Origin of the sequence: Fictibacillus sp. Mic-4 (assembly GCF_049843615.1) — a bacterium.
Classification (GTDB): domain Bacteria; phylum Bacillota; class Bacilli; order Bacillales; family Fictibacillaceae; genus Fictibacillus_A; species Fictibacillus_A gelatini.
Map to the genome: position 1 here is coordinate 1 of NZ_JBBHZM010000016.1, position 57671 is coordinate 57671.

Annotated in this window: 53 protein-coding genes; 17 read left to right on the forward strand and 36 right to left on the reverse strand. The window is 42.4% G+C overall.

Annotated features, from left to right (window positions below):
• Positions 1–40 precede the first annotated feature (40 nt).
• The gene (locus WD019_RS11730; RefSeq protein WP_051291222.1) at positions 41–1012 is read right to left on the reverse strand and encodes a S8 family peptidase; all 972 of its coding nucleotides are present in this window, start codon (positions 1010–1012) and stop codon (positions 41–43) included.
• Positions 1013–1440: 428 nt separating this feature from the next.
• Between WD019_RS11730 and WD019_RS11735 the strand changes: the two genes are divergently transcribed.
• The gene (locus tag WD019_RS11735) at positions 1441–2724 is read left to right on the forward strand and encodes a DHH family phosphoesterase (protein WP_425711609.1); all 1284 of its coding nucleotides are present in this window, start codon (positions 1441–1443) and stop codon (positions 2722–2724) included.
• Between the two features lie 174 nt (positions 2725–2898).
• Here the strand turns inward: WD019_RS11735 and WD019_RS11740 are convergent, their stop codons facing one another.
• From WD019_RS11740 to WD019_RS11800, 13 genes are all read right to left on the reverse strand, one after another.
• Entirely contained in the window at positions 2899–3390 is a 492-nt protein-coding gene (locus tag WD019_RS11740) for a hypothetical protein (RefSeq protein ID WP_425711610.1), read from the reverse strand.
• Between the two features lie 7 nt (positions 3391–3397).
• Positions 3398–4030 carry a PsbP-related protein gene (locus WD019_RS11745; protein WP_425711611.1) on the reverse strand — a complete coding sequence of 211 codons (633 nt, stop codon included), beginning with the start codon at positions 4028–4030 and terminating at the stop codon, positions 3398–3400.
• Between the two features lie 425 nt (positions 4031–4455).
• Positions 4456–4827 (reverse strand): iron chaperone, encoded by a 372-nt coding sequence (locus WD019_RS11750; protein WP_425711612.1) that lies wholly within the window; start codon positions 4825–4827, stop codon positions 4456–4458.
• Between the two features lie 86 nt (positions 4828–4913).
• Positions 4914–6719, reverse strand: a complete 1806-nt coding sequence (locus tag WD019_RS11755) for a DUF2357 domain-containing protein (protein ID WP_425711613.1) — start codon at positions 6717–6719, stop codon at positions 4914–4916.
• The gene (locus tag WD019_RS11760) at positions 6703–8661 is read right to left on the reverse strand and encodes an McrB family protein (protein WP_425711614.1); all 1959 of its coding nucleotides are present in this window, start codon (positions 8659–8661) and stop codon (positions 6703–6705) included. Before WD019_RS11760 ends, WD019_RS11755 begins: the two co-directional genes overlap by 17 nt.
• On the reverse strand, positions 8658–9731 hold the full coding sequence (locus WD019_RS11765) for a hypothetical protein (RefSeq protein ID WP_425711615.1): 1074 nt from the start codon (positions 9729–9731) through the stop codon (positions 8658–8660). The genes WD019_RS11760 and WD019_RS11765 overlap by 4 nt, the downstream gene beginning before the upstream one ends.
• A gap of 201 nt (positions 9732–9932) precedes the next feature.
• Positions 9933–10706: a class I SAM-dependent methyltransferase gene (locus tag WD019_RS11770; RefSeq protein ID WP_425711616.1), complete on the reverse strand. Its 774-nt coding sequence runs from the start codon at positions 10704–10706 to the stop codon at positions 9933–9935.
• A 166-nt stretch (positions 10707–10872) separates the two neighbouring features.
• The gene (locus tag WD019_RS11775) at positions 10873–11298 is read right to left on the reverse strand and encodes a VOC family protein (RefSeq protein ID WP_026676303.1); all 426 of its coding nucleotides are present in this window, start codon (positions 11296–11298) and stop codon (positions 10873–10875) included.
• A 210-nt stretch (positions 11299–11508) separates the two neighbouring features.
• Entirely contained in the window at positions 11509–11823 is a 315-nt protein-coding gene (locus WD019_RS11780; RefSeq protein WP_425711617.1) for a YciI family protein, read from the reverse strand.
• 109 nt (positions 11824–11932) lie between these two features.
• On the reverse strand, positions 11933–12544 hold the full coding sequence (locus WD019_RS11785; protein WP_425711618.1) for a DedA family protein: 612 nt from the start codon (positions 12542–12544) through the stop codon (positions 11933–11935).
• A 622-nt stretch (positions 12545–13166) separates the two neighbouring features.
• Entirely contained in the window at positions 13167–13907 is a 741-nt protein-coding gene (locus WD019_RS11790) for an exonuclease domain-containing protein (protein WP_425711619.1), read from the reverse strand.
• Positions 13904–14971, reverse strand: a complete 1068-nt coding sequence (locus WD019_RS11795) for a DUF294 nucleotidyltransferase-like domain-containing protein (RefSeq protein ID WP_425711620.1) — start codon at positions 14969–14971, stop codon at positions 13904–13906. Before WD019_RS11795 ends, WD019_RS11790 begins: the two co-directional genes overlap by 4 nt.
• Before the next feature lie 18 nt (positions 14972–14989).
• Positions 14990–16288 (reverse strand): ammonium transporter, encoded by a 1299-nt coding sequence (locus tag WD019_RS11800; protein WP_425711621.1) that lies wholly within the window; start codon positions 16286–16288, stop codon positions 14990–14992.
• 196 nt (positions 16289–16484) lie between these two features.
• Between WD019_RS11800 and WD019_RS11805 the strand changes: the two genes are divergently transcribed.
• A complete protein-coding gene (locus WD019_RS11805) occupies positions 16485–16739 on the forward strand; it encodes an atypical membrane-integrating protein (Mistic protein) (protein ID WP_245595180.1) in 255 nt (84 codons plus the stop codon).
• Between the two features lie 97 nt (positions 16740–16836).
• Positions 16837–17757, forward strand: coding sequence for a cysteine synthase A (cysK, locus tag WD019_RS11810; protein WP_425711622.1), 921 nt, complete (start codon positions 16837–16839; stop codon positions 17755–17757).
• Between the two features lie 88 nt (positions 17758–17845).
• Here cysK and WD019_RS11815 read toward each other — a convergent pair whose 3' ends face one another.
• From WD019_RS11815 to WD019_RS11825, 3 genes are all read right to left on the reverse strand, one after another.
• Positions 17846–18751 carry a DMT family transporter gene (locus tag WD019_RS11815; RefSeq protein WP_425711623.1) on the reverse strand — a complete coding sequence of 302 codons (906 nt, stop codon included), beginning with the start codon at positions 18749–18751 and terminating at the stop codon, positions 17846–17848.
• Positions 18752–18918: 167 nt separating this feature from the next.
• A complete protein-coding gene (locus WD019_RS11820; protein WP_425711624.1) occupies positions 18919–20301 on the reverse strand; it encodes an MFS transporter in 1383 nt (460 codons plus the stop codon).
• 46 nt (positions 20302–20347) lie between these two features.
• Positions 20348–21574 carry a CaiB/BaiF CoA transferase family protein gene (locus WD019_RS11825; protein WP_425711625.1) on the reverse strand — a complete coding sequence of 409 codons (1227 nt, stop codon included), beginning with the start codon at positions 21572–21574 and terminating at the stop codon, positions 20348–20350.
• A 139-nt stretch (positions 21575–21713) separates the two neighbouring features.
• Between WD019_RS11825 and WD019_RS11830 the strand changes: the two genes are divergently transcribed.
• Positions 21714–22595: a LysR family transcriptional regulator gene (locus WD019_RS11830; RefSeq protein WP_026676314.1), complete on the forward strand. Its 882-nt coding sequence runs from the start codon at positions 21714–21716 to the stop codon at positions 22593–22595.
• Positions 22596–23036: 441 nt separating this feature from the next.
• On the opposite strand, the gene WD019_RS11835 is transcribed toward WD019_RS11830, so the two are convergent.
• The 5 genes from WD019_RS11835 to sipW form a co-directional block, all read right to left on the reverse strand.
• On the reverse strand, positions 23037–25238 hold the full coding sequence (locus tag WD019_RS11835; RefSeq protein WP_425711626.1) for a glycerophosphodiester phosphodiesterase family protein: 2202 nt from the start codon (positions 25236–25238) through the stop codon (positions 23037–23039).
• A 218-nt stretch (positions 25239–25456) separates the two neighbouring features.
• Positions 25457–26014 (reverse strand): hypothetical protein, encoded by a 558-nt coding sequence (locus WD019_RS11840; protein ID WP_425711627.1) that lies wholly within the window; start codon positions 26012–26014, stop codon positions 25457–25459.
• Positions 26015–26172: 158 nt separating this feature from the next.
• Positions 26173–27807: a M4 family metallopeptidase gene (locus tag WD019_RS11845; protein WP_425711628.1), complete on the reverse strand. Its 1635-nt coding sequence runs from the start codon at positions 27805–27807 to the stop codon at positions 26173–26175.
• A gap of 72 nt (positions 27808–27879) precedes the next feature.
• The gene (locus tag WD019_RS11850; RefSeq protein ID WP_026676319.1) at positions 27880–28473 is read right to left on the reverse strand and encodes a CalY family protein; all 594 of its coding nucleotides are present in this window, start codon (positions 28471–28473) and stop codon (positions 27880–27882) included.
• A 73-nt stretch (positions 28474–28546) separates the two neighbouring features.
• Positions 28547–29122, reverse strand: coding sequence for a signal peptidase I SipW (gene sipW / locus WD019_RS11855; RefSeq protein ID WP_425711629.1), 576 nt, complete (start codon positions 29120–29122; stop codon positions 28547–28549).
• A gap of 449 nt (positions 29123–29571) precedes the next feature.
• Between sipW and WD019_RS11860 the strand changes: the two genes are divergently transcribed.
• On the forward strand, positions 29572–30795 hold the full coding sequence (locus WD019_RS11860) for a helix-turn-helix domain-containing protein (RefSeq protein WP_425711630.1): 1224 nt from the start codon (positions 29572–29574) through the stop codon (positions 30793–30795).
• Positions 30796–30811: 16 nt separating this feature from the next.
• Here the strand turns inward: WD019_RS11860 and WD019_RS11865 are convergent, their stop codons facing one another.
• Complete coding sequence (locus tag WD019_RS11865) at positions 30812–31075, reverse strand: hypothetical protein (RefSeq protein WP_425711631.1); 264 nt, start codon at positions 31073–31075, stop codon at positions 30812–30814.
• A gap of 203 nt (positions 31076–31278) precedes the next feature.
• Between WD019_RS11865 and WD019_RS11870 the strand changes: the two genes are divergently transcribed.
• Positions 31279–31797 carry a CBS domain-containing protein gene (locus WD019_RS11870; protein ID WP_425711632.1) on the forward strand — a complete coding sequence of 173 codons (519 nt, stop codon included), beginning with the start codon at positions 31279–31281 and terminating at the stop codon, positions 31795–31797.
• A 74-nt stretch (positions 31798–31871) separates the two neighbouring features.
• A complete protein-coding gene (locus tag WD019_RS11875; protein ID WP_051291471.1) occupies positions 31872–32318 on the forward strand; it encodes a MerR family transcriptional regulator in 447 nt (148 codons plus the stop codon).
• 117 nt (positions 32319–32435) lie between these two features.
• Here WD019_RS11875 and glaH read toward each other — a convergent pair whose 3' ends face one another.
• The 3 genes from glaH to pfkA form a co-directional block, all read right to left on the reverse strand.
• The gene (glaH, locus tag WD019_RS11880; protein ID WP_425711633.1) at positions 32436–33371 is read right to left on the reverse strand and encodes a glutarate dioxygenase GlaH; all 936 of its coding nucleotides are present in this window, start codon (positions 33369–33371) and stop codon (positions 32436–32438) included.
• A gap of 298 nt (positions 33372–33669) precedes the next feature.
• A complete protein-coding gene (locus tag WD019_RS11885) occupies positions 33670–34527 on the reverse strand; it encodes a class II fructose-bisphosphate aldolase (protein WP_026677948.1) in 858 nt (285 codons plus the stop codon).
• A gap of 171 nt (positions 34528–34698) precedes the next feature.
• Positions 34699–35658 carry a 6-phosphofructokinase gene (gene pfkA / locus WD019_RS11890; protein WP_026677947.1) on the reverse strand — a complete coding sequence of 320 codons (960 nt, stop codon included), beginning with the start codon at positions 35656–35658 and terminating at the stop codon, positions 34699–34701.
• Between the two features lie 196 nt (positions 35659–35854).
• On the opposite strand from pfkA, the gene WD019_RS11895 reads away from it, so the two are divergent.
• Positions 35855–35980, forward strand: coding sequence for a hypothetical protein (locus tag WD019_RS11895; protein WP_281172190.1), 126 nt, complete (start codon positions 35855–35857; stop codon positions 35978–35980).
• Between the two features lie 51 nt (positions 35981–36031).
• Here WD019_RS11895 and WD019_RS11900 read toward each other — a convergent pair whose 3' ends face one another.
• The gene (locus WD019_RS11900) at positions 36032–37501 is read right to left on the reverse strand and encodes a flavin monoamine oxidase family protein (protein WP_026677946.1); all 1470 of its coding nucleotides are present in this window, start codon (positions 37499–37501) and stop codon (positions 36032–36034) included.
• 170 nt (positions 37502–37671) lie between these two features.
• The gene (gene trxA / locus WD019_RS11905; protein WP_026677945.1) at positions 37672–37995 is read right to left on the reverse strand and encodes a thioredoxin; all 324 of its coding nucleotides are present in this window, start codon (positions 37993–37995) and stop codon (positions 37672–37674) included.
• Between the two features lie 114 nt (positions 37996–38109).
• On the opposite strand from trxA, the gene WD019_RS11910 reads away from it, so the two are divergent.
• Positions 38110–39030 (forward strand): LysR family transcriptional regulator, encoded by a 921-nt coding sequence (locus tag WD019_RS11910; RefSeq protein WP_051291470.1) that lies wholly within the window; start codon positions 38110–38112, stop codon positions 39028–39030.
• 8 nt (positions 39031–39038) lie between these two features.
• On the opposite strand, the gene WD019_RS11915 is transcribed toward WD019_RS11910, so the two are convergent.
• Together WD019_RS11915 and WD019_RS11920 are read right to left on the reverse strand one after the other, a co-directional pair.
• Entirely contained in the window at positions 39039–39722 is a 684-nt protein-coding gene (locus WD019_RS11915) for a serine/threonine protein kinase (protein ID WP_154657975.1), read from the reverse strand.
• A 189-nt stretch (positions 39723–39911) separates the two neighbouring features.
• The gene (locus WD019_RS11920; protein WP_051291469.1) at positions 39912–40211 is read right to left on the reverse strand and encodes a hypothetical protein; all 300 of its coding nucleotides are present in this window, start codon (positions 40209–40211) and stop codon (positions 39912–39914) included.
• A gap of 235 nt (positions 40212–40446) precedes the next feature.
• Here WD019_RS11920 and WD019_RS11925 point away from each other — a divergent pair, with 235 nt between their 5' ends.
• From WD019_RS11925 to WD019_RS11935, 3 genes are all read left to right on the forward strand, one after another.
• Positions 40447–40950, forward strand: a complete 504-nt coding sequence (locus tag WD019_RS11925) for a DinB family protein (protein ID WP_026677943.1) — start codon at positions 40447–40449, stop codon at positions 40948–40950.
• 286 nt (positions 40951–41236) lie between these two features.
• Positions 41237–42694 (forward strand): CoA-acylating methylmalonate-semialdehyde dehydrogenase, encoded by a 1458-nt coding sequence (locus tag WD019_RS11930; protein WP_425711634.1) that lies wholly within the window; start codon positions 41237–41239, stop codon positions 42692–42694.
• A gap of 91 nt (positions 42695–42785) precedes the next feature.
• On the forward strand, positions 42786–44126 hold the full coding sequence (locus WD019_RS11935; protein WP_026677941.1) for an aspartate aminotransferase family protein: 1341 nt from the start codon (positions 42786–42788) through the stop codon (positions 44124–44126).
• A gap of 347 nt (positions 44127–44473) precedes the next feature.
• Here WD019_RS11935 and WD019_RS11940 read toward each other — a convergent pair whose 3' ends face one another.
• Entirely contained in the window at positions 44474–44860 is a 387-nt protein-coding gene (locus WD019_RS11940; RefSeq protein ID WP_026677940.1) for a hypothetical protein, read from the reverse strand.
• A gap of 271 nt (positions 44861–45131) precedes the next feature.
• Between WD019_RS11940 and gabP the strand changes: the two genes are divergently transcribed.
• Positions 45132–46535, forward strand: coding sequence for a GABA permease (gabP, locus tag WD019_RS11945; protein WP_425711635.1), 1404 nt, complete (start codon positions 45132–45134; stop codon positions 46533–46535).
• Positions 46536–46565: 30 nt separating this feature from the next.
• Here gabP and WD019_RS11950 read toward each other — a convergent pair whose 3' ends face one another.
• The gene (locus WD019_RS11950) at positions 46566–46835 is read right to left on the reverse strand and encodes an IclR family transcriptional regulator domain-containing protein (RefSeq protein ID WP_425711636.1); all 270 of its coding nucleotides are present in this window, start codon (positions 46833–46835) and stop codon (positions 46566–46568) included.
• A 153-nt stretch (positions 46836–46988) separates the two neighbouring features.
• Here WD019_RS11950 and WD019_RS11955 point away from each other — a divergent pair, with 153 nt between their 5' ends.
• From WD019_RS11955 to WD019_RS11965, 3 genes are read left to right on the forward strand one after another with little or no spacing between them, the layout of a single operon-like run.
• Positions 46989–47882: a PEP/pyruvate-binding domain-containing protein gene (locus tag WD019_RS11955; RefSeq protein ID WP_425711637.1), complete on the forward strand. Its 894-nt coding sequence runs from the start codon at positions 46989–46991 to the stop codon at positions 47880–47882.
• 6 nt (positions 47883–47888) lie between these two features.
• Positions 47889–49532 carry a PEP-utilizing enzyme gene (locus tag WD019_RS11960; protein WP_425711638.1) on the forward strand — a complete coding sequence of 548 codons (1644 nt, stop codon included), beginning with the start codon at positions 47889–47891 and terminating at the stop codon, positions 49530–49532.
• On the forward strand, positions 49516–50862 hold the full coding sequence (locus WD019_RS11965) for an MFS transporter (RefSeq protein ID WP_425711639.1): 1347 nt from the start codon (positions 49516–49518) through the stop codon (positions 50860–50862). Before WD019_RS11960 ends, WD019_RS11965 begins: the two co-directional genes overlap by 17 nt.
• 120 nt (positions 50863–50982) lie before the next feature.
• On the opposite strand, the gene WD019_RS11970 is transcribed toward WD019_RS11965, so the two are convergent.
• From WD019_RS11970 to WD019_RS11980, 3 genes are all read right to left on the reverse strand, one after another.
• Positions 50983–52125 (reverse strand): mannitol-1-phosphate 5-dehydrogenase, encoded by a 1143-nt coding sequence (locus tag WD019_RS11970; RefSeq protein WP_425711640.1) that lies wholly within the window; start codon positions 52123–52125, stop codon positions 50983–50985.
• Between the two features lie 5 nt (positions 52126–52130).
• A complete protein-coding gene (locus WD019_RS11975) occupies positions 52131–54227 on the reverse strand; it encodes a BglG family transcription antiterminator (RefSeq protein ID WP_425711641.1) in 2097 nt (698 codons plus the stop codon).
• 63 nt (positions 54228–54290) lie between these two features.
• On the reverse strand, positions 54291–56198 hold the full coding sequence (locus tag WD019_RS11980) for a PTS mannitol transporter subunit IICBA (protein ID WP_425711642.1): 1908 nt from the start codon (positions 56196–56198) through the stop codon (positions 54291–54293).
• Positions 56199–56452: 254 nt separating this feature from the next.
• Between WD019_RS11980 and rraA the strand changes: the two genes are divergently transcribed.
• Positions 56453–56929, forward strand: a complete 477-nt coding sequence (gene rraA, locus WD019_RS11985; RefSeq protein WP_425711643.1) for a ribonuclease E activity regulator RraA — start codon at positions 56453–56455, stop codon at positions 56927–56929.
• Positions 56930–56978: 49 nt separating this feature from the next.
• Here rraA and WD019_RS11990 read toward each other — a convergent pair whose 3' ends face one another.
• Positions 56979–57455 carry an N-acetyltransferase gene (locus tag WD019_RS11990; protein ID WP_425711644.1) on the reverse strand — a complete coding sequence of 159 codons (477 nt, stop codon included), beginning with the start codon at positions 57453–57455 and terminating at the stop codon, positions 56979–56981.
• Positions 57456–57671: the final 216 nt, after the last annotated feature.

Consider the following 57671-nt stretch of genomic DNA (forward strand, 5'->3'; position numbering starts at 1 on the left):
TAAATAACCCTTGTCCGTCAATCGGACAAGGGTTTTGCCTCTATTTTTTAATAAAAACTTTCTCTTCTTTCGGCACTTTGCTTCCATCTTGATTCGAGCTTTGCAAATACAATAAACCATTTCCTGCAGCACGTTTCGAAGCATCGATCGGCTGTGTATTTTTACATAATTGGGCGTACACTTCGGCTTCCGTCAATTCACGGCCAAACTCTTTTTCTTCTTTCGTAATAAGGACGGCCGCCGCGCCGCTGACATGCGGAGTGGCCATTGAAGTGCCGGAAAGCTTAGCGTATTTTCCGCCAGGGTAACACGAAATGACGTTCACGCCTGGTGCGACGAGATCAATTTCGTCATTCGTATTCGAGAATTCGGCCAGCTTCTTCTTCTCATCGACCGCACCGACTTCGACGACTTCTTTATAGTAGCCCGGATAAGATTTTTCATCCGTTCGGTCGTCATTGTCGCCTTCATTGCCGGCTGCGCAAACGACGAGAATTTCGTTTTGTACGGCTTCCTGGATTGCCTTATGCAACTCAGGTACATCATCAGGACCGCCAAGCGACATCGAAATGATCCGCACCCTTTCTCCATTCGGCCCTTTCCATTTCGTTGCATATTGAATCGCTTCTGTAATGCCCTCATAACTGCCGCTTCCATTTTTGTCAAGGACGCGTAAGATTAACAGCTTGACTTCTGGAGCGACGCCTACAACCCCCTGTTTGTCCAATGTTGCAGCAATCGTTCCGCAAACATGCGTGCCGTGGAAATGTCCGTCCGCGAAATCATCCGGATCATCTCCAACAAAGCTTCTACCGCCAATAATGCGGTCTTTTAAGTCAGGATGCTCCAGATCACACCCCGTATCCAATACTGCGATAACAACACCGGTCCCTTTCTCCCCGTTTTTCCACATTTCGGGAGCATTAATCATTTGGACACCATAAGGAATTTCCTGTTCCGGATTTTGCAACACTTCTTCCAACACAAAAGGAATTAATCGAACTCCACTCATCGTTCATCCTCCTTTTCGTTTTAGAAACGTTCATGCATAGGCGAGGTGCTTTGCTTCATCATTTTTTTAAATGGACTAGCTTTAAAATAATTTCACTTAGTGTACCATCATATGTTCGAATATTCAATAAATATAGAGAAAAATGAGCCATAACTACTAGAAAATATCCTTTATTTCTTATTTGTTGTGTCAATATGCCCGGATTGTTAGAGCTGGTACTTTCTGAACATACTATAAAACGTGAAAAAACAAGAGGCTGTTCAAAAAGTCCGGGAAACATTGCCAGCGAATTTCTACGTCAGCTTGCTCCTGCGTTCCTCACGTATTAATTGCATACGTTCTGGTACTCGGAGGCTACGCTTTCTTGAACTTCTTGGCCCTGTTTGTCCCCCTTTTTGAACATATACAAAAGAGAAAGGCGTAAAACTATGATTAAATTATTTTCTCACAATGATTTAGATGGTAAATCGTGCGGCTTAATTGCAAAAATTGCTTTTGGCGATGACAACGTTGACGCAAGCTACTGTTCGCACGACACGATCAACAGAAGGGTTCGGGAATTTCTTGATAACCCGGAGTATAACGGGCTGCCCATTTACATCACCGACATCGCGGTCAATGAAGAGCTTGCCGCCCGCCTTGATGAACGGTATAAAAACGGAGGAGAAGTTTATCTATTTGATCACCATGTGACGGCACTTCAATTTAATGAATATGACTGGGGACATGTCAAAGAAGTTTATGAGGATGGACGAAAGACCGCCGCCACTTCCCTTTTATACGATTACTTTATTCAAAATGGCCGAATAGAAGAAAAAGAACCACTCCGCGAGTATGTTGAATTAGTCCGCCTTTACGACACGTGGGAATGGAGTGAGACAAACAACCTGAAAGCGAAGCATCTCAATGAGCTATTTTTCATGTTTAGTTCAGAACACTTTGAACAGACGATGATGGAACGGATTCGAACGGAAGAAACGTTCGAGCTCACTGATTTGGAACAAACCTTGTTACATTTAGAAGAAGAGAAAATCGAACGCTACATTATCTCAAAGGAAAGACAAATGGTCGAAACATGGGAAGCGTATGTGAATGATGATAACGAAGGCCAATACCGAATCGGAATTGTTCATGCAGAACGGTATCATTCTGAACTGGGCAATGTGCTGAACACCGAAAATCCGCATCTTGATTTAATTGTCATATTGAACATCGGCAGAAAACAAGTCGGTTTTCGGACGATTCATGATCATGTCGATGTTTCGGCTTTTGCAGGCCAATTTGGTGGCGGCGGGCACCCGAAAGCTTCAGGCTGCCCCCTAACGGAAAAAACGTTTGAACGCTTTGTCGTTCCTGCCTTTCAGCTTATGCCAAGAAAAAGAGACCCGCGCGATAATCAATATAACGTGAAAGAAAATCGTTTCGGAACACTTTTTATGAACCATCAAAAAGAAATGTCAAATATTAGGCCGCTCGAAAACGGAACGTGGGAACTGATTCATAACAGCATTCCGATCGGCTCGTTCCCAACCTTTGCTGAAGCGGAGCACTATGCTAAACGCCATTTCAGTGTAACTTTACTGTATGATGATAAATACCTTCAGTTCCTATCGGCTACTTATAAAGTAGCAGAAGAAGAATTGCGAGAGAACTATGCGAAGGTTATGGAGAGAGTGGCTCATGAAGAAAAGGCATCATTCCATCACGAATGATGCCTTCCTTTCTTTACGTAGCCGTAATCTGTTTGGCGAACAATGTATTCGCTGTTGAATTCCTTTGTCTTTGTCGTATGATCCTCATAAAAAAGAAACAATGTATTGTTCATTGCCGATATAATCCAATCGAAAAGCAGTACAGTGTCCACGGACACCGTGCTGCTTTTTGCATTATTTTACTTTAAACGTTTTCGTGTATTTTTTAAACAGTTCTCGTTTACTGTCCATTCGCTGCTGAAGCGTCCAGAAAATCACCTGGTGGAAATCCTTTGACGATTCAACTAACGTCATTAAATACGTAATTTTCACATTGTCTACTTCTCCCGACAACTCAAATTGGATCGCTTTTTTGTTATTGATTTTTAAGTTTACTGGTTTCGTTGTTTTTGCATTTTTCACGGTGTTTTTCTCCATGTTGTCTTTAATCGCTTTATAATAATCGGTAAGCGTAGCACCACCGAGTGAGCTCTTTGGCTCGCTAATAACGCCCATATATTCCTCTTTTCCAATATTCGTTGCTTGAATTGAAGCATCCGGAATAAGGCCGGTTTCCTTTTTCCAATCCCCGTCTACCGCAATACTGGACTTTCCGTTATCACTTTTTAAAACGAGCGGTACGCTTGTAAAAGGCTTATCCGAATGGTTTGACTTCGTATGCATCATTGGAACATCATCCCTTCAACACACGGAATGATTCGGAAACTTGCTTAAACTCATCTTTGTATTGATCGAATTTGCTTTCGGTTGTCCATGCTGCAATTTGATAGAAGTGATCTCCTTTTTCTAAATACGTCATTAAATACTTTGCTTTTACTCCATTTACTTCCCCGCTTATATCAACCTGTTTCGCAGGGAGGTCGCCAACCTTCGTATCACTCGCAGTTCCAACAACTAAATTTTTTGCTGTAGCTCCTATGTTCTGCTTGATCGTATTAGCAAAGTCATCTAATTTTGAATTTTCACTGAAATCCTTTTTATTATACGGAATAACCATAATGTATTTTTCATCTGAACGTTTGGACGCGCTAAGAACAGCTAATGGATTTAGCTCTTTATCCTGTACCCAGCCATCAGGGATTGTTAACTGTAAGCTTTCATTATCGTTTTTTAAAGCAGTACCTTTAATTTCCGTCTCTTTTGTTTCTTTTGAAGTATCATCTTTTTTCGATAGCTCTTCTTTTTTTGGTGATGCATCCTTTCCAGCGGACTCTTTGTCGGAGCTGCACCCGCTCAAAATCGCCCCTGTTAGCATACAAGCGGCAAGTAACATGGAAATCTTTTTGTAGTTTACTAAATTCCCCATTCTTTCTCCCCATTTCTTTAAATTTCATTTTTTGAAAAAATATTTCATTTTCTATTTCCCAATTATACTTAAAGATTAACCATTCTGTTTCAATTTTTATAAAAATCATACTTTATGCCTGGTTTCATTTATTTTTATGGGTCGTAAGCACTAAAAAGAAGGTTGCGATCTGAGGAATAACGACAAATTAATAAAGTGGGATATTTTAAATTTTCACTATAAAATTAAATTTTTGTAAGTATGGAAAATCAAAGAATTGTTGGAATAGGGTATAGCGATTGATCTTTTGGATAGTATAAAGTGACCCTTGCGATTGAACCGGCTCTGAATAAATAGGGGGAACGGGTGCACTGCCCATCCAAAAGTGCAATAACTTTTCCATTTAAAAACGCATGACATTTTTTCGTGTCATGCGTTTTTATGTGTCATTTCCGCCAAAATTTCGTATATTCCGCTTTATCCTTTATATTGAATTCAATGATTTTCTCAAGCAATCCGTAATTTACCGGCTCATTCCATGGAATTCGAAACAAGCCTTTAGTAGCGCTGTAGCCGGCCTGTGCAATGTCATCTGCAAATTGCGCAATGCCTGCTTCTTCGGGCGAAACGCTCAAATGATGTCTCGCCGTGGAAAAGCCGATGATAAATGTCCCGTGATCGGAAAACATTGGCGTATTCCACTTCATTTGCGGTTCCAAATTTGGGTAATTATCTGCTACCCACGCCAAAATTTCCTCTGTTCGACTTCTATGGTCGGGATTATCGATGCCAGCTAAATAGTTCGCAAAAACTTCCATGTCTTCCTCCTTCGATAGAGTGCTATTTCCGCTAAAAATTCGCATTCTAAAGGCTTATCCCCTATATCCTTAAGCCATTCGCAATTTTATTCCATTAATTGGCCCGATGATGGAACGTTAAAGAGATGAAATTGATTTTTCCGTATCAACATCCCGCGAATAACGCTCCGTAAATCATCAATTGCACGCTTTTTAGACTTACCAGGGGTCAGGGGAACAAGCCGAATGTCAAAGTCATCGCTTTTAATTGAAGCTTGATCCTCTCCATATTGATCGGGATAGGCCGCCCATACTTCATAAACAGGATTAATAGATGTAGCGATTGAACCGGCTCCGAATAAATAGAGCGAGCGGCATGCACTGCTATAATTCAACAACTGTTCCATTGACGTCAGCTTGGTTCTTGTCTTCAATAGAGAGTGATCCCAAATGTATTTCAATGGACGATATTTAAAATCAATCATAAGACTTCCGATAAATAGACGATCTTGAAAAAGATCCAGCCTCGCATCCGGCCGATTGTTTCTCGAACTCGTGTAGATTGGATGGCTATTGCGATCCGTTTCCCTGCCCACAAGCGGAATTTCAGTATCATAGACAAGGTTGACCCGAATTGTTTCCTTTTTAAACGAAATGATTGTACCCGGCTCTAATGTCGGAATCTGTTTCATAGCATTTGAAAAGACCCATCCATCATACGGAGTAAAATCAAGTTCCTTCAACATTTCGATCAATTGAAGGATTCCCCACAATTCGTATAGCTTTTCAGATCGTTTCCATTGCAGGCGATACGTTTTGGCCAGTGGTTCTAAACGCTCCTTTTTTAAATCACGGTATACTCTATAAATCGCCCGATACCTTGAGTCGAGAAACATGACTTGATTAGGGGGCTCAAGCCTTGGCTCCTTCACTTCTTTATACCAGCCCGCCCTCGTCATGAATAGCAGTGAGCTGTACATTTTTTTCGTTTCTCTATAAAAACAGCTAAATTCTTCGAGTGTTCTTACTTTATCGTTCATTTCTAGACGCGTGTTTTCTTGATAAGATGAAAAACGTTCCAGCTCCCGTCTGTCCATTTGTAGCTGGTCAAGATACTGGCCCGCTATCTCATTCCATTCTTTTAACACATTTAAAAGAAAACCAATAATTTTTTTCACCCATCTATTTTCAGGAAGATCATAATCAAACGTTGGTGAAGGTGCCAGCAGCTTTTGATCTGATTCAAGGCGCCTCATCCGGTGCCCGATCGTACGTTCATCGAGTTTTTTTGCCCGTTCGGCCGCCATCATTTTATACTCTTTTTTTACTCGATAGTTGGCTTTTGAATAAAGGTCATTCATGGCAGCCATAAGAGAATGGTAATGTTTTTCGATGATTTGAATCTGGCTTAAACGGTTAGGCGAGAATAGATCATTATGATCATCCGGGAAAAAAGAGTGGCTTTTTACAAGCTCCCTGCCTAAACCTTGTACATACCCTTCAATTTCTCGCTTCATCATTTCCCATTGGTCTTCCGTTATTTGTTTCGGGCTGACTTTCACGATGGAATAGTAGGAAATGCCGGCTTGCACCACTTTCAACAAATACTTCCCCGGGATTAACGGAAAATAATCGTTTTTAAAAAGGACAAGCGGCTCGGGTGAGGGCGTAATAAACCGTTCGTCATCTCCTTCGCCATCATCCTGCAGTTCGATGGATTCTAGCCCTTCAAAATAAAACTTTGCCTGATCATCATTGCTGTTGAACGTCACCTTTAATTCTACATTTTCAATTATTTCAACGGGAACGAATGTATCGGGAAAATGGGCGTCCGTACAAAAATTGGTCACTTCTTGTCTTTTATACCCTTGTTCAAATATTAATGAAAATGGCACATTAGAATGTAAACCCATTCATTTTCAACTCTTTCGCTTTTTGGCGTAACACCTTCTTCGTCTCAGTAAAATCGGAAATATCTTCAAACCGCTTTAGAACGGATAAAAAGGAACCGCCGACGACTTCATTTGACTCAGGGTGAAGCGATCCGATTACAGGGTGAAGCAATTCTTCGCTACCTCTTATCTTTGTCAAAACGCGCTGGACCATTTGCAAATCAAAGGCTTCCCGCCTTGAAAGATAAGGACTTGGAACTAGATTTTGCAAATAACGGTCAATTTGCCGGACAACGCGCGGACCGATGCCTAAATATCTCCCTGCTTCCTGCATTTGCAGATGCAGCTCCCATAAACATTCAGCTTCCCGTTCACTTAGCTGCAGCGTTTCTTCCTGCTTTTTAAAGGAATGAAATAGCGGATACGACATTTTACTAGTTAACGTACGAACATTCGTCCGTTCCCGTAATCGGGTGAAAGGAAGGACATGCAAGTTAATGACATTCGCCCGGTCAAGTACTTTATCGGAAAAATGATACGTTGATTCATCCATATTTACGGTCCCGACAAACATCATATTGCTGCCGATTGGAATTTTCGCTGGATACTGATTGGCATTTTTCAGCCCGCTTTCCAGATGGTCATTGTACAGCCCGATAATCCGCCTGTCCGCATCCAGCTCTAAAACAGATAAAAATTGAGAAAAATAATGCTCTACCCGAGCCAGGTTCATTTCCTCAAAGACAACCATAAATAAATGATCCGGTTCTTTCGCCGCTCGAATGATTGCATCTACAAGCCCTGAATCGCCCGGGCGAAACAGATGATTCATAGCATCCACATACCCGATTAAGTCGGCATCATCGCCCCACGCCGGCCGCACCGGAATAATCGTAAATTGCCTTTCATTATGAATATTTAACGCCCTTGCATAGCTTGAAACGAGCCTCGTTTTTCCAATCCCGCTCATTCCTTGCAAAATGACAAGATTGGATGTTTTCATCGCCGTATGAAAATTGACGAGGTCTTTCGCCTCATAATACAATCCATTTTCTTTCGTTAATTGAATAAAATGATCCAAAAATTTCAGTTCTTCTTGCTCGTAATCGATCGGAGACTTTCCGTCTTCCGCGATTTCGTTTGGCCGAACAACTTCCATGATGGCTGCAGCCACTTCACCTGCACTTTCAGATTGATTTCCGGATGTATGCATTGAGGCTCCTTCCCCTTTAAGCAATAAAAGAAGATCTTCATACCGGCCATCAGGTATAAACAAAATGGATTCATCGACTTCATATACATCATCCATCCAGTTATCCGGAAATGGTTTTACATAAAGGGAATCATCTGCCATAAAGCAAAATCCGCCGTAGGCATATGAATGGCTATGGAACGTGCCAAACACCGTCAGGCTTCCGTCGTCGTCTTTCCATAAAATAATATCCGGCGTATCATTCGGCTCTGTTGAAACAAACGGGACTTTTCCGACATGCCGCTGGTTTAAAAGGCGTGTTGTAAACTCTTCAAAGGAAAGCCCATTTTTCTTCTTGCTAAAAATCGGAATCGGCATAAACCAGTCATCCTCTTTATAACGATCTGATTTTCGGATGAGCTGGATATCCCTGGCTTGATAGACTTCGTTACGTGATGCTGTAATCTTTCTTGACGGATTAAAGACAACAAGATAATCGTTTAAAAACTGAATCAATCGTTCTTCTCTCACCGCATCCGCTTCCATACTGTTATCAACAAAGCCAAATGGCTCCAGGTCGTGGGAGAAGCAAGTAAATAACCGCTCTTTCGGCAAGTGGTCCGGTTCTTTCGAGACGACCTTCAACACCGACTGAATTACATTTTGGCTATTAATAAAAATTCCTTTGTCTCTTCCTATTTTTTGTTGCACATATTCGTTACTCGGAAGCGTTCCTATTAAATATACATCCCATGTTCTGAGGCTCGTCATCTACTCGCCTCCAATTGATCTACATATTTTGCCAGTGCATTCATCGTTTGAAACTCCTTTAAGTGCCCCTTTTCGATTTGATTTTTAAGTTTCCGAAATCTTCCCGGGGTTATATCATATTTTAACAGCCATACCTCGTCGTATTCATCCCAACTCTCTTCAGACTCAAGCCACTCATCTAATTGCTCGCTTCCAATCAACGTCAATTGGTGATTGGGATGCATGCTCCAATTTTTCGCATTTCCAATCAGTGCAATATGTTTGCTCGCTACTTGTCCATTCGCTGTCCCTGCAGCCGCTTCCTCTGTTGCCATTTTCAATGCTTTATACTGCTCTTTTATATGATCCATTTCCAGTTTATACCCTTCAATTTGATTTTTCGCATTGGCTAGTTTTTCCTTATAACTTTTTTCGAGATGAGCAAGTTTATCAGCATATGACTCTCCTAGCTTTTTGAATTCTTCACTCTTACTCTGGACCATTTTTTGCAGTTCTTTCCGTTCTTTCTCCCATTTCGCTTTCTCCTTTTTCCATTCATTTTCTTTTTTACTTAATTGCTGCTGAAGTTCCGCTATTTTTTTCTCTTTCTTATTTAGTTTTACTTCTTGATCTTTTATCGTCTTTTTTAATGCATGAACTTCTTCATCAGCAACCTCTTCTGGCTCATCTACTTTGATGCCATGTTCCTGTTCATTAGCTATACATTCGTAAAATAATTTCTTACCGGCTTTTTGTTTCTTCTCATCTTCTGAAGCTAATAAAACTTTTAAAAGGTCGATTCTCTTTTCTTCAGATTCCATGAGTTTAGCCAGTTCTTCTTCTTTCATTTGCAAGTAAGCTGAACATTCTTTACACTCCTTAACATGATCTCTAATGCTTTTCTTTACTTTTTGTAGCCCCTTCGATTCTAAAAAACCTTTAATGATTTGCGGTTTCATAAACACAACATTTTTCTGTAGCGTCTTTTTCCTGAAACCCTTTAATTGAAGGTTTGTATCTTCTGCAAGATAGGCTAAGTCATTGGCATCCATATGTGTAAAAATCCATTTCCATACGGCTTTCTCATTCAACGGTCGTCTCTCTCCTTTCTCTGAAACTCTTAATTAAAACTATAACACTGCCTATTTATTATTTCGTTAACTGTAAGGAAAAATCCCCCTGTTTTTATGAAAAATGCGAACCTCTTTTATCGGCATAAAAAAACAGCCCCTCAACGAGAGGCGGTTCACAGTCTGCTTTAAAATGGAACTCCCTTCCACGTTACCATTCTATTATTTTTTTGTCTTTATTAAAATGGCCTCCCCTTGAAAGCTGACAATATTGTCGTTTTGCTGAATTATATTCAACCAGCGTTTAACCGATTCTGTTGATTGAATCAGGTCATTTCGCAATTGTTCTTTTTCGGCATTTGGAAGCTTCATTCGTTCACACCAGCTGTCGAATGGGAACGTTTTTTTAAACGTAAACAATGACTCGGTATGAAATCCAGCCGTTTCCAGAAATTGAATCCACTCTGATTTTTTCCATGCCCGAAAATGGCTTCGGTCGCGCTTCTTCTCGACATCGTTATAAAAGCGGTCAAAACTTTCTTTTTCGGGTGCGACGTTATCAATGAGAAGGAAAATTCCGTTTGGTTTCAACACACGATGCGCTTCTTTTATAAAAGATTGCACATTTGGGAAATGGTGGGCAGCGATCCTGCATGTTACGACATGAAACGACTCATCTGGAAATGGCAAGGATTCGGCATCTCCTTCGATAAACGTTACATTTGTATGGCCATTTGAGCGAATAAACCGTTCAGCCGCCGCCAAAATTTCAGGCGTCAGGTCTAAAGCAACTACTTCTTTCACATATGGGGCAAATGCGTTGGCGACATGCCCACCGCCTGTCGCGATATCTAATAACGACATGTTTTTTTCAACTTCAGCAATTTCCACCATTTTCAGAAGATCGGCTCCTTTTGCATGGCCTCTACTAGTGACGTATTTTTCAGCATTGTCCCCGAATTGTTGTTGAACACTTTTCTTAATGTCCATTTCCATCACCTTCCTTTTCCTTTATCCTATTCTTAAAGTTATGATAAGAAAATTAGAACTTTATTATATAGAGTGATAAGGAATTTGAATCATATAAACACTTAACGCAATTCCAGAGCTATACAAAAAAGCGCCATTTTTCGAAAATGGCGCTTTTTCAACAAATGATCAGCTATTTTTCTCCACGGGTCGTCACTTGCCATGTAATCCCGAACTTATCGGTTACTTGTCCATAAGACGGGCTCCAGAACGTTTCCTGAAGCGGCATAATGACCTTGCCCCCATCTTGCAATTTATCGAATACTTCTTTTGATTTTTCCACATCATCAACCGTCAGGGCAACCGTGACTTGATCTCCAAGTTGATAAGAATGGCCAGGGAATGTATCAGAAATCATCAGATCTGAATCCCCGACTTTTAAATGCGCATGCATGACGCGGCCTTTTGCTTCTTCTGGAATCGGGAATTTAGGATTTTCCGGCATTTCTCCGAATGTTTGGACAGCAACCACTTTTGCCTCAATCGCATCTTCGTAAAATTTCACCGCTTCTTGCCCATTTCCATTCAAAACTAAATAAGGATTAATACCTACGACCATGAACAACACCTCTTTTTAATAGTTGGCTTGCCATTTCTTCCTCATTTTAGCATGCAATCATTGTAGAAATTTCTTATTGATTGCTAGTATTCTCCAATTAGGAAGCAAACCGCATAGATTATATTCACCATTTTCATCTTTTTTCCTTCTCTTATTACAATTCTTTTACTTTTTACGTTGTGCTTTCTATGTATCAAAAGCCTTTGAATCTTAAGTTTTTTGAGTTTGCGGTATGTCAAGGAGCCAATTGTTTTCGTCATTTGCTTCGATAAACTCCGTAACCTCATATGTTCCATAATATTTTTCTTTAATAAAGGGATCATTCGCGAGGAAATGTTGGACGTCTTCGTTTGTATGGCAGTTAAAAATCATTAAAGCCCCATCGTTATCGGTAAAAGGCCCGCATAATTTCAATACCCCTTCCTTATAAAGTTGTTTTACATACTTTACATGCATATTCAGTAAATCGTCAGTCAGCGCTTCCTTCCTCTTGTTTTTAAGAATGACTACAAAACTTTTTATCAAATCCTCCTTCAACAAGAATGTATGTTCCCTTCATTTAGGATATAACTAACAGAATTTTATGTCAATTGTATTACTGTCCTTTTAAAAAAATAGGAGAGCCGACTTTTGGTTATCCCGGCTCTCCCGTCACTTTCGCTTTCCTAAGATAAAGATACGCAAAAACGAAAAACGCAGCAATAAGGCAAATGAGCAAAACGAAAAATCCGTATTTGTGAACATACTTTCCGACAATATACCATTTCTCTCCTAATTTATATCCTAGCGAAATGAAGGTAATACTCCAGATCAATGCGCCGGAGTAGGCATAAAGCATAAATCGCCGCCATCCGATGTTTGCTATGCCCGTAATGTAGGCCGTCAAATGCCTTACCCCCGGAATGAAAAAACCGAGGATGAGCAAGAAATTCCCGTATTTTTTAAAAAGCCTCCGGGTCCGCGCAATTCGCTTCTCCGTTATATGAAGTTTCGGGCCGTATTTTTTCAAAAAAGGCAACCCTAATTTGTAACCGATCAAATAGCTGATTGATATCCCTGAGGCCGCTCCTATAAATGCAATGAGCAATGTGATCGAAAAATGAAGCTTCCCTAAAAAAGCATTATATCCAGCAAATGTCAACAGCGTTTCATCGGGTACCGGGAGCCCAATAATGCCAAGCGCAAGTGCGGCAAAAAGTCCGATATAACCGAAGCGGACAATAAGTTCTCCCAAAAAATGTTCCATGTTCATCCCTCAATTCCATAAGTAGGGTATTCACTATTATAAACAGGAATGGGGACAAACATGTCTGGACGAATAAATAGTTGCAGTTAGACGAATAAGTGCCTCGGTTAGACGAATAAATGCTTTTGCTAGAAGAAAAAACACGTGAAATAACAAATAGAAGGGCTCTAAAGGACATATTTCAAGCTGCAAGGGCCAAAAATGTCCAATAGAAGGGCTCTAAAGGACATATTTCAAGCTGCAAGGGCCAAAAATGTCCAATAGACGAGCTCTCATGGACATATTTCATGGCGCAAGAGCCAAAAATGTCCAATAGACGAGCTCTCATGGACATATTTCAAGGCGCTGGCCCTAAAAATGTCCAATAGAGGGGCTCTCATGGACATATTTCAAGGCGCAAGGGCCAAAAATGTCCAATAGACGAGCTCTCATAGACAAAATTCAAGCTGCAAGGGCCAAAATGTCCAATAGAAGGGCTCTCATAGACATATTTCAAGGCGCAAGAGCCAAAAATGTCCAATAGACGAGCTCTCAAAGACAAAATTCAAGCTGCAAGGGCTAACAATTTCCAATAGGGGGCGAAAAGGACAAAAAACCGAAAAAACAGGCTGCACCAGACCTATTATCGAATGTACCCGTAAAAATCGTAAAGTGTTTGGATATTTTTCTTGCGAATGATTGCAAAAATCTTTTGCCAGAGCTCGCACATCGCAAAAACATCCGACTCTGCTTGATGCCGGTTCGTGCATTCAATCGAAAAATAGCGAAGTGCGTCATCAAGTAAAGGAAAGGACATGCCAGGAAGAAACGATTCCAGCACTTTCCGCATTTCAAGCGAGCTTTGCGGCAGCTTCGTTTTATACGTTTTCCAAAGAAAATGGTTTAAAAAAGCGAGGTCATGCCCGATGTGGTAACCGACTATAATATGATGATGAATAAAGTCTAAGAGTGACTGAATTTCATCTTTTAAAAAAGGCGCATGACTAACGTCTTCATCTTGTATACCTGTCAATTGCTGCACACTTTCCGGTATTGTTTTTCCGGGATTGATGAAGGTTGAATAACGATTCGTAATTTCTCCGTTTTTTATGCGGGCTGCAGCAATCGAAAAGATTTCATCGCCGAGGTCGGGGCGAAAACCGGTCGTTTCCGTATCCAGGATAATAAAAGTCACTTCTTCGATTGGCGTATTTAGACCCATCTGTTTTTTACTCATCGCTTTCAATTGTTTTCGGATCCACGCTTCATGCTGGAAATCGCCTTGCGATACATGGCCACCTATCAGCTGTTCCCTTTTCAATCCGAGTGAAATCAGCCGGTTAATCATATGTTTAAAGTTGCCATCAAAGCGAGGAGGGTTCAATCACCATCTCCCCTTTTATAAATGCCGCTTTGAAGCCGCTTCGTTATTTTCATCGCCTGCTTTAGCCGCTTTAAGCTATCGGCTGACAACCGGTTTAAAAAAATATGCTGGTCAAGGGAGTGGCTGTCGCCTTTTTCCGCAAGAGAATTCTTTACTCGCAAAAACAATAAAAAGGTAAATGCGTCCTTCAATGCTTCATACATTGGCGTGGTTAACTTTCCATCTTTAAAAAGCCGTTCCATTCGGGATAACGTGGATGTCTCTTGATAGCCAGAGCTAGCAGCTAAAAACTTGATCGCATTGACAAACTGGGAAAACACTCCTGTTTTAATGTCAAATTGCCCCGAATATTCCCCCCATCTTTCTGTAAACACTTTTCCAAATAGATTGATAGGAACCTCATGTGAGAGAATCGCATCTTTTAATTGAAAAAGAATTGACTTTCTTGTTTTAACATTTAAAATTAGCCATTCTCGCAAATGATGGACCAGTTCTACATTCCCGTAAATCGGGGCCATGTCGATGGCGATGAAAAGGAATTTCATGCTGTTGAACGTTGTTCCGCTTGAATACTCTAAGAGCGTTATTTTCCACTCTTCTATTGACTGCCGCCATCTCGGATTCGTTGCCATGACATTCCCCGGGCAAAGCGGATAACCAATCTTCCTAAAATATTCTACCCCTATTTCGGAAAACCGCTCCACAAATCGTTCGCAATCATCCCGCTCATGATTCTCGCACGAATAAACGATTCCGTTATCCTGGTCAGTCCAGACGGTTTGCTCACAACGTGCCCCGCTCCCCATTATCATCCAGCTGATTTTATCCGGCCTTTTGCCGGCATTCTCCTGGAGAACTCGATTCTCAGCCAACTCGAGCGCTTTTTTCATCATTCCCCTATGTGCTCTGTTAAGAAAGGAATAAATACGTTCGGTTTCCTCCACCGAAATCGTCTGTTGTTTTAAAAAAGGAATGAGTGTTTCGTGAATTCTTTTCAGTTCATCAAGGCTTTGAGCATGATCGATCATGTGAAAAACTTGCTCCCAATTTTCAGGGACATTCATAACGATTCACCTGTACTTTCAAAATGAGTCCGCTTTTTTCGTTAAGGATGGATCGAGATGTTCCGGATATCCGTATGAGCCGTGTTCACTAATATCGAGGCCGGAGATTTCTTGTTCTGCGGTCACACGCAGGCCAATCGTTTTCTTTAATAGGAATAATATGATGAACGAAATGGCGGCAACATAAATGGCAGCTCCAAGCACTCCGATCGTTTGGACATAAAGTTGATGGAATCCGCCGCCATAGAACAGCCCTGCTTTGCCGACACCTGCTTTCTCAACTAAACGAGGTGACGCGAACAAACCGGTCGAGATGGTTCCGATCATTCCTGCAATGCCATGAACGGAAAAAGCAAAAATCGGATCATCCATTCCTTTTTTCTCAAAAAAGACCGAAGTCCAGAACGTAAAGGCGCCCGCTACCGCCCCAATGACAACGGCAGCCCACGGTTCAACAAAGGCACAGGCCGCTGTTATGGCAACAAGAGCGGCAAGCACCCCGTTAACCATCGCCGGAATGTCCGCTTTTCCCGTTAATAGTTTGGCTGTTAAAATTGCCGCAATCGCCCCTGATGCCGCCGCTAAATTTGTCGTTAACGCAATATAACCGAAGAAGCCATCACCGACACTCATTGTGCTTCCCGCATTAAATCCGAACCAGCCGACCCAGAGCAGCAAGCCGCCAAGCACTGTATACACTTGATTATGGCCTGGAATAAGATTTGGCGTTCGGTCTTTGTTGAATTTTCCAATGCGCGGACCAAGCAAAACCGTCGCAACAAGCGCGGCAATCGCGCCTTGTAAATGAACAACCGTGGAGCCTGCAAAATCCTGCATTCCCATCGAACCGAGCCAACCGCCGCCCCATACCCAGTGGCCAATTACAGGATAGATGATAACCGTAAACAACGTGCCGAAGATAAAGTAAACGGAAAGTTTTGCCCGTTCCGCGAACCCTCCCCAGGCGATCGCTAAAGAAACGCCTGCAAACGCCATTTGAAATAAAAATTTTAACGAAAGCGGCACATTGGCCCAATCAAGTGAAGCAAATGTTTTTTTGCTGCTCTCTGTCAAAAACCATCCGGATGTACCGAAAAAGCGATTTCCATCCCCAAACGTCAGCCCAAAGCCAAACGCCCAAAAGGCAATCGATACAATTGCAAAGCTTACTATTTGCTTCCCGGCAACATGACCGGAGTTTTTCATCCGGGTTGAGCCAGCTTCAAGCAGTGCAAAGCCCGCTTGCATACCGATCACTAAAACTGCGGCAACCACCACCCAGAGAGAATCCATCATAAATGTCCATTTTTCGCTCATTTTTTATCCCCTTTCATTCGTGTTATGTTTTCTAACATTTTATAGATATACTATATGACATAACAAACAGAATTGTCAAACTATTGTTTCTAAGATGTAATAACTTCTGACATCAAAAGAACATACGATCCCTGATCGCAGAAAGTTAGCTTTTGTTGTTTCTTCTTTTTAGTAAACGGAAATAATGGTAAGGGTGATGAATGTGCGGCTAAATAAAGAAACGAGACAACGATACAGTGATGCGATTGACCGAATGCAAGAAGGACTTGATGCCATGATTGATCTTTACAATGAGGCTGCCGATGATGTTCCGTTGATCGCATTTGAAGAGCGCGTCGTTGAAGACATTGAAAAAGCGAAGAAAAAATACGGAGAAGCGTTCATTAATCATAAAATCAACACCATCGTGAAAGAAGTTTTATCATTTATGGATTTGGAAGATGAAAAATAACGATGGTTTGTCATTTTCATCTGTTTTATTGTGTTGCCTTCATAGAAACGTTACACTTTAATGGAGAGGAATTTATCGTTCAGGAGTGATCATATCCATGAAGGTTGCAAATACAATAACGGATTTAATCGGGAATACACCTATCGTTCGGTTGAATCGAGTCGTAGCTCCAAAAGGCGGATCCGTCTATATGAAGCTGGAATCGTTCAATCCGGGAAAAAGCGTCAAAGACCGGGCGGCTTTCAATATGATTCGGACGGCAGAAGAAGCGGGCCTGATTTCTCCGGGGAAGTCAACGATTATTGAGCCGACTTCTGGCAATACAGGGATTGGGCTGGCGATGGTCAGTGCGGCAAGAGGGTACCGCTGCATTTTAACAATGCCGGACAATGCGACAAAAGAGCGAATTAGCGTGATGAGAGCCTATGGCGCGGAAGTTTATCTTACACCGGCTTCCGAACGTATGACAGGTTCTATTAACCTCGCGAAAAAACTTGCCCGCGACATCCCGGACAGCTTCATTCCGATGCAATTCGAAAATCGCGCAAACGCCGATGCCCACAGGACAACGACGGCCATTGAAATTTATGAAGCATTTGGAGAAAAACTGGATGCCCTTGTTCTAACGGCTGGAACTGGCGGAACGATCACCGGGACGGGAGAAGAATTGAAAAAGAAGCTGCCGGACTTGAAAATTTACGTCGTAGAACCGGCCGGATCACCAGTGCTAGCCGGAGGAGAACCAGGGCCTCATAAAATACCGGGGACGGGACCGGGATTCATTCCGAGCATCCTGAATCGGGACATATACGACGAAATTTTGCATATTGAAGATCATGATGCAAAAGAAATGGCGCAAAAACTCGCCGCAAAGGAAGGAATTCTCGTCGGCCCGTCCGCCGCCGCTTCCGCCTACTTCGCCGTAAAAATCGCAAGCAGGCTACCTTCCGATTCCAGAGTGCTCTCACTCGCCCCGGACAGCGGAGAGCGTTACTTATCCATGGATTTGTTCGAATAAAAAAAGCTGAGGCGTCGCTCGATTAAGTGAAAATTTGTGAATCGTTGATTCCATACAGAAAAGCTGGCAAAAATGTTCGCCAGCTTTTCTAACTTATGTTTTGCATATTGACAGCAGGCTTTAGCGGCATCTTAAATCGGGCAAATAAATAACAGCCGAGAATGACGATGACGCTGCCGGCAAATTGAATCCATGTCATTTTTTCACCGAGCAAGAAAAAAGCGAGTATCGCTGTAAAAACAGGGTTGAAATTTAAAAACATTCCTGCCGCCGTCCCGCCGAGCTTTTGAACGCCGATATTCCAAAAGACCATCGACACAACGGTTGACAAAATGCCAATATAAAGCAAAGACACGACAAACGAAGCATTCACATTCGTAATCGTAAATGAAGAAAGGTTAAATGGCAGGAGCGTCAGAACGCCGAAGATGCCCGAATAAAGCGTTGACATCATTGGCGAAGTATCTTTCATCGCCCATTTTCCGAACACGGAATACAATCCCCATGAACTAACGGCCGCGAGCATCCATAAATCACCCGAATTAAACCGGAGAGAAAGTAAACGATCGACTTCCCCTCTGCATAAAACAATGACGACACCGAGGAATGAAATAACCATTGCCACAATTTGCAGCGGACGCAGTTTTTCTTTAACGAGGACCAGTGAAAAAAGCGCAATCGACACCGGGTTTAATGTAGATAGAAGCCCGACATTCATCGCCGTCGTTCGCTCCAAAGCAAAAAACATAAAGACATTAAAAAGAACGACCCCTGTTACGCCCATTAAAAACAACGGAAGGATCGAACGTTTTGGCGGCAAAATCTTTTTTTCCTGAATCCAGACAACTGGAAATAAGCAGATGACCGCGATGATCCAGCGCAAATCGGTCAGCGTAATCGACGATGCATGGCCGACGAGAAATTTGCCAACGACAAAATTCCCACCCCATAAAAAACTCGTGATGAGCAAAAGGACTGTGAAGATATATTGCATGAAGCATTACCCCTTTAATGATAGAAAGCATATTTCATTCTATCCTATCATAGCAGAAAGCTAAATGTCTTCGGGATGAACTCAATTCCATAAAATGCTGTATGCTTTCCTATCAAAATGTATAGACTGATCACCACGCCCAGCCTATTTTTCTACGATTTTTTCTTCTATATTTGGGATATGTCCGAACTTTTTGGAATCGGCAGCTGATCGGGACGGTCTAAACGATCCAGCGATTGCCCTGTCGTCCGAGGTGCAAGGATCGCCACATCCAATATGACAATGATCATCGCCGCGGCTACAATCGTAAACATGACCGTTGCCCCGGAGCGCTCCAAAACAGGCAGCAAAACAAATGGCATTAATCCGCTCATTAAACGGCTGATGCTGTAAGCGCCTCCAGAAGCCGTTGCGCGAACCGCTGTCGGGAAAATCTCCGCCTGTAATGTATGATAAGCATTTGAAAAGATGTTGCTTACGATCGTGTAAATAAATCCTGCGATGACGATCAAGGAAGACGAATCTGCCACGCCGAACATAAGGCCAAATACGCCCATGAAAAACGCCGAAAGAACGACAAGCCATTTCCGGTCAATCCGGTCGATTAGCGGAACGGAAAGCAAAGACCCTAACGGATATCCGATGAATGATAACGCAACATACTCAAGGGAGTGTGTAATTGTATAACCCTTTGAGGCAAGGACGATCGGTGCAAGCGTACCAAATCCGTAATAGCCGATCGTTTGGAAAATCTGAAAAATATAGAGCATCACTGTACTGGTCAAAAAAGGCTTTTTAAAAAGCGCGGAAAATGGCAGCTTTTCATAAGATTCTTGTTGATGGATGATCATGCCCGGAACATGGCCAACCTTTCGTTTTTCACCAAGCTGCTGGATGATTTCCTCCGCTTCATGGAGCCTACCTTTCGATGCTAACCATAATGGGGATTCGGGCAAATGGCGGGCTCCGGCAAATACAACGATTGATCCGATTGCGCCAATCACAAACATCCATCTCCATCCATCGATCCCTAAAGGAGCTAACGGAACGAGAGTACGGGCCAAAAATCCCTCAATAGGAATGGCGAGAAACGAGAGTGTATACGCCCAGGCAATGAATTTCCCCCGTTTTCCGGCTGGTATAAGTTCACTCAAATAAGTGTCGCATAAAGCGGGCTGCGCCCCGAGTCCAAATCCCGCAATAAATCGAAAAAGAATGACGAAGCTTACGTTTGGACTTATCGCAATTAATAATGATGAGAGCGAATAAATCGTTAAGTTCACAATAAACACTATTTTACGTCCGTAACGGTCAGCAGCCCGACTTAGAAACAGCGCCCCGAAAAACATCCCTAAAAAACTGGAGCCAAGCAGAAGCGGCATAATGCTTGAATGAATATGGAACTTTTCTTCTAATACGGAAGCTAGCACACCCGCTAAAAACACCTCAAAGAATTCAAAAAACAATCCGACTCCAATTAGCGCCGTCGCCCTTTTATGGGTTTTGCCAATTGGAAGCTGATTTAAACGTTCCCCAATTGCTGTTCCCACAACGTTCCCCTCCCATTTCAAGTTTTCCTCCAATGATGAATGTTTCCTATATAACCCCTGAATCTTTTAGTTCTTTATATTTTTGCTCCGTTATTCCTAACGTTTCTTTAAGCACCTCTTCGGTATGCTCTCCCAATTTCGGTCCGGCCCACTTAATGCTGCCGGGAGTTTCGCTGAGCTTTGGAACAATTCCCGGCACTTTCAGTTTCCCTAATTGGCCTGCCTCGACTTCGCAAATCATGTCTCTCGCCAGAAAATGCGGATCTTTAAACATATCCTCAACACTATAAATGGATCCCGCCGGAATATCGTATTGATCTAGAATACGCAATGCTTCTTTCAACTCTCTTTTGATTGTCCAGTCTTCTATGATGCGGTCAAGAAAGTCGGCAAATTTCGCCCTTCCGTCATTCGTGGCAAATCGTTCATCATCCCGCAAATCAGGTCTATCTAATGCCTCCATCAGCCGCTTAAATATGCCATCACCGTTTGCCCCGATGACAATGTATTTCCCGTCCTTGCACTGATACGTATTCGATGGCGCGATTCCAGGCAATGAGCTGCCCGTCCGCTCACGAACAACGCCAAATTTATCGTATTCAGGAATAGAGCTTTCCAATAAACTAAAAACCGACTCATAGAGTGCGACATCGATGTATTGCCCTTCTCCTCCCTTACAATCTCTGTAATATAGGGCCATTAGCCCGCCCATAACTGCATACAGGGCTGACACGGAATCGCCGAGGCTTACCCCGACCCTCGTTGGCGGACGATCAGGGAACCCTGTTAAATGGCGCAATCCGCCCATTGCCTCGCCAATGCTCCCAAACCCCGGCTTATTCCGATAAGGTCCGTCCTGGCCGTAGCCGGAGACACGCACCATGATGATTTTCGGATTGACCTTTTTTAGATCCTCATAGCCAATTCCCCATTTTTCTAAGGTTCCTGGTTTGAAATTTTCGATGACTATGTCAACCTCTTTAGCAAGTTCACGGATCATTTCCTGCGCTTCACGTTTCGATAAATCCATTGAAATGCTTTTCTTGTTTCTCGATTGGACGTACCACCAGAGGGAAGTCCCTTCATGTAAATACCTCCATTTGCGAATCGGATCACCCTTTTTAGGAGGTTCGACTTTCAAAACTTCTGCGCCAAAATCAGCCATCAGGCGGCCGGCAAAAGGACCGGCGATTAAACTCCCTAATTCTAATACCTTCACTCCATTAAGCGGTCCGCCCTTAAGGCTCGTTTTTTCCGTCTCCTTATCTGGCATTTTCCCACCTCTCCCCCATTACCTGAATTCACGAAATTTTCTTTACAATTTGTACATCCATTATACATAATAGATGTATTGAAAATCATTGAATATTTATAATGCTTGTATTGAAAAATTTTAATAAGTGGGGAGCATCATGGAACTTAAATGGATAAAAACGTTTATTGCCGCTGCAAAAACAGAAAATTTTCGAAAGGCATCAGAAGAACTGTACATTTCTCAATCATCTGTAACGATCCATATTCAATTGCTGGAAAAGTATTTGAATTGCTCGCTTTTTCAGCGAGAAGGAAAAAAAGTAAAGTTAACGGATGAGGGGAAATTCTTTTTGCCTTACGCGCAAAAATTAATCCACATATCGCAAGAAGGGATTCGAAATTTAAATCGTTTTAAACAGGGTTTTTCAAGAAAATTGACATTGGGCATCTCCCCGTTCATTGCGGAATTGTCCATTCCATCCATATTGAATCAATATGTGCAGGAGCATCCTGAGGTGGAAATAGAAGTTCAGCTCTTAAAATCAAAAGATATCATCCCTGCTATTATGGAAGAGAAGGTGGACCTTGGCCTTTCAAGGCTGCATGTCCATTCAAGCGAGTTAAGCTGCAAAGTATTAGCCGAGGACCGGCTCGTGCTCGTTGTGCCGCCCGCTAAAAGCGCTGAAGAAAAAGAAGCGGTGAGGAATCCTGGCAAGCTTTTCGAAAATAAGCTTCTCTTAACGCATAATCATCCCGAATATTGGGATCGTTTGCTTTCCCAAATCCATAGCCGGTATCGAAACGTGCGGACAATGGTCGTATCACAAGTGGGTGTCACCAAACGGTTTATCGAAGAAGGTTTGGGCATCTCCTTTCTTCCGGAAATCGCAGTCAGAAAAGAAGTTCAGGAAGGGCGGCTTCTTTCCATAGAATGCCCCGAATTTGAACTGCCGACAATGAAAACATACGTCATTATGAAACACGGAAACTCACAGGGGGAGCATTTTCTCAAATTCCTGTCGCAGTTTTCGATTTCTTAAGACTGGCCAAATGAAAAAACTAGTGCCCCTTTTAGAAAAATAGTTTTCAGTATTTTTAACAACACCTCGTTAGATCTGTGAAATGAGGAAAAACGATCACGAATCGTTACATCATTTAAAATGAGTTCGTTCTCGGACAACAAATGCTCTTATTTGGACAATAAGTCATCCGGTTTAGACAATAACATCTTACTTTTGGAAAATAAGTGAAAAAACTACTCATTTTATTGTCCGACACAGACCATTGATTGTCCGATAGAATCGATTTATTGTCGGAAATCCACTGTTTATTGTCCAAATGCCATGAAAATAGCACCACACTAGAGAAGTTTGCTTCTATTTTTTTATTTTTTTACAGACGAAAATGGATTCTTGAAAATAAGAGCTTTCTTAGCTGAAAGGGCATTAGCCTACTTTCATTCAAAGTAGGCTAGTCTCCCTTTAGCTAATAGAGAATTTCCCTTCATAATGGATCTTCCCGTTTTCATCGCGAATTTGGACGGTCATTTGCCCATTTTTAGGATCTGCCTTGAGTACGCCAAAGTTGAAGAATCCTCCTTCTGCGTAAAGCCGTTTTGGCCCGAATGTCGAATCCAGTTTAGGAGGCTGAATCGTTACCGCTCCGATTGGCCCACTGACCAATTCCCGGTAATCGACTGTACCGTTATGATCCGGATCATACTCGATCATATCCGCAAAATGAACATCGGTAGTGACAAAGTTCACATTTTTAATTTTGTTTTTCAAAATAAAATCGGAGATCTCTTTGAACTCATGCTCGTAGCCTGTTTTATCGTTCGGATCAATATGATCGCCGTTGGCCCACCCGTCTCGCGCGTTTGGTTTGCCCGTCGGAGTCGAAATGGGCACAGAGGAAGCGACGAGCTTAATTTTTGCGTCCGAATGGAGCAATTCTTTTTTCAGCCATTGCAATTGCTCTTTTCCTAACATCGTTTTGTCTGGACCGTCCTGTTTCGTATTCGGATCGCGGTACCCCCGGTTATTTAAGATGATCAAATCGAGGGTGTTCCCCCATGAATATTTGTAGTAAAGCTTTTCCGAATCACTCCGCTCTTTTTGGATCGGCCAGTAGTCTTTAAATGCCTTATAGCCGGTTGAAGTGAGCGGGTTAGACGGCCCGGAGAAATCGTTTGACACTTCATGGTCATCCCAAATGGCGTATGTGCTCGTCGATTGAAGCAATTTTCTCAAATTTGGATCCGTCCGATTCTCTTTATACTTCGCCCAGAAGTCTTCCATTGTTTTCGATGGAGCGTTTGGCACGGCAGGCGTCGGATTGTCGGCATAGATCGTATCGCCGCTGAACAGGAAAAAGTCAGGATGCAAATCCGCCATCGCCGAGAAGGACTTAAATGGGGGGATGTTTCCCTGGCCTCCCGTATCTCCACCCCAGACAATGGTTAAAGGTTTTTCCGTATTTTCAGCAGGAGCCGTTTTAAAGCTGCCCGTCGCGGAAAAAGAACCTGGAAGTGCCGCCGCCCTGTAATAATACGTCGTGTCCGGATGTAAACGATCCACTTTAACCTGTGCTGTAAAATCATGTTGCCTGCTTGCCCCTGCGATTTTCTTTATTGATTTCTTAAAAGAAGGATCCTCCGCCACTTCAAAAAGTATCGCGGACGGCTTGTTTGCTCTTGTCCAGAGCACAGCGGATGTTGAAGTGATTTCACCGCTTGCGACACCGTGCGAAATGTACGGTTTTTTCTTTAGTGAGAGAAGCTCATCCGGAAAATTGGTGAACATGCCATCTACGCCTAAAGACAGCTCTTCTGCCATCTCTTCTTTCGTATTGACGGTGTATGGATGAACGAGCAAGTGGCTTCTATGTGCTTCCTGCATAAAAGTTGGTGTGACAAGCGCTTTATCAGGACCGACACCTTCTGCGTATTCAGCCGCTTTATTCAATTCATTTTTAAGGTTTTTCCCTTTTAACATGCCAGGCGAATAAAGCTGAATGAGCGGAATATCCTTTGGTGCGATTTTTTGCAGTATTTTCAAACTGTCTTCACTAAATGACTGAAGCATCACTTTGTCTTTTTTCAAATAACCCGTCTTTTTTAAAATTTGGACGAGTTTCTCTTCCATTCCCGGGTACACGTCAGGCGCTTTCGTTTCAATGTACAATTTCGCATGTTTGTTTTTCTTTCCGATGAAGTGGATCGCTTCTTCAAGTGTCAATATTTTTTGTCCTTCATATTGCTTTTTGGCATGCTCCGGGTAGGCCTTTTTAAACCAGGAGCCGGCATCAAGCCGCTTAATTTCCGCAAGAGTAAAATCTTTCACAAGCCACGGAGAACGGTTAGGGAATACTTCTTCAGCGTTCGTTGTGCGCGCAAGGGAAGAATCATGGATGGCGACAAGATGGCCGTCTTTTGTCATATGTAAGTCAAGTTCCACAAAATCAGCTTTCATTTGAAGAGCCATTTCATAGGCGGCTTTCGTATGCTCCGGGGCATATCCGGAAGCGCCGCGATGGGCGATGGTCACGACGGAACTTGCAATCGGCTGAAGCGCAGATTGCGGATCGGCCTCTTTAGCTGCTACCCGCTTATCTGATGTGACTCCAGTAGCCAGACTAACCGAAAGAGCCAGCGATAACGGAAGGAACGCTCTCTTTTTCACGATTTCTCCACTCTCCTAAATATGTAATGTAATCAACCATCTTCAGTATAGAGAAGTGATATAAACTGATAGTAAAAGAGAATTGGAGGTTTTGTTAAAAAAAATAGGAGAAAAGGATGATTGAAGGCGGGGTAAACAAGGAAAAATGATCACGCCACCTCATTATTCTTTAAAAAAACTCGGTTCTCTCTTCTTGAACTGAGCTTTTTTGTAAAAATTCATTGGAGGCTTTTTGCTAATTTAACTACTTCATCTTTGGAAGTACTGTGGTTTTCATTTAAATCTACTAGTTGTAAAGCATAATATAAATCATCTTTTTTCCATGTCAGCACTTTAAATTTTGGCGTTTCATCATACTTGCCCTTAATGTTTTTTTCTATCTCAATGTATTTTCTCGACTTTACCATGTCATCAAACATAGGGAAATTAGCGATTTCAAATGTCACCCCATCATTTTCCTTTTGATCCGAATATTCGGTTGTTACTAATAATGCCGTTTGACCTTTTGGCTTACCTTTCATGTTTTTAAAATCTTTTACGAAAACAGTTGGATTTAGTTTAAACCTGGACTTTGATGAAAGTGTTTTTATTTCAAATGGGACGGCATTTCTAACATCTTTTAAACTTCCTTTATAATATGTTACAGTTTCTCGGTTTTCTTTTACCATCTTTTTATTCTCAAGAGTCAATTTATCTGGTTTAAACTCTTGATTCATATATCCGAACAATATTCCCAAAACACCTAAAATCAGCAAACCCCTTAAAAAGTAGTTCAAAGTCTCCCCTCCTGTTGTTTTTTAAGAATAAAGTGACTTTTTTCTGTGCCTAAAAAAGGCGAAAATTGCTATGGCCCGCTATCTCAATCCTTCATTAGCGAAAGAATACCTTGAATAGGGAAAACCTTCCTGTACTTTAGGAAGGTTTTCCACTCTCACTATTTTACGCCTACAGCGTCATATGCTTTTGTCACAGCTTGAACGGCTGCCGAATTTGGTCCATATAAGTCGGTCGCTGCTTGAATGGCAGCCTGGCGCATCATTTTGAAGTTAGAGGTGGACGTTAAATATTTGGAAACCGCGCGATAATAGATTTGTTCGGTCGCTTCTCGCCCAACCCCTTTAACGGTCACTCCGTAGTGCGTGCCGCCTTCAGAAATCAGGTAAGCCGCTTTATTATTGATACTACTATTAATATGGACGCCGCCATTGTCCTGCGTTCCTTTATAAAGCTTGCTGTAATGATCCGGGTATCCTTCTGTAGGCTTCAATGGATTTTTAATCGAAGCCGGGTCACTCATTGAACGAAGCGGCTTTCCAGAAACGGAAACCTCTTCCCCAACGTCCCAGTTTTTCCGTTCGACCATTGCGCCCATTATATCGGATAACGACTCATTAAGCGCTCCTGATTCGCCCTGGTATTCCAAATTCGCCGTGTATTCTGTTACCGCATGTGTAAGTTCATGTCCAATAACGTCAATGCCTGATGAAAAATTGGAATAATTAATTCCGTCACCATCGCCATACATCATCAACTTGCCATTCCATGCTGCATTGTTCCATTTGTTTCCTACATGAATGGCCGAGATCATTTTTGCGCCTTTATTGTCAAAAGAGTTGCGATCAAATGTCTTTTTATAATAATCGTATACTTTTTCAGCATTCACATGGGCATCAACCGCTGCAGAATCTTTAAACATTTTGCTTTGACTTGTGATTTCCTGTCCAGTATAGCCTAAAAGCTGCGACAAAATATTAAACCAGAATTCATCAAAATTTTCCGCATCATACGTGTTAATTCCATTTCCGCGCGTTTGGTCAGCCAACAAATATTTTCCATCTGCTTTTTGCGAGATTTCAAAGACTTCTTTATTTCCTTTTGCGCCGTAGCCATATCCAGTCATCTCGTCAATGGCATTATATTTATTAATAATCTCTCCATTCGTCGCGTCGACGAAGTAATGCCAATATCCCGGTTTTGGATCAGACAAAGAAACTTTCACGAGATAGGCAAGATGGTCTTTTCCATCATGTTGATAAATATATAATTTTTTGCTAACACCATCAAAGTGATCCACTTCCCCCACTTGCTTCTCAATGTCTATTGTGGCGACTTTTTCAGCATCTTTTTCTGAGATTGAAGCTGTCGTAGAGACATCCTTATCTTCTAAATCCGGCACAACTTGTCCAAAGAAAGATGTTACTTGATTATTTTTATCCAGAGAAATCGTTTGATCCGAACCATAAATCGGTACACCATTCAATTGTTCGACAAGGCGGAAGTGATGGGTGCCTGTTTTCTTATCTGCAACTTCTTTCACCACTTTAAAATTTTTCTTCATATCTCCGTTTAATTTCAATTGCTTGCTTTTGTGCTTAAGGCAGGCATACGCCACTTCTTTTTTTGTTAGCCCTTTTGGTGCCTTCCAGTTTTCGATCATGATAGAAGGAGTGGCATATTTTTTGTTGTACTCCATTTTGCTTTCTTTTGCAAAGGACATTGTTCCTCCTGTGGCAAATGCCCCCAGCGCAATGGATAGAGCAAATGTCGAAGAAGCCAATTTCTTTCTCAAATGAACTCACTCTCCTATAGAAATTTTTTAGACTAACCACTTTTCGAATTTCTTTTGAAGGCTATCAACCTATTATTTTTCTTCGCCTTCGGTTTGCGTCGCATTAAATGTCCACTTTAATTTCAAATCATCGCCCTGAAACACGTTTTGATCTTTCCCGTTATCGACGAATTCAAATTGAACCCATAAGTCATTGGATGCCCCGGGAGCAAGACCGCCCTTTTGTTTCCATAACGGGTCAATAATATCCCTCTGCACAACATCAGGTTTCATGTTTTTCAGATTATAGAGCGTCGTTTCATAAATCGGTTCAGTTTCTTTATCCCAGTTCCACAAAAATTTCACTTTAATATGCTTGCCGAGATCTTCAGAACCGTTGTTCCCTTTCACATCTCCTACTGAATATTCGGTTTTCAAATCGACGGTTTTAATTTTTAAGGTGCCGCCATTTGTCAACTTAAAGTCACGCTTCATCGTATCCCCTGGCTTAAGGTTACTTACATCGATAATCGTTGATGGATCAAGCGACAAATCCAGCGTACCAGCAGCAAAGGTGTTGTTCGTCACTTCTGTGTCGTTAAAATAGGCATACGTCCCTCCCCCAATCAAAGACAGTCCGAGTGATGCTGTGATCACGCTTAGGCCCAGCTTTTTTTTCAAGTTCATCCTAACTTCCTCCCCATTCATTGTTTTTATGGAACTCTTATGTATTAACTAAAAATGCATAAGAGATAATCCCTTAAATGGACTGGCTCGTTTCTCTTGCAAGTTTTTTCTTGTTCTCATCGATTTCTCTGATCGCGCTGTACATCGAAACAACTGAATAGATAACAAGAAAAATTCCCGGGACGATCATTAAAAGGGCTGAACCCGTTTTCGTATTCGCATAGTTTAATAGATAACCAATGTAAGGTATGGTGAAGTTTACATATTTACCAACGGTGTTTTGTGAAAGAACGAGTTCCCTATCCGCCGCATTGTTGTTGTCCCCTTTTGTTTTGTACATTACTTGCCCGTTTACTTTTTGAACGTCAATAATCCGGTGTGTAATCAATTTATTGTTCTTTTCACGAAATGTAATGATATCGCCTTTTTTATAGTTTTCACCATCGGTTTTAGGCTGTATGGCAATAATCGAGCCTGTCATAAACGTCGGCTCCATCGATCCTGAAAGTACGGTCTTAACTTGATAGCCCATGATCGTCGGCTCTCCGCCGCTTGCTTTCGCCGAAATGACCACAACCGAAAGACAAATGAAAACGACAATCATGATAATAGAGACGAAACCGCTTGTAAGCTTCAACACTTTCTTCATTTTTAATCCCCACCCAACTTTTTATAGAACAAATTCGTTCTTTCAAAAGAACTTATATATGCTATAGTAAACTTCTATTCCCAAAATTGTAAATTGGGGTTATTTGTTGCTAAGTTTAAATTGTTATCCATAACGGGGCTTAGATAAAACTATTAAAAGTACATTCTATTGACATAGCGCCCTACTTTAATCGCTTCTAAAAGCATTTAAAAATCCCCCATTTTTACGGAGAATCGACTTTTTTCGCAAAGTTGCAATAAAACGTGTCGAAAAAATTTCGGTAAAATAAAAAAAGCTTCGTTTTACCATCCTTCTAAACGAATAGGTCTTTTGAACCTGTCTCCAAAGATTTCCACAATGTATAATGAAAGAATAAAAAATAAAGGAAATAATAACAGTATTTTCAATCTCTAAGATAAAAACAGGTCTTTTTCAAGGGGGGATTTCTTTTGCATGATGGGAGAATCATTAAATTTTATCGGGAGAAGGCTAAATTAACTCAGGAACAACTCGGAAGAGGCATTTGTTCTGCTACACACATTAGCAAAATTGAACGAGGATTGACGGAATTTTCTCCCAATCTTGTCAAACTTCTAGAAGAGCGGCTCGGTATCAGCATTAAGCAAGAAAAATACGTTCTTTCCCAAATTAAAGAAAAGCTATATTGCTGGCATGAAGCAATCATTATGCAAAGATCACAAGAAATCGAAACGATCAAAAATGAACTTGACAATGAACCGTTAATCGTCATTTCTGACTATCAAATTCTCTACAACATCCTTCAGGCAAGATACTATCTTCTGCATCAAGATGATATGAAAGCCTTCACCATCATAAAAAAGCTACGCAAAAGACACAAAAGGCTACCGCCATTTGAAAGAAACTTTCTTCAACATGTCATCGGGATCTACTTCTTAAAGAAACAAGAATTTCAAAATGCTCTAGAAGCATTAAATGCGATCAACTTTAATGAATACCAAAACGCAGAGTATTATTTTCACCTGGCGATCGCCTATCATTCTAATGCTCAACATATGGCCTATTACTATGCGGAAGAGGCGCTGCACTTTTTCAAAAGAAGCAATAATTTTTTAGGAATTATTGATGCAGAAATACTAATATTAATTCTTCAACAAGGGGACTCGGATAATAATTTTGAAGAGAGGCTGAAACGATATAAACTGCTGATAAAAAGCTGCGACCTCATGTCAGCACATGCGAAAAAGGCAAGGGTCTTTCATAATTTAGCGTATGAGTACTACATAAGAAAAGAATATGAGAAAGCAAGCAAACATTATAAAGAATCGATGAACCTTAAGAAAAAAAATTCCGGAAAATACTTAATGTCTTTAGAAGGATATTTGCGAAGTTTAATAAAAGGCCGACTAAAAAACAATGATGAACTATTAGAACTTGCGACCGAGGGATTGACGATTGCCCGGGAATTGAAAGATCCGCTATATATTTACCTTCTTACACTTCCGCTATTTTTAATCAAAAACGAACAGGACCAGTACTTTCACTATTTAAGCGAAAAAGCGCTGCCTTTTTTTAAAACGTATGGCCACACGTTCTTAGCCGAACGATCTGAAAGAGAACTTTTTGATTATTACTCCAAAACCGGGCAACTCCATAAAGCGCTTAGCATCGCGCAAACGTTGATTGCTAGATAGGCAAAACCGATCCGGTTCAAGACCGGGGCTTCTTTTTGAGAAAAATGTTTTTATGCCCTTTTAGCGTTGCAATGAGCAGCGGAACGGTAATCATGATCATGGCGGCCAAAATTGTAGCAGTTATATAGTATTGTCCCCCTGGCGCGTAGCCGTAAATGTGGAATAAATGAATAGAAAAGATGAACAAACCGGCCAAAAACAGCTCAAAAATAAATGCAAGAATGAAGAATAGCATATAAGGAATAATGATTTCTGGATGAGATACATGTTTTAACGTCAATCCCTCCCAACAGAGATTTAACCGTTTATTTATTTTCTCCAATTCATCCACCATCCGAATCTTTTTGTATATAGTATGTCCAAATGTACAGTTTTTTTCCTGTAAAACCTATTTTTTTGGTTTAGCTCTCAAACTTTGTAGTATACTATAACTAACAGTTAACGTTAACGTAACTTTTTCGATCATTTTCGGAGGTGGAAGAGATGTTGCGAGTGAAAGATATTATGATTCAGAATGTCTATACTGTAAACAAAGATGATAATGTGCAAACGGTTTTGGAGAAATTCGCAAAATTTCGGATTAGCGGAATGCCGATCGTGGATGATAACTATCATCTTGTTGGATACATCAGTGATGGAGACATTATGCGCTTTCTCGGTAAACATGTCGACAAAAGCTTTTCTTCCTGGATTTCTCTTTATGCCTATTATTACGCGGTCGACCCGAAAAGACTGGACGATGAAACGCCCACGGGCGAAGAAAAAGACGAATTTAAGCGCAATTCGCTTCACGTTTTCAAAAAAAATGTGTTAGATGTCGGAGTCAAAAAGACGGTAACCGTAAAGGAAGAAGATAGTCTCGTTCATGTGGCGAATGTGCTTGCAAAACGGAACATTAAAAAAGTGCCTGTCGTTCGCGATCAACTGCTTGTTGGCATCATTAGCCGCGGAGACGTCGTCCGCTCTGTCGTTAAAAATTTTGTTACAATGGAAGAAAAGTAGTATCAGGTTACATAGCGGGGGCCATACTTCCCGCTGCGTAACCAACTTCTCAATATAGAAGAGGAGTGCTGGAAATGAGTGAAACATTTTATTCTGTTGATGATGTCAAAAAAATGCTCGGCATTACCGCAAGAACTTTGCGATATTATGAGGAGATTGGCTTAATCTCTCCCTCCAGGCGAACAGCGGGAGGACATCGAATCTATGATGAACATGTTCTTCGCCAGTTAAAGCATATTTTACGGATCAAAGAAAATCTTGGCCTTTCTCTTGACGGGATTCACCGGGTATTAGTGATGGAAGCTTCTTTAGAAGAGCTAGAAAGTACGTATAAGAAAACAGGTCTGACAGATGAAAAGCTAGAGATTTTAGACGAAGCAACAGAACTGCTTCAAGAAATTATCAATGGAACGCAAGAAAAAATAGAAAAGCTGCGTGTCATTGAGCAATCCTTTTTAAACCGCCTGAAAAAAGCGGAGCAGATGAAGGAACAATTGCTGCAAGAACCCATTCACGAATAGTGGCTGGGTTCCTGGCATTTGTGAATATAAAAGGCTTAAGTTCGTTTATCTCTTTATAAACAGATTCAAACGGTCACAATGCGTTTTTGCATTAAATAGATGTCCTCCCCGCCCCGCTCACACCTTTGCAAAATGGCCTCTTTGTCTGAGCAATTCACGATAGAGTTTTGGATTCTTTTCAAACGGCGCTCTTCCGTGCAGCCAGAACGTATTGTTGATCATCACCAAATCTCCAACCGGAAGCGGCAGGGCAATTGTCGCAGGACTGTTTTCCATTGAATCGGAGAGTTCTTTTAAGTAACTCGCTTGTTCCAATGTTTGCGGGTAAGCGAATTGGTCTATGAAACAAATGCAAGGCTTTCCGTTTTGCTCATAAAAGGTTTGATTGTAAACGGTTTGTGTTACATTTTTACTTGCCGGCGCTTTGTATTCGATTCGGGTTGTTGCCAGCGGATGGTTAGCAAATTTCTCCAGTTCTTCCCAATCGTCGAGATGAAGCAAGCGGGACTCTCCGCCAACCGCATTTTCTTCCGCAAACTTCATCATAAGAAGCCAATCAGTCGGTTCATCTACAAATGTCCCATCGGTATGGAGCGTAAATAGCCGATAAGCCTGGCGCAAATACGAATCGCTATCGTCCGTATCCTTAACGGAAAACCTGGCATAATACGTGCCGCTCATCGCATCGAAATTCACTCCGCCGACAAGATGTGTCAATGCGGTTGAAAATTTAATATAATCCTCGACCTCTGTCGTTTGGTTTTGCATCCCGATCGTGAATCCGCCGGAATTGCGGTCATGCAAGATTTCCCGGATGTTTTTTGCAAATGTTTCTCCAAGAATCGTTTCTAAACGCTTTGCTAAAATCAAGCGCATATAAGGGACATATTCAAGTTGCTGGCTATTCACTTCTTCATTTCCGGCTAAAAACAAATCGAGCGCTTCGGATTTAAGTTCAATGTGATAAAGGCGATGATGATGCGGATGTTCCTTTACCTCAAATGTTTCATACTTTCCTACAAATGACTTCACTTTCTCTTGAACCATACTCATTGTTCCTTCCTCCTTAAATCTTTAATCAGCAACACACAAACGCTTTAAAGGGAATAAAAAATAGCCAGCCATACCATTCCAATGGAAATGATATAACTGGCTATAGTCTACTAACGGCTTCTTGGCGGAAGTCCGATAGACTTTACAGTTATTGTTATTTTAAATTCAAGCGTCTGCATTGCTGTTACTGAAAGGGGCTGCCTTTCTAGTAGCAATGAATTAGTTATATTCTATGAATTTAATGTTCTCCTGTCAATACATTTTTTCGATAATTTTAAATGTTTATGAAAAGAGTGGTTTACGCTTTGCCGGAAGAACCGAATTCGCGCATCTTGCCAATCACAGTCGCTTTAATCGCATCCCGTCCTGGCCCGATAAATTTGCGTGGATCATATACGCCGGAGTCAGCACTTAATACTTCACGCACGACTTTCGTAAAGGCAATCTGGTTTTCCGTGTTGACATTGATTTTTGCCGTTCCTAATCGGATCGACTTTTGAATTTGATCGGTCGGAATGCCTGTACCGCCATGTAATACAAGCGGCAAGCCGGTTGTATGGCAAATTTGTTCCATTTCTTTAAAGCCCAGTTTCGGTTCGCCTTTATATGGCCCGTGGACAGAGCCTAATGCAGGCGCAAGACAATCAATTCCAGTGCGCTTCACAAGCTCTTCACACTCATTCGGATCCGCGTAGATCACCCCATCCGCAACTACATCATCTTCCTGTCCGCCTACCGTTCCGAGCTCTGCTTCAACCGAAACGCCGCGTTCATGGGCATATTCAACGACCCGCTTTGTAATGGCCACATTTTCTTCAAATGGGTGATGGGAAGCGTCGATCATGACAGATGTAAAGCCAGCATCAATCGCAGCCTGGCATTTTTCAAAACTGGAGCCGTGGTCTAAATGAATCGCTACAGGCACTGTCACTTTCATTTCTTCGATAAGCGCTGCAGTCATGGCAGTCACGACTTTAAAGCCGCCCATATAACGAGCCGCACCTTCAGAAACGCCGAGGATTACCGGCGATTTCTCTTCCTCGGCCGCTGCTAAAATGGCCTGAGTCCATTCCAGGTTATTAATGTTGAACTGCCCTACCGCATACCCTTCTTTTAACGCTTTATTTAACATTTCTTTCATTGAGACTAAAGCCATATGATTCTCCTCCTATAAATTGAAACGGTCAGTATTGTCTATTTGGCGACAAGGACATTAAATGTCCCAGATAGACAAATTACGTCCCATAAAGTTTATAAAAAAGCTATTGAACTAAATTTCAAAGATTGGTTTTCTTGATCTACATAATGCCTGGCATTTTTACTCTTCCTATATCGATAGACTTCTTGCCAGATGATAAACGGACATATCAACCCGGTGCTTGTCCTTTGCCGCTTCAGCGAAAGGTAAATGAATCAATTGGCCCTTTTTCCAACCGACCATTACCCCTTTTTCTCCTTCTACTAATAAATCAACGGCTTTTGCCCCCATCTGGCTGCCCATCATGCGGTCGTGCGCAGTGGGAGAGCCTCCGCGCTGAAGATAACCAAGCACGATTACTCTTGTTTCAAGACCGGTTTTCGTTTTAATTAATTGGCTAATATCCTCGGCTTTACATACCCCTTCGGCTACGACGATAATGCTGTGCATTTTCCCCCGCTGGTGTCCTTGCTCGATTCGGTCAACAATATCATCAATGTTATAGGGTGATTCCGGGATGATGATCGATTCAGCGCCGCCGCATAAACCGGCCCATAAAGCGATGTCTCCCGCCTCACGTCCCATCACCTCAATGATCGAAGTCCGTTCATGAGAAAAAGCGGTATCGCGAATTTTGTCAATCGCATCGACAGCCGTGTTAACAGCGGTATCAAAGCCTATGGTGTAGTCCGTACCCGCAATATCATTGTCAATCGTTCCTGGAATGCCGATCGTCGGAAAGCCTTTCGCGGTTAATTTTTCCGCTCCTTTAAAGGAACCGTCTCCTCCGATGACAACGAGCCCGTCAATCTCCTTTTCTTTCAGCTTTTCTAGTGCACGCTCTTGGCCTTCTTCTGTCTTAAACTTCTCACTCCGTGCGCTTCGTAAAATCGTTCCTCCGCGATGAATAATATCCCCTACGCTGCCAAGATCCATATGAACAAAATTGCCTGCCATCAATCCATCGTAACCATTCTTTACGCCATACACATCAAGCCCTTTAAAAATGCCTCTTCGAACGACTGCGCGAATGGCAGCATTCATTCCCGGAGCGTCACCCCCGCTTGTCAAAACAGCGATCTTCTTCACTATATTTCCTCCATTCCAATTCTTTGTTTTAAAGTATGGGCATTTTTCAGTTGAAAAAATCCTTGCATTGCTTTAAGAAGTCAGACGTCTAGCGATAAGTTTAATTATAGGAATAGTTGAACGGATTGTAAATATTTTTGCAATAGAATAGGTCTGGCAGAAAAGGAATTTGTAATAGTTGAAGGAGGTTTGACCAATGAAAAAAGACAAGAAAACAAGTATTGAAATTGAACGACCTACGATTCGCGAAATTGAAACCGATACCCCCCATCCAAGAATTAACGATGATGATGAATTTAAAGCAATTGTGAATGAAAATTAAACGGTTTAAAAGAAAAAGACGGGCACACACTAAAGGCCCGTCTTTAAACTTTCAAAAAGCTCTCGGCAAATCATTGACTTCATAAGCAACGCGAATTCCGGACTCAATTGCCCCCTGGATCCAGGCATGCGTTAAAGTTGTATGTTCTCCGGCAAAATGCACTCTTCCTTCCGGCAAGGCAATATAAGGGTAAAGCTCTGTTTCCTGCCCCGGTTCAAAAGCGGTAAACCCACCGCAAGAATATGGATTTCCCGTCCAGCTGAACGAAGTCCCTGTTTCAAACTCTTTATAGACTTGATCCCCAAATAACTGAGCCATGTTTTGAAGGGCATGCCGAACGCGTTCATCGTTTGATAATCCTTCCCAAGTTAACGCTTCATCCGCCCATGTATAACTGGCAATCACAATGGCGGGCCCGCTTGAGCCGATCCCGACGCTTGGATAATAGGAAAACCGAATGGGCAAATCCGTTATCGACTTTCCGCCATATTGACCGTACTTTTCCCAAAACCTGCTTTTAAATTGAAGCCCGATCTTTGTCGATGCCATATAATTCAGTTCACGAATCGCTTTTCTCTTAAAATAGGAAAAAGATTGGTATGGCTGAATTTGTACAAATCTCATTAGAGAAAAAGGGATGGTGACAATGGCAAGATCACTTGTGATTGTGAAATTCTGTGACGTTTTCTGATCGTTCGTATAAATGGTTACACTCGTCTGGTCTTGAACGATTTTCGTCATCCATTGCCTGAATCGAATATCCTCTTTTAATTGCGGGAGAAACGCGTGCGGCAGCCGATCCATCCCGTCTGTAAGTTCATAAAACTTGCTTTTATATGCAAATAACGGCATTTCTCTCAATACTTCAAGAAAGGACATTCCCATATAAGCTTCCAGATCAAGAAGGACACCGATCATATCGATTGCCCCATCTGAAAACGTCGTTCCATATTGATAATGATAGGTGCTCAAAAATGAACCTAACGAATAGGTGCCAAATTCTTTTTGGACTAAAAGCCAATTTTTATGAGGATCTTTACGTATAAAATCAAGAATTGGCTTGATGGCTAAAAGCAAAAGTTCTTCTGATGATTTTCCCATTTCATTTGGGAAAATGGGAAAGTTTAATATGCCCGGATTTTTTTCATAATGATCGAGTCTCGTTTTTATACCATTGACGTAAATCAAATCCACTGGCGTTCGATTAATAAATTCATTGACGGGCAATCCAAATTTTTTAATATAGGCTAAGGTCAAATAATGGCTGTCGGGAATCCGCATGGCCCCTGCGTTAAAATATAGCCCACTGCTAAAAGGCGAGCGAATGGTGTAAACGCGCCCGCCCACTCTTTCTGAAGCTTCCAGAATCGTGACACTGTGTCCCGCTCCTTTTAATAGAGAAGCCGCAACAAGCCCTGACATTCCCGCGCCAACAACGGTGATGCGTTTTGGAATTCGCGATTTTGGAAGCCCTTTTTCGATAACCGACAGCATTTGAGCGGGTGTTAATTGAGGAAGCATGTGAGCAGTCATACCGTTCTCCTTTAATTCACCCGAAGGATGATTCTTATTGTTATCATCCTATTCAAACGGGATGGCCGTTATGTTGAAAGTACACATTCGGAAGCGAATAGCAATTAAAAAACTTCATATAAAAAAACCAGCTCTTTCGCCAGAGCTGGTCATATGCTTTACACCTCAACAACTTCGTGTGACTTCAAAAATTCAATGATTTGCTCTTTTGGCCTGAATCCCGTTATCCGGTCAACAAGCTGACCATCTTTAAAAAGTAGCAACGTCGGGATGCCAAGCACTTGTTGCCGGCTAATGAAGTCCTCATTATCATCGGCATTTACTTTAACGATTTTTACCCCTAATTCTTCATGGATCTCTTCAAGAATCGGGTTGATCATTCGGCATGGACCGCACCAAGGCGCCCAGCAGTCAATGAGCACGGTTTTGCTCGTTTCGATTTCCTTCAAGATCCCTTCTCCATCGGCATGCAATAAACCCATGTGACTCTCTCCTTTTCTTTAGCGTTGACAATAGTATATGGCGCATTTTAGAATAAGTAAAATTAATGTTTTAAATTTACAGCATAAGAAAAACTAATTCCAGGAGAACTAACGATGACATTATTTCAATTGGAAGTTTTTTTAACAGTCGTTGAAACGAAAAGCTTTACAAAAGCCGGAGAACAAATCGGCCTTTCACAGTCCGCTGTCAGCCAGGCCGTTGCAGCTTTAGAAACCGACTTAAATGTTAAATTATTAAACCGGAATCGCAAGGGAGTCAGCTTAACAAAGGTCGGAGAGCGAATCACGGGTCTTATTCGGGAACTAATGGCCATCAAAACTAAAATCATCAATGAGGCAGCCGGTATCACCGAACTTGAAACAGGGACGATCCGCATCGGAGGTATATCAAGCATGTCTGCAAAATTATTGCCTGGGATGATCGGCTCATTCAAGAAACGATTTCCCGGCATTGAAGTCATTCTTTACGAAGGGAGCTTTGAAGAGCTCCGAAACTGGTTAAAGCTATCGGTCATTGATCTTGCGGTCGTCTCGGAAAACATGCAAGAATTCGACTTTGTCCCGCTTGTCCAGGACAAAATGGTCATTTTTTTGCCTGAAAACCATCCGGCAAACGGAAAGGCTTCCCTTGAGTTAAAAACGATCGCCCATGAGCCTTTTATTATGCCGAAAGAATGCGACCGGGTGCTTCGCTCCATCTTTAATGCACAGGGATGTGCGCCGAACATCCAATTTGAAGTCAGGGACATTGCGACCATTTTAGCAATGGTGCAAGAGGGCGTCGGGAATACGATTTTGCCAGAAATGGCGATCCCCGCGACATTGCCGAAAGTCTCCGCCTCCTATTTGAACCCGCAAGTGTATCAAAATGTCGGCCTGGCATTTCGCGCTTCAAGGTATACGTTGCCGGTCGTCTCTGCCTTTATCCATGAAGCGCAAGAATTTACGAAAGATTTATCACTCAAACTATTCAACAGCTACCATTCCGTCATTGTAAAAAAAGAAAATTTTTGATTCTCCGGCTACGCCCTTTCCTCCAGCAATTTTGAAAGAAGCGGCAGAAGGAGCTTGCCGAACTTTTGAACGGAAAAAGTTGGAGACTTCTGTTTTTTATACTGGTTGTTCACAAAATCAAGAACAGATGGGGGGATTTTTCGTGAAGCGATTAATGGATAGTACAATTGATACCCTTCCTTTAAATGCTCCCATCTTCGGTCATTTCCCGGGTTGACATATTCAGAGACGTCAATCAGCTTCACGTGGTCACCTTGAAGAATAATATTTTTTAAATGAACGTCGCGAGGATTCAAGCCAACATGACGGGCATGCTCCATCGCCCGATCTACTTCATCAATCACGTGTTTCGGAATTTCAATTCCTCGAATTAAACAGTCATACAAATTGATCCCTTTTTCATTGCTGATGACAATATAAGACTTTCCCGATCCATAAAAACGGGGGAAATATGGGCTATCCTTTAATAGCCGGTACGCTTTTTCTTCATTTTTCCGCTTTTCTTCCCTGCCAATCGCATAAACTTTAAACGCATATCGCGGAAATTCGTCATGGACGAATACGGCTGCATCCGTTCCCTTGCCGATGCATGTCAATTCGGAAGGGGCTTCTTTGACCCGGACTATACCATTGTCCTCAGTGGCTTCAATTTTTATGCGTTGAATGAGAGGAACGACCTGCCGCCAATCCATTGGCATACACCCTTCCTAAAAAAAATCCTTTGTTTCATGAAATATTAAAACGTGAACATTATTTTAGCCTTCTGTTTGAAGTTATAGTCATATTACGTTCAAAACAGGAAGAGGTTTCATGTTTTTAGAAGGTCGGAAAGAAGAACTAGCCGGGAAATTCGTTTTCCCGGCTAGTTCAATATCCTTTATTTAATTCAGCAGTTCGCATTCTTCCGCAATCGTCGCTTCTTCTTTTTCGTTTAAAAGAGATTGAATCGCCCTATAAGCGCTTTTAACTTCTTCCCCTTCAATGATCACAAGAAAATCACGGCCACGGAGGTTTAAAATAAATGAAACCAACTTCGTCATACTTTCTACTATGCACGTTTCCTTATTCTTGTAAACATAAACCGTACAGTCTTGATACTGCTGGCAAATCTCATGGAACTTTATGATCTTCGGCAGTGGAATTGAACTGGAAAGCACTTTAAACGAAATAATGTTGTTCATTTCATCACCCCTAGCTTTTGCTGTGAACGTCTGCTTACTATTATTGTGACATATCCTTGTCCAGAATTGTACGGGGTGATTTTGTCGGAAAAGGATTTGTTTTGCGGAATCACCGTTCGCCAATTTATTGCATCCATTGACGTTCAACAATATTCAATTTTAAAGTTCCAAGAAAAAAAGGAGTTTTTGGTAAGCAAGCGAAATAATCATTATTCTGAATTTAAGGAGGCAAAGAATGTATCGGTCATTGAACGACTTTTTCCAATCCTGGCACTACGAGGCTAAAGCCACGAAGAAAGTGCTCAACCAATTAACTGACGAGTCGCTTGATCAAGAAGTCTCTCCGGAGAATTGGACATTGGGACGGATCGCATGGCACACCGTGACTGCAATTAAAGTCATTTCATCACAGGCGGGACTTACCTTTGAGGCGCCCGATAAAGACTGGCCCGTCCCTCATTCGGCTGAGTTTATCGCCAAAAGTTACGAAAAAGTTTCTGATGCCTTTATTCAATCGCTGAAGGCTCAATGGACGGATCATGATCTGACTGAATCCATCAACTTTTTTGGACAGCAAATGCCAAAAGGAGTGCTTTTACTTTACTTAAATCAGCATCAAACCCATCATCGCGGGCAAATGACGGTTCTCATGCGGCAAGCGGGTTTAACCGTTCCCGGAATATACGGCCCATCAAAAGAGGAGTGGGCCGTATTAGGCATGGAAACGCCAAAATCTTAAAAAAATTCAATATCAATGAACGACCAACAAAACCATTGCCATGTGATTGGGCGATGGTTTTTTTATAGTTGACTTCTCTACCTGGTTTGGACCAGGCAAAGAGCGGCTGTACATCTGGAACTGCCTTGTGTTCGTTAACACACCGACTCCAAAATTTGTGCAGCTTTCCACATCGGTAGGCAAAACGTAGCGAAATCTTCAGAAATCTTTTAACGTTTTGTCTAATGAAAGCGCTTATCACAGGGACTATAATGAACTCAAAACGTTAAATCCGGGAGGTTTTACAATGACTGTAACAAAAGATGTACAGCTTCTAAAAAACTATATTGGTGGACAGTGGGTCGAATCGGCCGGCAAACAGTCAGAAGAAGTTCCAAATCCTGCGACAGGCGAAGTGATCGCCCGTGTCCCCATTTCCACAAGAGAAGATTTGGACAAAGCCGTCGCTAGTGCGAAAGAAGCGTTTAAAACATGGAAAAAGGTCGCCGTTCCAAAACGCGCTCGCATCCTCTTCCGCTTTCAACAGCTCCTCGTTGAAAACTGGGAGGAACTAGCTGAGCTTGTAACGTTAGAAAACGGAAAAAGTTATGGCGAAGCTTACGGAGAAGTACAGCGCGGGATTGAATGCGTTGAATTTGCCGCAGGGGCACCGACTTTAATGATGGGCACACAACTTCCTGACATTGCAACCGATCTTGAATCCGGAATGTATCGCTACCCAATCGGCGTCGTTGGCGGGATCACGCCGTTTAACTTTCCGATGATGGTTCCTTGCTGGATGTTTCCACTCGCGATTGCATGCGGAAATACATTTGTCTTAAAGCCGTCTGAGCGCACGCCGCTATTGGCCAATCGCCTCGCTGAACTCTTCAAGCAAGCAGGGCTTCCTGACGGCGTCCTTAACATAGTGCATGGGGCTCACGATGTCGTAAACGGCATTCTTGAACATAAAGATGTGGCAGCCGTATCTTTCGTTGGGTCCCAGCCGGTCGCCGAGTATGTTTACAAAACTGCCGCAGCTAACAGAAAACGAGTACAGGCGCTTTCTGGCGCGAAAAACCATTCCATCGTTCTCCCGGACGCCGATTTAGACAATGCGGTTAAAAATATTATCGGCGCTGCATTCGGTTCTGCAGGCGAACGCTGTATGGCGGCATCTGTTGTCGTCGCCGTTGGAGACATAGGCGATGAATTAGTCAGCAGGTTAAAACAAGCAGCGGATGAAATCAAAATGGGCAATGGCATGGATGAAGAGGTGTTCCTTGGACCAGTTATCCGCGATGCGCATAAAAAACGGACGATCGATTACATTGACATTGGTGAAAAAGAGGGGGCAACTCTTGTCCGTGACGGCAGACGTGAAGGAGACAACGAAAACGGCTACTTTGTCGGTCCTACCCTTTTCGATCACGTAAAACCGGGAATGAAAATTTGGCAAGATGAAATTTTCGCCCCTGTTTTATCCATCGTTCGCGCCAATAGCCTTCAAGAAGCCATTGAAATTACAAACCAATCCGAATTCGCGAACGGCGCCTGTCTTTATACCGATAGCGCAAAAGCGATCCGTGAATTCCGTGAAGAAATAGATGCAGGCATGCTTGGCATTAATATCGGGGTTCCTGCGCCAATGGCCTTCTTCCCATTCTCCGGCTATAAGAAATCGTTCTATGGCGACCTTCATACGAATGGACGCGACGGAGTAGAATTCTATACACGCAAGAAAATGTTAACTGCAAGATATTAACAAAATTATTCTAGCAATCTTGTGGATTGGAATCGGCGAATCGCCGATTCCGGTTATCCATACGTGAATAAAAAGAACGGAGTTGATGATCATGCAAGCGACTGACCAAACGAAAGAGCTTCTGGCAAAGGACGCGAAGTACCTCTGGCATTCGATGAAAGGCTCCGCACCCAATCCTGCTAATCTCGTCATCCAAAAAGCAGAAGGGGCATGGGTGACCGACAGTGACGGAAACCGCTATTTAGATGGAATGTCCGGCCTCTGGTGCGTCAATGTCGGCTACGGACGAACCGAACTTGCTGAAGCGGCGTACGAACAACTTAAAGAAATGCCCTACTTCCCATTAACCCAGAGCCATGTTCCGGCAATTAAACTGGCTGAAAAGCTGAATGAATGGCTTGGCGGCGATTATGTCATTTTCTTCTCTAACAGCGGCTCAGAAGCGAATGAAACCGCATTTAAAATTGTCCGTCAATACCACCAGCAAAATGGGGATCATGGACGCTATAAGTTTATTTCCCGCTACCGCGCGTACCACGGCAACTCGATGGGTGCGCTTAGCGCAACCGGCCAGGCGCAAAGAAAATATAAATATGAACCGCTCAGTATGGGATTCATTCATGTCGCACCGCCTGACACGTACCGAAATCCAGAAGACGTTCATACCCTCTCAAGCGCCGCTGAAATCGACCGCGTCATGACATGGGAATTAAGCGAAACAATCGCTGGAGTCATTATGGAGCCGATCATTACGGGCGGCGGAATCTTAATGCCTCCTGACGGCTACATGAAAAAGGTAAAAGAATATTGCGAGAAGCACGGCGCACTCCTTATTTGCGATGAAGTCATTTGCGGATTCGGACGAACGGGCGAGAAGTTTGGCTTTATGAACTATGAGGTCAAACCTGACATCATTACAATGGCAAAAGGAATTACGAGCGCCTACCTCCCGCTGTCCGCTACTGCCGTCAAACGGGAAATTTATGAAGCGTACTCTGGAAGCGGCGCATATGACCACTTCCGCCATGTCAACACATTTGGCGGAAATCCGGCCGCCTGCGCCCTTGCCTTGAAAAATCTCGAAATCATGGAAAATGAAAAACTAGTAGAACGTTCAAAAGAGTTAGGCAAACGGCTATTAAATGAGCTTGCCGAACTAAAGGACCACCCGGATGTCGGCGATGTTCGCGGAAGGGGCCTGCTTATCGGAATTGAGCTTGTAGAAAACAAAGAGACGAAGGAACCGGCATCGATTGATAAAATGAACAAAGCTATTGGCCTTTGCAAAGAAAAAGGGCTCATTATCGGAAAAAACGGCGACACTGTTGCTGGCTTCAATAACATCCTGCAGCTCGCCCCGCCATTAAGCATTACCGAAGACGACTTCTCCTTCATTGTTAAAACAATAAAGGAAAGCTTTGCCCAATTATAGGTTCAGATAAAACACGTTTCCTCTCCGAAACGTGTTTTTTTCTTGATTCATTTGGCGTTAGATAAACACCCTTCAAGCAATGTATAAATTTGCTAATAGTTTGGAATAGATCCGTCATTTGTTTTCTTTGACAACGCGGTAAAACATGAAATGTGGATCGAAATGAAGGCAAGGCTCCGAAACGTTTTTCGAACACACACAAAAGAAATGGAAACATAAAAAGAGCGGGTAATATCCGCTCTTTTTATGTTTCCACCGACCCTGATTCTATCAAACAATGAAAATGATCAAGAAACCGTACATCAGGCTCTGGCTTGAGGAAACAAGTGTTTTTGTGCCTGGAGCCTTTATTTCGTTTTTATCGTTCCCGTTCCCCGGACCCAATAGCCGTCATGTGGCTTTGAAATGATAAAATAAACAGGTGTATTTTTATCATGTCCAAATGGCCCGACCGTTCCTCCGCATTCCGGTATTTTCTTTTTTGCCAATAATGAGTCACGCCCCCAGGAAACATTATGTTTTACGGTTACTGTCATATAGTGGCCTTTCCTGCATTTGACAGAATGGAACGTAATTGTTGCATCATTAAACGTTTTCAGTGTCCGGTCTTTGCTCCTTAAGTTCGTGTCAAAATCATAGACAAAGGTGTCAGAATATGCGAGAGCGCTAGATACAGGCAAAAAAACCAGAACAAAAACGAACATCGCAATCAATGGCAACTTCCATTTCATCATGTCAATTCCTCCTTCGCTTTAGTTTCATCGACTTCTAAATTGTAGCCTTTTGGAATGGTTTCGTGAATGGTTCTATGTAATCAAATTTAATTTTGGGAAGTGAGCCCTTGTGCTTATAACCTTTTATTAAATCACATGCTTATTTTACAATTTGTCAAAAAAACTGCGATTAAAAGTTTACATTATGACTAGTGTCTGTATTTTTAGAATGTTGTAAAATTAATGTTACTATAGTAGTAGCACTTCATTTTTCTACTAGGTTAAACTAGAAATGGAGGGAACAGTTGTGGCAATGAATGAGAACACATTACAAAAAGGGTTGAAAACGCGCCATATGTCGATGATTGCGATTGGCGGCGTCATTGGTGCCGGTCTATTTGTCGGAAGCGGCGCTGTCATTCATTCAACAGGACCCGGAGCTATTCTTTCTTACATTCTTGCTGGCGCGATGGTTGTCGTCGTCATGAGAATGCTTGGAGAAATGGCCGCCGCACACCCAGCGAGCGGATCCTTTGCCGAATATGCGCGTGAAGCGATTGGACCATGGGCAGGATTTACGATCGGCTGGCTATATTGGTTTTTCTGGGTTGTGGTTGTCGCCATTGAAGCAACAGCCGGAGCCGGCATCATTCAATACTGGCTGCCTGACGTACCGTTATGGTTTACCTGTTTAGTTTTAACCGTTTTGTTAACGCTTACAAACGTCTACTCTGTTAAGTCATTCGGCGAATTTGAGTACTGGTTTTCGATGATTAAGGTTGTCAGCATTATTGTTTTCTTGCTGATGGGGGCTGCGGTTATTTTTGGCCTTATTCCAGGGCACGGCGCAGGCTTTTCTAATTTGACCGCCCATGGAGGCTTTATGCCAAAGGGTCCCGGGTCCATCCTGTTAGGCGTTGTCGTCGTCATCTTTTCCTTTATGGGAACAGAAATCGTGACAATCGCCGCAGCCGAATCTGCCCAGCCGCAAAAAGCGATTTCCCAGGCCACAAACAGCGTGATCTGGCGTATCCTCATTTTTTATGTAGGCTCGATTGCCGTTGTCGTTACACTGTTGCCATGGGATTCAGCAAGCATTTTAAAAAGCCCGTACGTTGCCGTTTTAGAAAAAATCGGCGTCCCGGCAGCGGCTCAAATTATGAACTTTATCGTTCTGACAGCCGTTCTATCCTGTTTAAATTCGGGATTGTACACCTGTTCCCGCATGCTCTATGCGCTTGCGCAAAAAGGGGATGCTCCAAAAAGCTTTCTTACGTTAAATCGCAAAGGGGTTCCCGTCCGGACGATTTTAGCAAGCACGTTTTTCGGATATATTGCCGTCGTCATGAATTACGTATCACCCGATAAAGTTTTCCTATTTTTAGTGAATTCATCAGGCGCCGTCGCTCTTCTTGTCTATCTCGTTATCTGTTTTTCACAGCTGCGTATGAGATATCGGCTAGAGAAAGAAAATCCGGAGCAAATTAAAATCAAAATGTGGCTGTTTCCGTATTTAACATATGTCACCATCGCTGTCATTCTCGTCATTCTTGGATCAATGGCCTTTATCGAATCCATGCGTTCACAGCTTTACCTTACATTGCTCATCGCGGTCATTGTGATCGGTATCTATTTCTTGTTTAATCCTAAAAAAGCCAATGTCGGCCAAAAACAGCATCAGCAGACAAAGGCATAGGAAAAACGCAGAAGCGTTCTTCCTATGCCTTTAAATGCCCTGATATCGGTGACAGCTGTTTTGCCGTTTCAACAATGCCGGGAGAGCCGTTTTCTCGATACATTCAACATTATAGGAAGTGAGAGGAGCCACAACATTAACGGCCGCAACGGCATTTCCGTGATTGTCAAAGATCAGTGCGGCAATCGAATAAATCCCGCCTTCAAGCTCTTCGCTGCTAATGGAATAGCCTCTTTCGCGAATGTCATTCGACTTTAACTTTTCTGTTTTTCTATACGGTAACAATTCACTGTTGATCAAAGGACTAATTTCCTAATTAATAAATCCTACCATAGTATGTTGTGTATTTAATTACTTTATAACATAATCGTTGAAAGGGGATCGGCACTGTGGCGCTTGTATTCTCGCAACAGTGCCCCAGTTTTTCAAAATAGAGAAAGGAGTTTTTCATTATTGTATACGCTTTCATTTGAAGAAGCAACGGATAGAGAGAAACGAATCGGCGGAAAAGCAATGAACCTGGTGAAAATGAAAAAGCACGATTTGCCTGTTCCCGATGGTTTTATTGTCACGATAGAGTCTTTGTTCCATAGTTTGCGAGAAAGCGGCCTTTCTACGGACGACGCCCGGGACATGGAAGAGAAGATGAAGAGTTTGGTCCTTCCTGAAGCACTTGCAAACGAGCTTAAGGTGGTGTTTGAAAAATTAATGAAGATATACCCGGCTGTCGCCGTCCGGTCATCGGCAAGTAGTGAAGATCTCGAAGACGCTTCGTTTGCCGGCCAGTATGAAAGTTATTTAAATGTCACTTCGTTTGAAGATCTTCTGGATAAAATAAAAGACTGCTGGCGCTCGATGTTTGCCCCTCAAGTTCGCCACTATGCCAAAAACATGAACATGCCGGAAGCCGATTGGTCGATGGGGGTTGTCGTGCAAGGGCTTGTCCATTCTGATGTATCCGGCGTCGTTTTCAGCGCCAATCCGCTTACGGAGAGCACAAATGAAATGGTCATCAACGCAAGCTTCGGTTTAGGCGAAGCTGTAGTATCCGGCATCGTAACACCCGATTTGTTTATCGTTAATAAAGACAGTCTTGAAATTAAAAAAGAACTCGGATTAAAGGAAATAAAAATCATCCCGGACGGGGCTGGCACGAAAGAAATCGAGACGACTGAGGAAGAGCAAAGCCGATTCTGCCTTTCTGATGCTCAAGTCAAGCAAATCGCTGAAATGACAAAAAAAGTGGAGGACATTTACAACGCTCCCATTGATTTAGAATTTGGGCTTCAAGGGAACGAATTGTTTGTACTGCAAGTTCGCCCGATCACTACGCTTTTAAGGAGATGAATATAGATGATCACCGAAAAAATCACCGAATTTCAACAATCAATTTTGTTAAGCGATGAAGAAAAACGAAACGGCTTTTGGCTACAAGATGATAATCACCTCCCTAACGCAAAGTGCCCGTTATTTTTATCATTTATGATCCCTGCTTTTACTTACGGTTTTAATACCGCCCTGCAAAAGGCAAAACTCCCTTTAAAGCGGACCGTTCTCAAAAGTTGCCACGGCCATGCCTACCAAATGATGATCCCTTATGAGGGTGATTTCGAACAAAGAATAAAAGAACATCAAGAAGCGATGCGCCCCCTTTTTCCACGGATGAAGGAGCGGCTTTATGAAGCGGTGGAACAAAAGCTGATGCCGTTTTACAATCAGCTGGATGAAGACGCAAGCCGTGTTTTAACCCATGAAGAAGCCTTGAAGAAGCTGGATGAGCTTTTTTCATTTTATCAAAAAGCCTGGGAAATCCATTTCGATATCGTCATGCCACAATCCGCCATTGGGACCATGCTTGAAAAAATGTACGAAAAGCTGACGGGCGAAACAAATCCTGCGGCAGTTTACGAACTGCTTGTCGGGATCATGAATAAATCGTTGGAAACCGAACGAGAATTGTGGAAGCTTTCCGAACTTGCCAAAAAAGAGCCCGCAGTGTTACGGATTTTCGCGAACAGTTCGCCTGAAGAATTAGAAGATAATCTTTCAAAGACGGAAGAAGGAAGTGTTTTCTTAAAACATCTCGACCGTTTTTTATCAGAATATGGTTACCGCAAAAACGAACCGCATGAATTCCTTGGGCTAACGTGGATCGAAAATCGAAAGCGCCCGCTGGAAATTATTCAGTCGTATATCGAAAAAAATTACAATTTCCAAAAAGAATTCGACCGAATTTCTAAAGAAAGGCAAGAGAAATATGAAAGATTGCTTGAACGTTTGCCTCAGAGCGAATTAAAGGATAATTTTATAAAAACTTATGAAATGGCTTTAAAAGGCATTTGCATAAGGGACGACCACCATTTCTACATTGACGCCATGCTTACGGCCAAATCACGGCTTTTCTTATTAAATGTTGGGAAGCTGCTCGTTCAATCAAATGCGATCCAAAACAGCGAAGACATCTTTTTTCTATATTTGGATGAAGTGCAAACTCTTTTGAAAGCCCCTGATGACGCTGTAAAATTAATAGAGAAGCGAAAGGCCGAATATGAAGAGAACTTGAAGAAAAAAGTTCCTGTCACATATGGTACGCCTCCGGAAGGGTTTCACGAAAATCAACTGTTTGAACGAGTTTTGGGGAGAATCGAGGAAAAGGCGACGGCGACGCAAACATCGTTTAAAGGATTTGCCGCTTCTAAAGGAACGTATACCGGGACAGTTAAAGTCGTTCATCATCTCGACGAATTCCAAAAACTGAAAAAAGGGGATGTGCTCGTTTGTAAAACGACGACGCCTCCATGGACAGTGTTGTTCTCATCGGCTGGCGCAGTCATTACAGACGCTGGAGGCATTCTTTCCCACTCCGGAATCATCGCAAGAGAATATAAAATACCCGCAGTCGTTGGGACACGGGTCGCGACCGCCACTTTAAAAGATGGAGATGTTGTGGCAGTGGACGGAACAAACGGAGTGGTTACTATTGTCAAACAAAATTAAAGAACTTCTCTTAATTGCTTCCATTTTGACAGGAACGATACTAGCGCCCATCAATTCAACCATGATTTCCGTAGCCTTATCGTCCATTTCATCCTATTTCCACGAAAGCCTTGCGAACATTTCATGGGTCGTTACCATTTATTTAATCGTAATGGCCGTCACCCAGCCAATCGCAGGGAAACTTGGAGATCTATTCGGCAACCGTAATATTTACATGTGGGGGCTCTCGTTATTTTTCATCTCTTCCATTGCCTGCGCTTTTTCTATCAATTTGTCGTGGCTGATCGTTTTCCGTTCGCTTCAGGCCGTCGGAGGCGCGCTAATCACGCCGAATGCGACGGCCATTATGCGGCACGCCTTATCAAAAGAAAGGCTTCCGAAAGCGTTTGGTCTTTTCGGAATGGGAATGGGCCTTGGTGCGGCGGTCGGTCCTTTGCTCGGGGCCAGTTTGATCGGCGAATGGGGATGGAAGTCGATTTTTTGGGTGAATGTCCCATTTTTATTTTTCGCCCTTCTTACTTCGATCGTTATTCTGCCGAAAATACAAAAACAGACGGCTGTTTCATTGGACATCGCGGGCTCAATATATTTGGCGGTTAGCTTTTCGGCCTTAATTTTATTGACTCACCGCCATAGCCTCATGGTCTATACCTTGATCGCGCTTCTATTTGCCCTATTTTCTGCATTGTTTGTTAAAAGGGAAATTCAAGCACAAGTGCCGCTCATTGACTTCTCGCTATTTAAAAATCATACGTTTCTAGGGGCGAATCTGTCCATTCTCGTCAGCAATTTCATCATGTACACAACCCTGTTGATGATGCCACTCTTGCTGGAGGATGAATTCAACTATTCCCATCAGACGATTGGGTGGGTGATGGCCGCTTTTTCCGTCTCCATGTCTTTATCCGGCTGGCTCGGCGGGCAGTTGACCGCACGGATAGGCAATCGGAAAATGATCGCTGTTTCCTTTTGCATTGCGGTCGGATCAGCGGCGCTTTATTTCGGGTTAAAGCCGGTTCATTCCCTGGCTTACATTATCATTGCGCTCTCCGTTGGCGGAATTGCGGGCGGTATTGGTTCAACGGCCATGCAAACCGCTTCTCTAGAATCCGTCAGCAAGGAAATGTCAGGTACCGCTTCCGGGATTTATTCCACATTCCGTTATTTTGGCAGCATGATCTCCTCCACTCTGGTCAGCATGTTGGCCGGCTCCAGCTCATTATTTGCGGTTCTGCTTGTTGCCGCTATTCTTGGCCTTATCATTTCACGACTGCTGTCCAACCCGGACATTTCCTTCCGAAGAGGCCAAACAACGGCGAAAAGCGGCTGATGGAAGCATTGGCATAGTAAACTTGCATGGTAATATGGAAGCTTCACCGTTCTAAAGATAACCATACAAAAAAGAGAGAACCTTCAACCATAGAAAGGTTCTCTCTATAAGAATGCGGAATTATTTCCTTAGTGTGTTGTAATAGTTTACAACTTCCTTCGTGATTTCACAGTCTTCGCTTAAGCCGCTCGCTTCCCCTAGCACATGGGGCACGCCATTCTCTTTAATCATTTCTTGCATTTTCACCGCTTCTTCATCTTCTTTGTAATCGAAATGCAGGGCGGATGCGATCGCTTTTGCAAGATGGGTATATGAAAGGCCTTCATTCTTTGCTTCCATCGCCGGGCGTACGAGGCGGTCATTGGGTCCAAGTTTCCGGAGAGGCGAACGACCCACTCTTGTTACTGCATCATTTAAATAAGGATTTTTAAAACGATGAATAATCTTTTCAATATAATTTTGGTGATCGTTCGGGTCCAGATTATACCGCTTAATTAAGTAAGCTCCCGTTTCTTCCAGTGTGGCTCTCACCTGCCCTGCAATTTCCCTATCTGCCAGTGTTTCGTCAATGGTCGTTTTCCCCTTAAGGTATCCGAGATAGGCGATTACAGCATGTCCTGTATTGACGGTGAAAAGCTTTCTTTCAATAAACGGAGCAAGATCTGAAACGGTTTTCATACCTTCAACAGGCGGAATGCTTTCCATTGTCTCGACTACCCACTCAAAGTAAGGCTCGACAAGGACGTCAAGTGATCCATGCTGGCTTTGCATAGGCACAATCCGATCCACAGCCGAATTGAAAAAATAGACGCTCCCTTCCAATCTCTCTTTTATTTTTTCGTCCAAATGATCATAAATATGTTTTTTTAATAAATCGGTCGCCGAAATCTGGTTTTCGCAAGCAATGACATATAGTTTTTCATTCGATTGCTTGACCCGTTCAGTGATCCCTTTTGCGATTAATGGCGCAATGCGGGGCAAAATGTTCGGCCCTATTGCCGTTGTTAAATATGTCGCAGTCTTCATGGCTTCTATGACTTCATTTTCCTGGGTCATATTATTCAAACCTGATACATTGTTAATCATGTAAGACTCTTTCTTATCTGTAGCGAGAATCACCTTATATTGCTTATCCTCATTGAGTTTTTTAATGATCGGATCAGCGATGTCAACAAAGGTTACATGATAGCCCGACTGCGAAAAGAGCGCGCCGATGAATCCTCTTCCTATATTTCCCGCACCAAAATGTATAGCCTGTTTCATTTCTTTCATTCCTTCATTAAATTAGTATGGAGATAATTTAAAAAAACCTCTTCCAGACGAGAGCGAATCATCTTTTCATCCGAGGATGAAAAAATCATAATCGCCTCATTGTCCTCAATCAAACTTGTGCTTATCAAACTAACAATTTCCTGCTGTTTTAAGCTTAATTCTTTAGGGGCCAGCATTAATAGCAAATTTTTCATGGGCATTTCATTTCCATCCATTCCCCTAATCACACAAGCCTGGCTTATATGGCAAATTTGAAAAATAAGCTCCTTGACCTTTTCGTGCCTGCAATGAAAGATACCCATTCCAGTATACGGAATACCAAGACCGCCCTTTTTTTCACGATCTTCCAGACATCTGATCACATCATTCGCATCGGATAGAAGATTTTCGCGTTCAGCCTGATAGACCATATCTTTAATAACCTGTACATGGTTTGTTGATAATGGCATCCGATAAAATCTAAAATTATGGAGAACTGACTCGATGCTTCGCTCGACATCTTTCAGCTCAGCAAGAACTTCCTGGATCGGCTTCCGTATTTTTCTCTGTACCTTTTTTTCTTTACGTCCTTTATTAATGACGTACTTATCTTTCGTCAAACCGCTAATGTTTCGCTTTAAAAAATTTCGGATAGCCGCAATGTCTTCTTCGCTTAAGAGCGGCGTGACCAAAATATAATCGGCGTTTAGGAATGGGAGGCGAACCGTCGACAGAATGATGTCGTATTGATCGAAAGTCTCTTGTTGCTGAAGTTCTTTCATTGATTTGATTTCCACCGAGTCAATTTCCAGAATCTCTTTTTTCAACCTGCTCGCCAACATTTTAGATGTTCCGATTCCAGTAGGGCAGACAATCAAAGCTTTAATCGATGTTTCCTCTTCTTGCATGAGCAATGCCGAACCGAAATGAAGAACGATGAAGGCGATTTCATCATCAGGAATATCGCCCATCTCTTTTAATTCTTTTTCCGCACTGTTTTTCACCGCCATAAATAAAACTGGATATTTTCGCTTAATTTCTTCAGTTAACGGATTATAGAGCCTTATTTTTTGCTTTGCCCGATAAAGAGAAGGCTCCATATGGGCAAGCAGTCCCTGGTACAATGAAAAATCATTCGTCAAATCTACATGAATCTGTGCGGAAACATGCTGAATCAAGTTTTTAACCATCTGTCTAAGATCGACTCTGTCATAGGGCACACTATCCGCCGCTTGAAGCTTTGATCCTTTAAGGAGTACTGCCAAATAGGTCAAGTCGCTGTTAGAGAGAGCGATAGAAAATTTATTTTCAAGTCGCTTGCTCATTTTTTTAATGAGGGAGAATTCGTCCGTAATTTCATATTGATCATCTTCGGCATCATCCTCCATCAGGAAATGGTCTTCGGTCCGCTGCAGGGCAATGCATACATTGATGACCAATCCGATATAGTCGCTGTCAGCCAGTCTTGATAAACCATTGTTAATGGTCGAATTAACAGTTCTGTCGACTTCCAAAAGGTATTCCGGACGAAAATAATGCAAAATTCTTTCGTCCGGATAATTTCCTTTTTCCATTAAAACGATGCTCTCAAATAATTCTTCATTAAAATGAACTAAAATGAAGGTGGCCAGCGCTTTTCGTTTGTCCCTTTCCGTTCCGTCAATCTGAACACCGACACCTCTTTTTTTCTTAAGCCGGACATGGAAATTCATCAACCACTCACTCAACTCCTCCAAATCGGCTGTCAGGGTCGAGATGCTTACATCGAGTTCGTTGGCCAGAACCTGGATTTTATGCGTCCCCTCTTCTTTTAGCAAAGATAATAAGAGAAGAAGCTTTCTTTCCTTAGGTGTCCGGTCGATAGGCTGAATACCGGCTAAGTGCTGCATGAGGCGGAAGATTTGTTCATTCTTCCCCTCAATACTCAGACCTTCATTTGTATTTCGATTCAATTGGAGACCGAACTTTTTCAGAATTTTTTCAATCGATTTTAAGTCGCGATGGACGGTCCGGACACTTACATTTAAATAACCAGAAATGGACGATGCCGTATGCTTCCCGGATGTTTTAATAATTAATTCGATAATTGTTTTTTCCCTTGAGGTAATGTACATGCCACCCACTCTTTTCAGGTTAATGAACCAATAATGGAAAGCGCAGTTTGACGCAACGATAGATTAAGATGAAACAGCTTCTTTTTGATTTAGGACATTCATTAATTCTCTTGCTGTTTTAGCTTCAACCATTTTCTCGATATTTTCCATATCCGAGCATGTAACGGCAATTCCCGACAATATCTCAAGATGCGTACCGTCTTTGCCTGCAATTCCAAAAATCAAACGGACGTTTTGACCGTCAAAGTCGACTCCATCGGGAACTTGAATGACGGTGAAACCCGATTTAATGACTTGCTTTTTCGCCTCTTCGGTTCCGTGAGGGATGGCTACATCATTCCCCATATAAGTAGAAGTTATTTGATCCCTTTCAATCATCGCCTCAATATAGCTTTCCTGTACGTATCCTCCATTGACGAGAACTTGTCCGGCAAATCTTATCGCTTCTTCTTTATTGGCAAACCGCATGTTAAGGAACACATTTTCTTCTTTTAAAAGATCATTGTCGTTTTCATGGTTGGGAGAATCGCCTGGTTTGGTCTCTTCGACCATTTCCCCCGTATCTTTTTCTAGAAGTCGGTTAATTAATTCATCATACTTTGGACTGGATAAGAAATTATCAACAGACAAATGATACGCATTCGGAACTTTATTTCGGGCTCTCGGCGTCAGCTCTTCCTGTGTGACGACAATTTGGGCATCCTCAGTAAGATTGCTAATCGCGCTGTTGGTGACGGTAATGGAAAGTCCTGCTTCCTTCACTTTTTTGCGGAGAAGAGAAGCTCCCATCGCACTTGAGCCCATTCCGGCATCACATGCAAATACGATTTTTTCAACATGTTCAGGGAATTTTCCGGAGCTGCCAGTGAACACACCCTCAACCGCACTTTTCTTCCCTTTCATTTCTTGCATTTTTTTAGCCGCATCCTCAATGGTTACATCTTCTCTTTTATCCATTTTTAACACCAATGATGAAAGCAAGAAGGACACAACAGCCGCCACGAGCACACCAGCAAAATTCGCGATATAGCTGCTTGCGTGATGAGGAGTGACCGCTGTAATGGCAAGAATGCTCCCCGGCGATGCCGGCGCAAATAATCCGCCTCCTAACAGGACGAATGTAAAGACTCCGCTTATTCCAGAAATAATCACAGCGAAAAATAACAGAGGGCGCATTAAAATGTAAGGGAAATAAATTTCATGAATACCGCCGAAAAATTGAATGATTGCAGCTCCCGGGGCGGATTTCTTTGCAGTGCCTTTCCCGAAAATACAATACGCAAGCAAGACGCCGATACCAGGTCCAGGATTTGCCTCAAGCAAAAAGAGGACGGATTTTCCGGTCTGCTTTACTTGTTCGACTCCAATTGGAGACAATACCCCATGGTTAATGGCATTATTTAAGAATAAGACTTTTGCTGGTTCGATAAGGATGCTTGTGAGCGGCAATAAGCCTGTTCCCACCAGCCAATCTACACCATGAACAAGCCACCCTGTAAATACATCAACAGCAGGGCCGATCGCTAAAAATGACAGGATCGCCAATAGACCTCCAATGATTCCTGCTGAAAAGTTATTGACAAGCATTTCGAATCCTGCCTTCACTTTCCCTTCAATTAACTGGTCAAATTTTTTAATGGCATAGCCGCCCATCGGCCCCATGATCATCGAACCGAGGAACATCGGAATATCAGAGCCTACAATGACCCCCATTGTAGCGATGGCGCCGACAACCGCTCCCCGCTGGTCATGCACTAGCTTGCCGCCAGTATATCCTATTAGAAGTGGCAGCAAATAACTGACCATTGGCCCGACCATTTTGGCAAGGCTTTCATTTGGAAAGAATCCGGTGGGTATAAACAAAGCAGTGATCAATCCCCACGCGATAAAAGCTGAAATGTTCGGCATAACCATCGAGCTTAGAAAGTTGCCGAATTTTTGCACAGCCACTTTTATATTCAATTGAGCCATTTGTACTCTCCCCTTTACTTCAAGTTCCCTTTAATCGTAATGCATGCCTTTTTTGCATTCAACATCGAAGAAAACTAACTTTGTCGCAACATGATAGACAAAGTTATACTTTCTAAAAGCGTACATTTTTAATCATTTGTCTTATATCCTTCCCATTTCTTTCTTTTTCGACTCTTCAGTCAAATTAATAGAATTCCCTGATATAAACGATTATGATCAAACTATGCAATTGATATGTAAAGGAGAGATGGCGAATGAAAACTACCGATTTGTGTGATGAATTTTATCCTGATGTAAGCATTGCGGCTCCCCTTTTTAAAAGTTTTGGCAAGAAAAAGTCGTTCTCCGGCCAGATTGCTACAGTGCAGGTCGATGACGATAACGTGCTTATCCGCAAATTGCTTGAAACGCTCCCACCTAAAACGGTGTTGGTTATTGATGGAAAGGCATCCGCCAATTGTGCCTTGCTTGGCGACAATCTTGCGGGAATTGCGGCAAGAAGAGGATTAGCTGGAATGATTGTCAATGGTTATGTCAGGGATACAGCAGACCTTGCGATGATCGATATAGGGATTTTGGCATTAGGAAGCTTCCCGTTAAAAAGCAAAAAGGAAGGAAAAGGAACAGAAAATATACTTCTCGAGTTCGCCAATGTAAAATGGCATCCGGGGCATTACGTTTACGTGGACGAAGACGGGATTGTGCTTTCTCCATCAGCTCTTGAAATTTAATTTAAGACAAACGGCCTGAATTCAGTTGAATAGAATTCAGGCCGTCAGCTTATAACACCATTTCCGTTTGACGCGCGAGGTGAATCTCCATTGCGATTTCGTCACAGTGTTTAATCTTAGGGCAGTTGATGCAGTCTTTCCATACTTTTTCCGGCAACATTTCTTTTGCGACAATTTGGAATCCGCACTTTTCGAAAAATTCAATCTGATAAGTGAGCGAAATTAATTTTCCGACCCCAAGCCGGGAAGCTTCGCTTATTATGCGCTCCACCAACTTGCGCCCGATTCCCATTCCAAAATAGTCCTGATTCACCACCAAAGACCGCACCTCTGCAATCGTTGGCCCGAGAATATGCAATGCTGCGACCCCTACTATTTTCCGGTCAACTTTTGCGACATATAAGCATTGCAAATCATAATAAAGTGAGGATAACGAACGAGGCAAAACGACCTGTTGTTTGGCGTACGTGTCAATCAAACCATAGATTTCCTTTACGTCATTTATCACTGCATTGCAAATTTCCATAACCGATCTCCTTATCCGTTGTTTACATATAATAAATATACATAATTATGAATATATATGCAATACATATAGAGCTCCTATGTGGTAATGACGTTTTTAACTCGTATCGGAACACAAATCAATTAATTCAGGATAGTTATCAATCAGTTCGGGCACTTTATCAATCATTTTGCAGTCGATATCAATTTATTTTTCGATTATCGATCAATTCAGTAT

Excerpts from the sequence above, each read along its gene's own strand:
- WD019_RS11730 (WP_051291222.1), bottom strand. The coding sequence starts at position 1,012 with ATGAGTGGAGTTCGATTAATTCCTTTTGTGTTGGAAGAAGTGTTGCAA.
- WD019_RS11735 (WP_425711609.1), top strand. The coding sequence starts at position 1,441 with ATGATTAAATTATTTTCTCACAATGATTTAGATGGTAAATCGTGCGGC.
- WD019_RS11740 (WP_425711610.1), bottom strand. The coding sequence starts at position 3,390 with ATGATGCATACGAAGTCAAACCATTCGGATAAGCCTTTTACAAGCGTA.
- WD019_RS11745 (WP_425711611.1), bottom strand. The coding sequence starts at position 4,030 with ATGGGGAATTTAGTAAACTACAAAAAGATTTCCATGTTACTTGCCGCT.
- WD019_RS11750 (WP_425711612.1), bottom strand. The coding sequence starts at position 4,827 with ATGGAAGTTTTTGCGAACTATTTAGCTGGCATCGATAATCCCGACCAT.
- WD019_RS11755 (WP_425711613.1), bottom strand. The coding sequence starts at position 6,719 with ATGGGTTTACATTCTAATGTGCCATTTTCATTAATATTTGAACAAGGG.
- WD019_RS11760 (WP_425711614.1), bottom strand. The coding sequence starts at position 8,661 with ATGACGAGCCTCAGAACATGGGATGTATATTTAATAGGAACGCTTCCG.
- WD019_RS11770 (WP_425711616.1), bottom strand. The coding sequence starts at position 10,706 with ATGGAAATGGACATTAAGAAAAGTGTTCAACAACAATTCGGGGACAAT.
- WD019_RS11775 (WP_026676303.1), bottom strand. The coding sequence starts at position 11,298 with ATGGTCGTAGGTATTAATCCTTATTTAGTTTTGAATGGAAATGGGCAA.
- WD019_RS11785 (WP_425711618.1), bottom strand. The coding sequence starts at position 12,544 with ATGGAACATTTTTTGGGAGAACTTATTGTCCGCTTCGGTTATATCGGA.
- WD019_RS11795 (WP_425711620.1), bottom strand. The coding sequence starts at position 14,971 with ATGAATGTCCCTGAAAATTGGGAGCAAGTTTTTCACATGATCGATCAT.
- WD019_RS11800 (WP_425711621.1), bottom strand. The coding sequence starts at position 16,288 with ATGAGCGAAAAATGGACATTTATGATGGATTCTCTCTGGGTGGTGGTT.
- WD019_RS11805 (WP_245595180.1), top strand. The coding sequence starts at position 16,485 with ATGAATGTGCGGCTAAATAAAGAAACGAGACAACGATACAGTGATGCG.
- cysK (WP_425711622.1), top strand. The coding sequence starts at position 16,837 with ATGAAGGTTGCAAATACAATAACGGATTTAATCGGGAATACACCTATC.
- WD019_RS11815 (WP_425711623.1), bottom strand. The coding sequence starts at position 18,751 with ATGCAATATATCTTCACAGTCCTTTTGCTCATCACGAGTTTTTTATGG.
- WD019_RS11825 (WP_425711625.1), bottom strand. The coding sequence starts at position 21,574 with ATGCCAGATAAGGAGACGGAAAAAACGAGCCTTAAGGGCGGACCGCTT.
- WD019_RS11830 (WP_026676314.1), top strand. The coding sequence starts at position 21,714 with ATGGAACTTAAATGGATAAAAACGTTTATTGCCGCTGCAAAAACAGAA.
- WD019_RS11850 (WP_026676319.1), bottom strand. The coding sequence starts at position 28,473 with ATGAACTTGAAAAAAAAGCTGGGCCTAAGCGTGATCACAGCATCACTC.
- sipW (WP_425711629.1), bottom strand. The coding sequence starts at position 29,122 with ATGAAGAAAGTGTTGAAGCTTACAAGCGGTTTCGTCTCTATTATCATG.
- WD019_RS11870 (WP_425711632.1), top strand. The coding sequence starts at position 31,279 with ATGTTGCGAGTGAAAGATATTATGATTCAGAATGTCTATACTGTAAAC.
- WD019_RS11875 (WP_051291471.1), top strand. The coding sequence starts at position 31,872 with ATGAGTGAAACATTTTATTCTGTTGATGATGTCAAAAAAATGCTCGGC.
- glaH (WP_425711633.1), bottom strand. The coding sequence starts at position 33,371 with ATGAGTATGGTTCAAGAGAAAGTGAAGTCATTTGTAGGAAAGTATGAA.
- WD019_RS11885 (WP_026677948.1), bottom strand. The coding sequence starts at position 34,527 with ATGGCTTTAGTCTCAATGAAAGAAATGTTAAATAAAGCGTTAAAAGAA.
- WD019_RS11895 (WP_281172190.1), top strand. The coding sequence starts at position 35,855 with ATGAAAAAAGACAAGAAAACAAGTATTGAAATTGAACGACCTACGATT.
- WD019_RS11900 (WP_026677946.1), bottom strand. The coding sequence starts at position 37,501 with ATGCTTCCTCAATTAACACCCGCTCAAATGCTGTCGGTTATCGAAAAA.
- trxA (WP_026677945.1), bottom strand. The coding sequence starts at position 37,995 with ATGGGTTTATTGCATGCCGATGGAGAAGGGATCTTGAAGGAAATCGAA.
- WD019_RS11910 (WP_051291470.1), top strand. The coding sequence starts at position 38,110 with ATGACATTATTTCAATTGGAAGTTTTTTTAACAGTCGTTGAAACGAAA.
- WD019_RS11915 (WP_154657975.1), bottom strand. The coding sequence starts at position 39,722 with ATGGATTGGCGGCAGGTCGTTCCTCTCATTCAACGCATAAAAATTGAA.
- WD019_RS11920 (WP_051291469.1), bottom strand. The coding sequence starts at position 40,211 with ATGAACAACATTATTTCGTTTAAAGTGCTTTCCAGTTCAATTCCACTG.
- WD019_RS11925 (WP_026677943.1), top strand. The coding sequence starts at position 40,447 with ATGTATCGGTCATTGAACGACTTTTTCCAATCCTGGCACTACGAGGCT.
- WD019_RS11930 (WP_425711634.1), top strand. The coding sequence starts at position 41,237 with ATGACTGTAACAAAAGATGTACAGCTTCTAAAAAACTATATTGGTGGA.
- WD019_RS11935 (WP_026677941.1), top strand. The coding sequence starts at position 42,786 with ATGCAAGCGACTGACCAAACGAAAGAGCTTCTGGCAAAGGACGCGAAG.
- WD019_RS11940 (WP_026677940.1), bottom strand. The coding sequence starts at position 44,860 with ATGATGAAATGGAAGTTGCCATTGATTGCGATGTTCGTTTTTGTTCTG.
- gabP (WP_425711635.1), top strand. The coding sequence starts at position 45,132 with ATGGAGGGAACAGTTGTGGCAATGAATGAGAACACATTACAAAAAGGG.
- WD019_RS11960 (WP_425711638.1), top strand. The coding sequence starts at position 47,889 with ATGATCACCGAAAAAATCACCGAATTTCAACAATCAATTTTGTTAAGC.
- WD019_RS11970 (WP_425711640.1), bottom strand. The coding sequence starts at position 52,125 with ATGAAACAGGCTATACATTTTGGTGCGGGAAATATAGGAAGAGGATTC.
- WD019_RS11975 (WP_425711641.1), bottom strand. The coding sequence starts at position 54,227 with ATGTACATTACCTCAAGGGAAAAAACAATTATCGAATTAATTATTAAA.
- WD019_RS11980 (WP_425711642.1), bottom strand. The coding sequence starts at position 56,198 with ATGGCTCAATTGAATATAAAAGTGGCTGTGCAAAAATTCGGCAACTTT.
- rraA (WP_425711643.1), top strand. The coding sequence starts at position 56,453 with ATGAAAACTACCGATTTGTGTGATGAATTTTATCCTGATGTAAGCATT.
- WD019_RS11990 (WP_425711644.1), bottom strand. The coding sequence starts at position 57,455 with ATGGAAATTTGCAATGCAGTGATAAATGACGTAAAGGAAATCTATGGT.